Below are 56,573 nucleotides of genomic sequence, written 5' to 3'. Positions count from 1 at the left end.
TGGAAGACGCCGCGGCCGGTCTTGCCTGGCGACCGGTGTTATCCGCGAGTCGGTCTGGAAGCGGCGATAACGCTTCCGCTGCTCCAACGGTCATGGATACGATAACCCAATGCTATGGCGAATTGGAGGATAAGCATTCACCTGCTTCGAAGTCGTCGAGGACGCCAGCGATAAAGATCACGGGCGATCAGGGTTGGAGATTCAAATGGACCTTTCCGCTCTCGCCGGCATCGTTGGCGGCGTCGCCGTCGCAGGCGTGGGGATGATCTACAGTGCGGTCACCGGAGGTGGCTTTTGGTCTCTGCCCAACAGTATCGGCGGCATCCTGGCGGGGGCCGAAGCGGGAAATACGCGCTCATTCGGCATGGTGACCTTAGTGGGCGTCTACTTTCACATGGTGCTTTCGGCGATATACGGTATTGCGACCGTGTACCTTGCCCACCAGCTCAACATCGGATTCGTTTTTGCGGGCATCGCGGTGGGTATCTTTTTCTGGCTCTTCAATCATTTCTTGATTGGCTCTGCTTCAGAAGGCGCACGCAAGCACGTCCAGTTCAACCCCGTCTGGTTGGCGTTTCTGCTGCACGTGCTGTACGGCGCGGTCACCGGGCTAGTAGCTATTGCACTCATCAGGTAGCGCTAGCTGGCCGATTGCGGGCGCTGATCTCACAGACCTCCAAGCTACACGTGCTTCGGAGAGCCAAGCCCCAGGTCGGTGGTCACATCTAAAAGTACTGGCCTTCGAACAGCCGGCATGGAAGCAGACGGCTTTCCGATCGCCAGGAAGCCTCCAACGCTTCATCTCGATCTTCTCAGCCTTCCGTAATCTCTTCGACCCAGCCCGCTCAAAACGGTCCGCATTTCAGACCCATCTCCATCGCCTCAACGCTATGGCGGAATGGAGAGCTGTGAACCGAGCCCTTGCCGGATATCCCTGTCAGCGGTCCCTTCACGTCCAACCTCAGATAACGTGACAGCGCCTTTCGATCCCGTCAGGGCTCTCCAACCATCCGGCGTCGATCCCGAGTTCAGTCGCCAGAGGACGGTTGATGCGAATCAGGCTCGGCGCCGACGAGGCATTGGCGCCGGGCCGCGCGAAAAACCGATCCTGCAGGTGTGCGTAGCTGTTATTGAAGCTTGGCGGCTGCGGGACCTCTGTGTGGAGCAAGATCACGCGTCCGTCCTTCTCTTTGTAATACGAGACAGCAAGCGCATTCCCGCTGAGCGATAGCTCGAAGCGGTGCATCACGGGATTGTCTTTGACCTCGGCGTCCATCCTGTGCCTCCTCCAGCGTCAATCGAACGGGTCCCAAGCGCTGTTGGGGCAGGGGGATCGGCTCACGCCTCGCCCACGGTGTATTCGAATCCTTGCGCGCCGACGGACGCCGCGTGATCGCAATGTGCCCGTTTATGGCGGCCTATGCCTCGCGGCACCCGGAGTACCTCGCTATGCTAGACGGCTGATCGAGCGACGCAGCGCGCTTTCAAGGATATTTCTCCGCACCTTTCGCCAAGTGCACGGCTACATCTCGGCAGAATCTGAAGGCAATGGACGAAACTCAGATTGAAAACACGGCGACGTCGCCACGGCAGCCGCACCAGGCAAGGTCGCCGCGATGCGATCGCACCCGGATTGAGGTCCATGATGAATGGTTATCAGATAGATAGTCACAGGGCATTTCCCTTTGTCGGGCGGCGGCGGCATCCTCCAACCAATTCGCAGTATGCGATTAGGGCCGCTGTGCTGTGGCACACAGCATCGGGCGGTTCGGTCGGGTTGGGCCGTCAGGCAAGCTCGACAATCGATGGTCCGCAATCAGGAGGCTACAAATGTCAGTTCAGAAGCCGGTTCTCACGGCGCCGCACGGCGGCGAGACGGTGACCTCGAGCGGGGGCTCGAGCGTCGAGTTGAAAGTGGAGAGCAGCCAGTCCGGAGGCGAATATGGCGCTGTCCTGTGGACGCTGCGGGCCGGCGAGGAGCCGCCGCTGCACACCCACTCGCGCGAGGACGAGCTGGTCTTCGTGGTTCAGGGGCAGCTAATCGCGCGGGTTGGCGATACCCGCGTCGAGGTGGGGCCGGGCGCCTACGCGGCTCTTCCCCGCGGTGTGCCGCATACGATCGAGGTGGTCGGCGAACAGGCGACCCTGCTACTCAGCTTCGTGCCGGGTGGGTTCGAGCGCTTCTTGGTCCCCAAGGACGGCAAGGAGCCCGACCCGGCCACTTTCGGCCTGACGGTCCCATAGGGTGGCACCGCGGCGCGCTGCGTACGTGACTCCGCCCGGGGCCATCGCGCACTGATTTGAGTTGTGCCCGGAGGTAGCCACCTCCGGCGCTGGGGTCGTGGCGCTGCGCTCTTCCGCGCTCGGCAATCGCCTCAATCATCGCTTTATGGGCAGCACAATCCAGCTTACAACGCAGCACTTTGGCTGACAAATTGCGCGTGCAAAACAGAGCGAACTTCGCAGCTTTGCATCGTTAAGGATGGCAGAACAATCGTGCACATGACCGGGTCATAATGCCCTCGCGGATCAGCTTCCCGTCAAAAGCACGCATGCAAACGATGCGGTCGCACAAGTGGGTTGTCTTAATCGCTGGATCGACCGGCTCTGTACTAAGTGCTCTTTGCCCACCTAACCTTCACATCACGAGGGATGTTAGAGGTGGTCCCGGATTTTGAGACAGCGGCCTAAGGTGGGTCGACCGATGAAAAGGACGATCCAGCACGAAGACACGCAGACAGTTCTCGGCCGAGTTCAAGGCCAAAGTTGCGCTTGAGGCGATGCGGTCATGATCGGGCCGAGAATCGATACCGCGACAGCCTCGCCGCGATCGATGTCGCTCCGTGGCAGATTCCCGACCAGCCGAGTGGACAGGGACGGTGGAGAAGTAGAATCCACCCGACACGAGGAGCGTGAGACTCGAATGGCAGAGCGCAAGGATACGGTCATTATCACTGGCAGTACGGGCTTCATTGGTTCGGCCGTGGTCAAGAAACTCGCTGGGCGATTCGCCCTGGTCGGACTGGATCGGGCGGCCACACACCAACCGCCACCGGCCGCCGAATGCATTTGCATCGACCTGACATCGGAAGACGCGATCGCGGCCGGTTTGCAACGTGTCCGGACGACTTATGGCACCCGCATCGCATCAGTGATTCACCTTGCAGCCTATTTCGATCTCACCGGCGAGCCGAACCCGCTTTACGATGAGATAACGGTTCGCGGCACCGCAAATCTGCTGCGCGCACTTCAGTCGTTCGAGGTCGAGCAATTCGTCTTTGCAAGTTCGATGCTGGCGCACAAAGCGGGCCGGCCGGGCGACGTGATCAGTGAGGACTCGCCGCTGGATGCGAACCTGCCGTACCGGGCTTCAAAAATCGAGGCGGAGCGCTTGATAGGAGAGCAGCACGGGCCGATCCCGGTTGTCTATATCCGGCCGGCCGGCATCTACGACGGCTTCTGCCGCAACGCTTTTCTCGCCAACCAGATTGCGCGGATTTACGAGCGGGATCCGACCGGACACGTCTATCCGGGCAACCTGCACACCGGGCAATCCTTCCTTCATCTGGACGACCTGACCGAGGCGATGGCGCGCTTGGTCGAGCGACGCAAGGCGTTTTCCCCGGAGGTGGCGCTGCTTCTCGGCGAGCCCGACGTTATTGGCTACGGCGATCTTCAGGCCGAGATCGGACGGCTGATCCGTGGTGAGAGTTGGGAGACCCACGAGATTCCCAAGGCCCTCGCCAAGGCAGGCGCCTGGGTCCAACAGGGTCTTCTAGGCGAAGATTCCTTCATTCGATCCTGGATGGTCGATATTGCCGATGACCATTATGCCATCGATATCAGCCGCGCCCGTCATCTCCTCGGCTGGGAGCCGGCGCATTCATTGCGCGAGACGTTGCCGCAAATGATCGAGGCGCTCAAGGCAGACCCCTCTGGCTGGTATCAGGCAAACAAACTCAATGCGGCGAAGGTGGCAGGGAAGGAGACCGCGCAGCGAGAGCCGTCGGAGGCGCTTCACGCCAACCGAGAAGAGATGGAGCCGAGGCACATAATGGAAATGGCTGGAATGGGCAAGCGGACGCTCTGGCCTCATTTCCTGGTGTTCATTCTTGGCATCTGGCTTCTCACCAGCCCTCTCCAGTTCGCGCTTTTCGATCCAGCAACGGCCCACGCCGTGCGCGACATCACGCAGGAACGCGGACTGTGGGAGCCCGTGTTGCGCAATGCGCTCACGGGGTGGAGCGACATCGCGTCTGGCGTCCTGCTGATGACTTTTGGCCCGCTCGCGCTGTCCCGTCGTTTCTCCTGGGCGCAATGGGGCTCGACGGGCGTCGGGCTCTGGCTTCTGTTCGCACCCCTTTTCCTCTGGACGCCGAGCGCAGCCGCCACAGCGAATGACACGATCATCGGAGCGCTGGCAATCACCTTCTCGATCCTCGTTCCGATGATGCCGGGCATGAGCCGCGAAGGAATGATGGATAGCAGCACCGTCCCGCCCGGCTGGACCTATTCGCCGTCGTCCTGGCACCAGCGGCTCCCGATTATCGCGCTCGGCTTCTTCGGCTTCCTGATCGCCCGCTATCTCGCCGTCTACCAGCTCGGGCAGGTTGGCGCGGTGTGGGAGCCGTTCTTCTCCGGCGGCGCCAGGAACGGCACGGAGTTCATCATCACATCTGCGGTGTCGCGGTCCTGGCCGATCCCCGACGCGGGGCTTGGCGCGGCCGCCTACCTGATCGAGGCCTTGATGGGTGCCATGGGCACCGCCACGCGTTGGCGGACGATGCCCTGGATGGTGGCATTCTTCTTCGTCCTGGTGGTCCCGCTGGGTGGCGTCTCGATTTTCTTTATCATCATTCAGCCGATCGTCATCGGCACTTACTGCACCCTGTGCCTGCTCGCTGCGCTCGCTATGCTGGTCATGATCCCGCTGACGCTCGACGAGGTGGTTGCAATGGCTTTGTACATGCGGCGAAGCGTTCGGGAGGGCAGGCCGTTCTGGCGCACGTTCCTCCGTGGCGGGCCGGAGCCCAGCGGAGGAGCGGACGAGAGCGACCCGGGCTTCTCCGGCGCGCTTGAAATTCAGTCTGCCGCTGCGGTCCGCGGTGTGACCGTAACCCTGGACGCTCGCCGCGTGCTGCCTCGCCGGGGCATGGCTCATGCTTTCGCGGCTGGTTCTGGGAGCCGGGGGGATCACCGCAAACAACGATCACCTCGTCGGTGGGCTGATTATCACGATCGCGGTCTGCGCCATGGCCGAAGTGGCGCGGCCGCTTCGATTCGTCAATCTGCTGCTCGGACTGTGGTTGATCGCTGCACCGTGGCTGCTCAGCGGGGGCGACGCGTCCTCGATCTGGAACGACGTCGCCATCGGGATCGCCGTCGTCGGTCTCAGCCTCCGGCGCGGGACGAGAAACAAAGAGCACTACGGGTCGTGGGACCGGTACCTGGTCTAGGTGCTGTGGACACTTATCGCATCCATAGGACGATGGCAGCGAGAGTGATGACGGCTCGGTAATTTCGGGCGGTCTTTTCGAAGCGGGTTGCGACGCGACGGAACTGCTTGAGCTTGCTGAAGCAGCATTCCATAGGATGGCGCTGGGCATAGCCGGAGCGAGAGGCCGGTCGACCATAGGAGCACGACGACGATACGACGGCTTAGGGCGCCCGGCACTTGGTCGTAGAGATTGTCGGGCATGGCCTCGTTCGTCGCAGCCGAATTCCGATGGCGAGCGCAAGAGTCTCAGCCGGCAGAATTGTCGATTTGACATAAAGTAAAGTTTACGGCGCACCGGCATTGCACCGGTGGCATTCTTGAGACAAATCAAGCGATTCCACGCGGAGTTACGGCACTATCAGGCCGCCTCACGACGGGTCCAGCAAATGGCCATAGGTGATGAAAAAGGTACTGGTTTCGGTCGTTGAAGATGATCGGTTCCTTCGTGAGTCCATGTGCAGGCTCATGAGATCGCTGGGCTATACGGTTGACATTTTCTCGTCCGCAGCCGATTTTCTCGCCTCCCTGCGGCTTGCCGAAACAGCCTGCCGGATCGCCGACATCCATATGCCTGCCATGACCGGGCTCGAACTCTACCGGCGCCTTATCGACACGGGCAACGCGATACCGACAATCCTTGTGAAGGCCTTTCCCAATGATGCTGAGCGGGCTCGCGCCCTGAACGATGGGGTCTTGTGTTACCTGCATAAGCCGGTGGATGAGGTCCATCTCACACGATGTTTTTGCGCGGCTCTCACGTCGGCAGGCTCGCCTGAGGAGGGGTCGTGAGCTCCCGTTCCGCTCCCGGCAAGGTGAACTGGAACACGGCGCCGCGGGGTTCGTTCGCCTCCGCCCATAGCTTGCCGCCATGAGCGTGGATGATAGAGCCGCAAATCGACAGCCCCATGCCTGTTCCGCCGGACTTCGTGGTGTAGAAGGCGTCGAAGACCTGATCGAGATGCGCCGGATCAATGCCCGGCCCGGAATCGCGCACGGCCACGAGGACGCCTGCTTGATCCTCCTCTGTGCTGATCAACAGCTCTCTCGCCCCCTCCTCCATCGAACCCATTGCTTCAGCCGCATTCAGAATCAGATTCAGCAAGACCTGTTGCAGCTGAACGCGATCCCCCAGAACCGAAAGTAGTCCCTCCGCAAGCCGGGTCTGGACCGAAACGCCATTCCTGAGGGTCAAGCTTCGAGCCAAAACGATCACTTCGTTGATTGCCACGTTCAGATCAAAACACTCTTTTCGCGGCGGCGCTTTATTGATTTGCTCTCGGATACGAGCGATGATTTCTCCGGCCCGATCAGCATCTCCGACAACACAGGAAAGTGCGTCCCCGACCTCGCCCAGGTCCGGCGGCTGCATCTTCAGGAAATTCTGAGCCGCCCGCGCATTATTGCGCGCGCTGGCAATCGGCTGCGTGATTTCATGTGAAAGCGATGCGGCCAATTCTCCCATCATGCTCACGCGGTTCATGTGAGCGAAATCCGATTGCATCTGCTGCAGTCGCAGCAGCGCCTGTGTGTGATCCTCGATGTCGGTCAGCAGAGAATACCAGCGAACAATGCGGTCGGAGGCATCTCGGACCGGAATGCCTCGGATGTCAAACCAACGAAATTCGCCGTCGAAGCGCCTGACGCGTGCTTCGGTCCCATAGGGAACGCCGGCGGCGATCGATTTTGTGAAGACTTCAGCGAGATGGGGAAAGTCATCAGGATGGATCGTTCCGTTTGTGCCCCAGTTCCTCAGTCCTTCCAGAGACTGGCCACAATACTCAAAGATCTGACGATTTACGGCTTCGAGGTCACCATTCGGGGCCAAGATCGCAACGAGGCCCGGTATCCCGTCAATCGCCGAGCGCAAACTTCGCTCGCTTTCACGGAGCGCCTCCTCGGCACGTTTGCGTTCGGTCAAATCGAGCACGAACGCAAGGCGGTCGCCTCCTTCCTTGAACAGCGCGGCGCCAACAAGCACCGGAACGCGGCTGCCGTCTTTCCGAAAAAACTCCTTCTCGAAGGGCTGAACGATGCCGGTTGAGTTTAGTTCAGCCTGGGTCAGTACGTCGCGCTCGCGCCATTCGGGCGGGGACAGCTCGGTCCAGCGCACGGGGCCCGGAACCAAGTCTTCACGGCCATATCCTACGAGACGTAGAAACGCGTCATTGGCTTCAAGTATCCGATCTTCGCTGTCGGCGATGAAGATCCCGATGATGTTGGCGTCGACCAAACGTCGAATCTTCCTTTCCCGATCCGCCAGGTCGTCATAAAGCCGCGAGTTTTCGAGCGAGATCGCCGCCTGCGACGCAAGCACCTTCAATAGAGCGACACGGCCTGGCGTGAACACGTTCGGGGTGAGATTGTTCTCAAGGTAGAGAATGCCGATGCACTTTCGCTGGTTGATCAACGGTAGACAAAGAATGGAACGCGCGCGACGCTGAACGATGTAGGGATCGGCAGAAAATAGATTGTGAGATGACGCATCGTCGAGAATAACGCTTTCCCGGGTACGCAGGACATAGTGGAGCACCGACTCCGGCAGCACGGCCGCGCTCACCGGCTGGTCGCGCAGATCCACGGTGATGGCGTCGCCGTTGGTGGTGGCTTCGGCTGCGATCCGCTGCTCAGCCCCGCGTGAAAAAATCAACAAGCCTCTTTCGGCACCGACCTGTTCAAGCGTCGTGCTCATAAGCATTTCGAGCAGCTTCTCCAGCACGATCTCGCCCGATATGGCCTGCGACGCCTTGATCACCGTTGCGAGGTCGAGTTGCTCGACCGACGCTGCGATCGTGCTTGCCGAAGCAGGTGCGGGCTCTTCCATTCTGAGGCGCGGATACATCGCATCGAGTTGGTGCACCTTGCCGTCCGCGCCCCAGCGCAGGTAGCAGTCGCGGGCGTTTCGCAGGTAGAGACGCGCGATTTCATCGAAGCCACGTGCCGCATAGAAGCGCGCGGCCACTTCGTAAGCGAGGGCTTCATTGTGGACAAAGCCGTTTGCGCGAGCCAAGCGGATGGCCTGCTCGTACAGACGTTGGGCATCAAGGTCGCGGCCCTCCAAGCGGGCGATCTCGGCGCCGACCAGCGCGGCGCGGTTCTCGAAGTGGTCTGGACAGTTCTCGGCCCAAAGCAACAGCTGCCTGCGATGATCAGCTAAAGTTTCGAGACACCCACGCCGCTCCTCCACGGTTGCAAAATCGCAAGCGGCCGCCTGCGCGAGGGCACCATAGAAGTGGTATTCAGCCCCTTCGAAGAAGGAGTCAGTTGTCCAGAGGAGGCGTTGCGCGTTCGCGGCCGCTGCTAACGCCTCGGCGTAGTCGCCGGAGAAAAAACGCGCCTGCAGCTTCCGGATCCAATACCAGCCCTCCGCCATCGCCAGATCGCGGTTACTGCGGAATTGGCGTTCAAGTTGGAGTTCGTCAAACTGTCCATTGTCAAAGCGGCCGAAAAGCGGCGTCAGGCCGCGGAGTGTCCGAATAAGCCCAAGCTGCCCGGCGATTGAGTCCATCGCAAAACCGAACCGCATCTTCTCAGCGAACGCAAAGCCACGCTCGGCCTCGACTTGCACCTCTTCGAGCGGATCGCCCACCGCGAGAAGGTAGGTGTTCAGGTGAGTGTAGTAGTATGCCGCATAGGTGAGATCGCCGGTCTGGTTTGCCGTGTCGAACGCATACTGCAGCAGCTCGCGACCTTTCCGGACGTGTTTCGTCCAGAACATGAGCAAATATCCAAAGTTCAGATAGGTCCTGGCTTGGAATCTCTTCAGACCCCGCTGCTCGACCAGTTCATAGCTGAGACGGGCGAACCGAAATCCGGCCTGGTAATCACCGAAGTAGGGCCCGGCAATCCCGCCAAGCACGGCATAGGCGTAGCACGACCCGTCACAATTGCCGCTTACCAGGCTGAGGTTGACTGCCTGGCAGATGATCAGGGAACGTAGGTTCGCATCGGTGTAGTGGGCAGGCGGTCCGAGTTTCGTCAGGACATCCAGAGTGGCGAGCGTTGCGGGATCGGTCATCAATGGTAGACCAATGAGACTCTCGACCGTGCGGGGGCCAAGCTGGGACCAGATCCGCTCATACACACGCCGAGCCTCGTCTTCCGGCGGGTGCGGTGACCAGTTGATGTCTATGTCCAGGTGCTGCAGATAATCGAGACCAACAGCTATCGCGCGACTGCCTTGATCGAGGGTAGTGTACAGATCCACCTGCAAGCAGGTAATGCTGGCGCGTTCGACGGACCTTAAGGCGCGGCTCGACAGCTCCACTAGATGCTCCTCCGCCGCCGCCAGCGCTCCGGTGAGGAACTCGCATTCCGCCCGGTGCAGCTCCAGCGCGAAGGTCAGTTCATGATGACGTTCCCATGCATCTTTCGGCAACAACTCCAAACCGGCGATAAAATGCTTCAGCGCCGAGGCGTAGGCGGTCGATGCCATAGCGCGTTTGCCCGCGATCAGGTTGAACTCGGCAAGCTGCTCTCGCTCTTCATCCAAAGTGATCAGGCCCACTCCGCGGTTGAGCTGATTGACGATGTCGAAGATCGTCTCCTCGCGCTGTTCCGCAGGGGTATGCGCCGCGAGCAGCCGGCCGATCCGCAGATGCGCCGCCGCCCGCGCGTCATCGGGGATCAGCGCGTAGGCGGCCTCCTGCACGCGGTCGTGGATGAAGCGGTACGAGCCGCCCTGCCGCTCGACCAGCCCGGCACGGACAGCCTCCCACAGGGCCGCATGGACCGGCGCCTCCGAGGTCCCGACCGCGATCGCAAGCAGCGCGATCTCGGCGGTGTTGGCGACGCAGGCGAGCTGCTGCACCGCTCTCTGCGTTGGGGCCGGCAGGCGGGTCAGCTTCCCGACCATCAGGTCCACCACATTGTCGGTGTAGCCCTTGGCGTGAATGCGACCGGTATCCCAGCACCAGCCCGCAGCCTCATGGTCGAAGCGGAGCAATCCCTCCTCGGCGAGGGCCGCCAGGAACTGCGTGGCGAAGAACGGATTGCCGCCGGTCTTTTCCTGCACCAGCGCCGCCAGCGGCGCGGCGCGCCCCGGCTCGCAGCGCAACGCATCGGCGATCAGCTGGCCGAGATCCGCGCGGGCGAGCGGCGCCAACGCGATCTCCGCCACCTTGGCGCCGGCGTTGCGGATCGCCCGCAGCTTCCGGGCTAGCGGGTGCGCGGCATCGACCTCGTTGTCCCGGTATGCGCCGATCAGCAGGAGGTGGCGGACCTCCGCCCGGGTCAGCAGATCGTCGAGCAGGTCGAGCGTCGCCGCGTCGATCCATTGCAGGTCGTCGAGGAACAGCGCCAGCGGATGCTCCGGCCGGGCGAAGACGCTGAGCAGGCGCCGGAACACCATCTGGAAGCGGCTTTGCGCCTGCTGCGGCGGCAACTCAGGAACCGGTGGCTGGTCTCCGATGATTAGCTTGAGTTCGGGTATTAGGTCGATCATGAGCCGCCCGTTCGATCCCAGCGCCTCTAGAAGCGCGTGGCGCCAGCTTGCCAACTCGGTGTCGCTCTTGCTGAGGAGAGGCCGGACGAGACTTTGAAAAGCCTCCACCAGTGTCGCGTAAGGGATATCGCGCTTGTACTGGTCGAACTTGCCGGACGCGAACAGGCCGCGCAGCTGCACCATCACCTTGTGTAGTTCGTCGACGACTGAGGACTTGCCGATGCCGGAATATCCTGAGACCAGCACCAACTCTGGCACACCGGTCTTGATGATGCGATCGAAGCAGGAAAGCAACGTCGCGATCTCACGATCTCGTCCGTACAGCTTTTCGGGGATCAGCAGCCGGTTTGGCGTGTCCTGCAGGCCGAGCGGGAAGTCATCGATGCGGCGGCGCGCTTCCCATTCCGCCAGGCAGCGTTGCAGATCGCGCTCGACACCGCCGGCGGTCTGGTAACGATCCTCGGGTGTCTTGGCGAGCAGTTTCATGATGATCGCCGAGACGGGCGCTGGGACACTCTCTAACCGCTCCCCGGGCGGCACCGGCTTTTTGGCAATATGGCAGTGCACCCACTCCATGGGATCGGCCGCCGTGAAGGGCAGAACGCCCGTGAACATCTGGTACAGCGTGACGCCGAGGGCGTAGAGATCGCTGCGGGCGTCGATCGAACGGTTCATCCGCCCGGTTTGTTCGGGTGCCATGTAGGCAAGCGTACCGGCGATGGTCTCGGGCGGCTCGGGCGCCTGCCGCTCGCGGGACAGGCGCGATGCGATGCCAAACCCGGTGAGCCGCACGTGTCCATCCGGGCAGTCCACCACAATATTAGCGGGCTTGATGTCTTTGTGGATGAGCCCGCGCTGATGAAGCTTGCTCAGAGCCGAGGTAACAGCGATAGCCAGGCGCAAGAAGCGTCCTATCTCCATGGGCTCACCGAGCAAACGGTCGAGCGGCCCGCCGCCCACATCATCGAGCACCAGCACCGTCCGACCGGCGTCGCTCATGAGGGCCAGCGGCCGCGCCGCCCATGCCCCGTCGAGCTCATCTTTCAGCTCGAATTCGTGCGTGAGGCGATCGAGTCTTGACCGGGACGGGTGGTCGGCGGCAGGGGCAACAAGCAGCACGGCGAGCCGGTTGCCATTGTCGTCCAGTCGCCAGCCACGGCTGAACACGCGCTCGCCGTCCTCCCACAGCACCTGAGAGTTGCCATCCGAGTACGCGAGGTTCAGCGACTGCTGCACCATCTGTCAGACTCCGGCCGTCGGGCTTCGGCTTGACGTCGGCTGATAAAGCTCTTCGTGCGCCACACGCGGGCTCTCTCCAGCCTGGAGGAATCGTACTCCATCGCCCGAGAAATGCCAGCCGTTCCTTGTCTTGCCGGATACGGCGGACGCGGATGACCCTCCTTCTTTTTTAGCAGCAATTTGGAGCGATTTGCCCGGCTTTACTCGCTACGGCGGCGCACAACGCAACCGAATGGGCTTCCGAGGAGGCTGCCAGATAAACGAAGACGGCAATGAAGACGAGAATCGGATTGTGGAAGAGGCCGATGATGCCGAGTACGAAGCCTGTGAACTGGCCGATCGAAGCGGCCGTTCAGTCGCCCGCACAAGCCCATGCGGCTTGCGAGAGAGCCGCGCAAGCACGCGGCCGCCGGCCATGGGGAAGGCGGGAATAAGGTTGAAGAGCGCCAGAAAGAGGTTCACCGCGGCAAGCCGGTCCACCATTGGAATCTGCATGTCGTCGACACCGATAGCGGCAGTGGCGCGCGGGTACGCGTGGGCAAAGACGGGCGTACAACGGTGCCAGCTACCTTTCCGATGTTCATTGTCCAGGACACATAAGCCTCAACTTGTTAGTTATGTCTGTTGTTATGGACAGGAGGCGTCCGGGCGCGAGCGACGCCGATGCACGGTGTGTGCGGGTGCGGCGGGTGAGACCAGGGACTGCGCCGCACACTGCTGCGGGACAGGGGCGATTGTCTCTTTCATGGGCCAAGATCGATCGCGTCCCGCACACCTTCACGGGGCAGCTGGACCGCTCTCGCCGAGCGCTCGGGTAAACCTGTCGGCGTCGATGACGAAGCCGTCCTGAAGGACCACTCCGTCAGGGTCGATGGCAACGAACCACGGCGTGCCGCCAGTGCGATAGTTTTCCATCGTCTTGGGATGAACGCCGAGCGGCGAGCGGCCCTCGTGGCCGAAGGGAATTCGGAGGCCGTAGCGTTGCTGGTCCAGGGGCAGCTTGTCGCGCGTATTGACGTAGGCGCGCTCGAATGCGGTCTGGACTGCGGCGACCCCGACATCCGTGGCGCGGGATCTTGAACCAACGCCTCGAGAGTTGGAAATCCGTGCGAGTGGCAGCCACCGCACCAATGCTGGTAGAAAAAGAGAAGCCTGTACCGCGCGCCGAGCTCCTTCAGACTAAGAGGCGGGCGTTCCTTTCCTCAGCATCGATCCAGCAGGGGACCGTGAGTTCGGGAGCAGGTTGTCCTTCGATGCAATGAGTCATGGCTATACTCGCAATTCTGACTGCGGCGGGTGCATGCGGTCGGTTCGGCCACACGACCGCGCTCTCGGCACCAGCGGTATTGCCGTGGAATCGGCTGGTAAAGCTATGATCTCGATAACCGCCCCTATGCCGCGCAGCCCGCAGGATAGCCGAGGACCTCTTCTCCGCCGCCAAGAGTGCTGCTCGGCGAGTCCTCGCAGAGAGGCGCGGCGCACATCCCCGGGCGCACCCCAGGCGCCCTCGGTCATTCCGATAACGGCCGGCTATCGACTCCATGGCGAGAGGTGATTTTCCTTTCGACCGTCATGGACTCACTCTTCGATCCATCGAACGATCGCAGGCTAGGAGATCCGACATGCAGATCAAAGAGACAATTGGCGTTTCGTTCCCCGGCTCGATCGAAAGCCCGCCGCTGGAGGATGTCGTCGTGCTCGTGGACAGCGCCGGCGTCGCGCTTGGAGTGCGGCGTGCGTTCAGTGCAAGGGTCCGGGTCGTCCGCGATGGCAGCGGCCTCATTGCGTCCAGGTGTGTGGAGATCCCGCTCGTCGGGCTCGACGGCGAGGTCTCGGGGATTTTGTGCCACACGGGCCCGGGGTCAGACACGCGCGGCGCGGTCGTCGCTGGCGGGCGGGAGGGGGCGAGGGCGATAGCGGACGTGGCGCAGTTCGTCGTCCACGACATCAACAACGTTCTCGCCGTGATCGGCAGCGGCCTGCGGCTGCTCGAGTGCCAGAGCGATGCCGCTTACCGAAAGGTCATCGTCGGCAAAATGCAGGAGGCGATCACGAGAGGCGCGTTGCTCAGCCGGCAGCTGCTCGACGCTGCGCGGCCGTGCCCCAAGTCGATCGACGGGTTTGTCGCAGGCAGTCGCCTCGCAGAGATAGCAGGAACGCTTGACCGGGCGTTGCATCCAGACGTCACAGTCCGCAGCGAGATCGCTTATGACTTATGGGCCTTCGATGCCGACCCGGAAGAGCTGTACTTTGCTTTGCTGAACCTCTGCCGAAACTCGGCCGATGCGATGCCGGACGGCGGCGTGATTACTGTTGCGGCGCGCAACGTCGAACCTGGCACGGCGCAGGGATTCGTCGAGATCGTCGTCGCCGACGACGGGGTGGGCATGCCCGAGGAGGTCCTCTCACAGGCCTTCGCCCCGTACTTCACGACAAAACCCGCGGGCCGCGGCTCCGGCCTCGGGCTCCCCCAGGTCCAGCGCTTCGCCGAAGGACGAGGCGGCGCGGTTCGTATAGAGAGTCGGCGGGGTGCCGGCACGCTGGTGCGGCTCTTCCTGCCCCGGGGTGCAAGCAGCTGGGCTCCCCAGCAGCATCGTCCGCACGGAGATCGCGTACACGTCGTCACCTGACGGCGGCGAATTCCAGGTCATCAATCCAGGGACGGCTGCGCCGACGTCGTAGCCGGCGCGAACACCAGGAGACCGGCTCAGCGATGCAGCTTATGATCCTGCCCGGCCGCCTCGACCGTCCGGTCGACCACGAGACGGACCACGTGCTCGGCCCCGCCAATGCCGAGATCACGCTCGTCGAGTACGGCAGCTACGCCTGCCCGCACTGCAGGGCTGCCAACGAGCGCATCGCGCAAGCACGCGACCAACTTGGCGACCGCGTCTGCTACGCCTTCCGCCATAGGCCGCTCACGGACAATAGTCTTGCGTTTCGGGCCGCCGAACTCTCTGAGCTCGCCCAGACGCCCGAGGCGTTCTGGTCCGCGCACATCAAGCTGATGACGAGGTCGATGCAGCTGACAGAGGAAGACCTCGTCGCGGTGGCCTCCGACCTCGGCGTGAACGCCGACTTCGCGCTCGGCGACAGCGACGCCGTGCGGGGCGCGAGGGCGAGGGTGGAGGCGGATGTCGCAAGCTCACGCGCAAGCGGCGTGAGGTTCACGCCGACCTTCTACATCAACCGCCGGCGCTACGACGGACCCTGGGACGAGAGCTCTCTCGTCGATGCGATGCTTGGCACGCTCGGCCACCGCGTCCGTACAGCAGCCCTGGACTTCGCCAGCTGGGGCGCGTCCGCCGGGATTTTGCTGGTCCTCGCGACCGTGGTGGCGATCGTCGTGACGAACTCTCCGCTCGGGCCAGCGTTCGACGCGTTCTGGCGCCAGGAGCTCAGCGTGAGCTTGGGTGACGCGGCCTTCCGGATGTCCATCCTCCATTGGGTCGACGACGGCCTGCTGACGGTGTTCTTCCTCGTCGTTGGGTTGGAAGTGAAACGCGAGATGACGGTCGGCCACCTTGCGAGCCGCCGCTCCGCCGCGCTTCCGATTGCGTCCGCGCTCGGCGGCATGGTCGTGCCCGCCCTTCTGTATGCACTGGTCATCCCAGCGGGGCCGTGGTCGCACGGGTGGGGCGTCCCGATGGCGACGGACACGGCGTTCGCGATCGCCTTGATCGCGGTAATGGGCGCGCGCGTCCCCGTGGAGCTGCGCATCTTTCTCACCGCTGCGGCCATCGTCGACGACATCGGTGCGATAGTGGTCGTCGCTGTCTTCTACTCCGGCGAGATCCATCTGGCCTACCTTGCCGCGGCTGCGGCGGTTGTGGTTGCGCTGGCGCTGCTGAGCCGGTCGAGGGTCTACCTGCTGTCGCCCTATATCCTGTTGGGCGTCGTGTTGTGGGCGTTCGTCTACGCGGGCGGCCTCCACGCTACGCTGGCCGGCGTGGTACTTGCGCTGTTCATTCCGACACGGCCGCCCGCCGACTTGGCCGCCTTGATGGCGCAGGCCAGCACCATCATCGCCTCCGAGGCCCGGCACGAGGGCGAGGTTCTCAGGCATGGCCCCTCCACCCCGGCCCTGCACGCGCTCGACGCAATTTACGACAGACTTGAATCGCCCGCCGACCGGCTGCTGCGGCACGCCGGTGCGCGGTCGAGTTACGCTGTCCTCCCGATCTTCGCACTGGCGAATGCGGGTGTGGCGATCAACCCGTTCCTCTTCGTTGGGCATGGCTGGCTCATAGCCGCGATCATCGCCGGCCTCGCCATAGGAAAGCCGCTCGGCGTTTTCCTCGCGGCCGCCGCGGCCGTGCGCGCAGGCATAGCTGTCAAGCCGGCGGAGTACACGTGGCGGCAGTTGGCCGGGGCAGGTGCCCTCGCTGGCATCGGCTTCACGATGTCGCTCTTCATCGCCGGGCAGGCGTTTCCAAGCACCAGTGACTTCTCGTCCGCCAAGATCGCCGTGTTCGCCGCGTCGATTCTTTCGGCCGCCGTTGGGACTACCCTGCTCTGGGGAGCTTCGCGCCAAGAGCTTATCGAAGAGGCGCCGCAGAGCGTCGGCACGCAAGTATCATAGCCCGCTGGCGTCTATGCGGGATCGTCAACAGGAGGTCTTTGGATGATACATACGCTACAACAGTTGCAGTCGCTGACGGCGAGACGGTCCGCCTGTTCCACAATACTGGCGTGAAACCTGGGGTGTATTTGGTCGAGATCACGGCGGCTCCGCCTGCGCCCGCCCACTCAGGCTCGGGTGCGGGCAAGGTACACAAGGAAGCCTAGGCCACCGCGCGGCCTCAGTGCGCCAGCAATCTGATCGGCGTTTCGAGACTGGCTTTTCCCGAGCAGCTCATCGAAATCGTCTTCACGGCGGTGGTGCCTCCGGCATAGACGAGCGACAGCACGCTCGGGCTTGTCGCGGCCTAGCCCGCCTCAGACGCCAACGCTTCCGACCGATGCTCGACGATGCACAGATCACCTATCCGCCGCTCAACACGCTGAAACCGGGCGCGCGGAACATATGGATCGTGGACGGCCGGCAATCCGGTTCGGTTGGCCATGGCCGAAGTTTCGCTTCTCGAGGCGCATGACAGTGGTTCGACTCGCCTCCGGCGAGCTCCGCTTCGGCTTTTCCTGTCCAACCTGACCACGCAAAATCGCTTCCAGGTCGTTGGAGGGCGGCCGATGCATCATTCAACACGCTGAAGATCTTGCATCCAGCTATATGCTGCCGATAAAATCCTGAATTTGCGCTAAAAGTCTGGAATTCCGCGGCACTCAACCGGGTGAACGTGGAGAAGGGCGTTTCATAGTCAAAAGGTTCGTCACATCATGGAGATCGTCTGCGGATGAGATGCCAACTGTCAGCCATTTCCCGTCAATGTATGTTTTGGCTTCATCGTAGAGCTTGACCAACGGCGAGCGCCAGACATAACGCCTCTCCTCAAACTTCTCTCGTTCAGCTCCCCCCAAGACCACCACAGCCGAAAACAGCCTGTACTCCGGTATCAAGGTGCAGAATGCCTTGGTCTTCTTGTAGCGCAGGGACCAACCGCGCTTCTTGCCACCGTAGAGCCAATCCGGTGCGAACACACCGGGGTAGTATGCCTCGATCCAGTTTTGCAGCTTGGCCCAATGCTCGTAGGCCTTCGGCCCGATCCACTCGCGGACCGTGCCGTCATCGGGCGGTGCTGATTTGTCAGTGATCCTGTCGCCGATCTGGTGGGATTGTTCCATATCACTTTCCTTTTATCACATAAGCCTCGGAGGACTTGGCTGGCTGCAACTTGATCTTGCGCGAAGGATCTGTCGCAAGGTTCCCGAGTTTCGAATCGGTGTTGCGCCTGATATTTCTTCCGTCCTCAGACGAGTATTGACGCGTAGGCGAATTGCCCGTCAAAGCAGAAGCCACTCCGAGGATTCGCGGACACGGAATCTGGACCCCCGGCACGTTCTTGGAGGACAGGCGGTCCGGCTATCTGACGTCGACGCCGTTCCAGAAAGCCACGTAGTCCTTGATGTTCGCGGCCCCCGTGGACGGCTCCGGATAGTACCACGCGGCATCCTCATTGGGCTTTCCATCCACCAGCAACGAATAATATCTCGCCGTGCCCTTCCATGGGCAGCGGCTCGTCGTCGAACTCGCCTGTAGGAATTCCTTGCGGACACTCCCTGGCGGGAAGTAGTGGTTTCCCTCGACGACGATTGTCTTATCGGACTCCGCGATCGTCGCGCCGTTCCAAGTCGCCGTCTTCATTTCATGCTCCTCGCAGTCATAGCCACATTCACCGCGACACTATCGCGAGCCGTGGCCGCAGCGAAATAACGATCGGGAATGGATTGCATGACGCTACGCTTCGCCAGGTCATGCCACCGTCAGGCTTGGGACATCGTGACGTTCCATCGATGACTGACCGAAGCGCTCGATCCAAACCTCTCCAGGTCCTTTCGCGCAAATCTAGCGACCTGGTCATCGTCGAGCCAAGGGCCGGATGGGATCGAGTGCTCGGTCAATGAAGACGGTTGGACTTCGCGCCAGCGCGTCTGCGCCGCATCGTACGGGAACGCAAGGTGTTGATGGAGGAACGCATCCGGCACAGCAACCGGATCAAGGGGCTTCTCTTCTCACAGGGCATCGCCGGCTACGACCCTCTACGGCGTGATCATGCGATCGGTTGGAGGCACTTCGCAGAGCCGATCGGCAGGATTTGCCCGAACACATGAAGCTCCGGGTCCTGCGCGAGTTCGACCGGATGGAGATGCTGCTCGATCAGATCAAGGCAGTAGAAGCCGAGCGGGACGCCATGCTTGCAAAAGAACGGCAATCCGCGCGGGAAGTTGCCTTGCTGTTGAAGGTCGTCGGTGTCGGGCCGGAATTTGCCGCCGTTCTCTGGGCCGAAGGGCTATTCCGTCACTTTGGCAATCGAAGGCAGGTGGCTGCCTATGCCGGTCTTGCTCCGACGCCCTGGCAGAGCGGATCGATCGACCGGGAACAGGGATCGGGAAGTCCGGAAATCCGCGAGTGCGATCGACGCTACTGGAAATGGCCTGGCTTTGGCTGCGACACCAACCAGGTTCGTTGCTCAGTCGATGGTTCGACGAGCGCGTTGCCCAGAATGGCGGTCGCTTCAAGAAGGTGATGATCACGGCGTTGGCCCGCAAGCTGGTCGTGGCTTTGTGGAAGTATGTCAGCGCCGGCGTGGTGATAGAGGGAGCTGTCGTCAGGCCATGGCGACCTTGGTGAATCGCAGTTCGGCCCGGGGCCTGATCAGTCCTGCCGGAACCAGGTAGACGACCGCATTGCGGCATGGGTTAAACGTCGTCATCAAGACTGGTCTCGTCCCCCCTGAGCCCTTGCCGCCGAAGGCGGGATTATGGTGCGGCCGCACGAGCGGCGATCGGCTGTGAGGTTGATACGTGCATCAGCGCGGATCAGGAAACGGAGCTCAGACCTGAGGTTCATTGAGCGGGACGGATTGCACTGCCTGTGCCGAATGCATGGCAGAAGGACCGATAGACAGCGTCGTTCTCGTGAGACTGATGCTGGAACCTCCCTATACGGCATCTAACGCTCTTGGAAGCAACGCCTTGCTACGACCGTAGCGCCGCCGCATTCTTCGTTTTCCGTTTTCCCCATTCGATCTTCCGAAGCAGCACATGGTTTTGCGCGATCGGCCGTAGGGATAATTGTGCAATCCTGATTTGGTGCGAAATTTACCCTAACCTTCCCGATACATCCGAAAAGCCCAGACGCGTTCCCGAGAAACGGTCCTCGGTGCATCTGGGCGATGACGTCACGCTCGCATCAAACGGCGCCTCCAAGTGCTCTCGCAAATGGTCGATGCGACCGGATAGAATTCAGATCGCGCTCGCCGGCGCAACGGCCGGAAAGTCGTTCTCGGGATCGAATACGTTATTGAAAAAGTTCGTTAGGGAGTACATAGCCACCAGCGCGACGATCTCTATGACGTTCGCATCCGTGTAGCCAGCATCGCGGACGGCTTTCAGATCGGCGTCACTGACATGGCCTCGGGTCTCGATGACTTTGCGCGCGAACTGGACCGCGGCATTCCGCTTCGGGTCGCTGGCGTGTCCCTTCCGTGCGAGCATAATTTCATCGGTCGGAAGCTTAGCCATATGCTCGGCCGTAAAACTGTGAACCGACAGGCAGTAGTTGCAGCCATTCACTTCCGAGACTGCGAGGCCAATGCTGTCGCGCGTCTTCACGTCGAGCGCCTTGCTCAAGGAGCCGAGCAGGGAGGCCCACGCGTTGAACGCGATCGGGCTCTGCGCAAAGGTCGCCATCATATTTGGGGTGAACCCGATGGTCTTGGAGAACGCATCGAGAGTCAGTTTGCAATCGGTCGGTACCTGTTCCGACTTTAGGGCAGCGGTTCTTGGCATCGTGTTCTCCGTAACTAATACTTATACGAGATGCAGCACATCGGCGACCGGACGGCGCGACTTCTGCGCCCAGTTTCCCGGACGCTCCGCCCCTACGGACAAGAGCATGACCGGTACTTCATCCTTGGTCAGTCCGAACTCGCGGTGCACCGCTTCGGCATCGAAGCCGATCATCGGCGTCGAACCCAAGCCTAGCGAGCGGGCCGCATAGATCATCGCCGCCGCGCCGAAGGTGCCGGTGCGAACTGCCTCGTCGCGCTGGCGCTGCGGGTACTCCATGTACAGATCGCGTGCGGGGATTTCCCATTCCGGCACCATCTTTGCGGGCATGATGCCGGCCTCTACCAGCGGTGCCAGACGCTCTGGTACTACGCTGGAATCGGCCAACTGTCCGCAGACGATGAAGGTAACGGCCGCTTCGGTGATCGCGGGCTGACTCCATGCGATTGGGCTCAGCCTGGCTTTGGCTTCCGGGGTGCGCACGGCAATGAAGCGCCAGTTCTGCAAGTGGAAAGATGTCGGCGCGGTGGTGCCGATTCGCACCAGCTCGCGGATTTGGTCGTCGCTCAAGGCGGCGGTGGGGTCGTAGTACTTGGTGGAGCTGCGGCTCAGAATACAGTCTATGACGGCGTTGGTCATGGTGGTTCCGTTGGTCATGATGATTCCTATTGTTCAGGATAGGCTGAGGTACGAGAGTGCTTTCGCCCTCTTTGTTGAAAATGCCGCGGCAACGAGGCGCGTAGACATCTAATGCCGGAGGCCTTGGGTCGTGTCCGAAAGCGAAGGTTGAACCATGTGGCCTCGCTTCGAGGACTACTCGGCGCAGCGCGACGGCCTGACCGATGACATATCAGCGTCCACGACGTTCGCGATCGGGCCGGCTGAAGCGGGTCTGCTCATCTACGCGAGCGCCGCCACGCTTGCCGCGACCAGCGAGACGGCGACGGCCGGGCCGACGGTCTTCCGTGATTTCATTCGGTTCTCCTTTGTTGCCCGGGTGCGGCAAACAGCTCAGCGCAATGACTTCATCCAACGTCGAGGCGGTTGGATGTTCGGCCAACCCAGTGGATCTCATGATCGGACGCTGCAGAGGGCATTGGAAATTCCGTTTGGACATGCATTCGATAGACGAGGGTATCGTCGCCTTAAAGCGTCATGCGCGCGTGCGTCCCGCGCGGTCGGCTAGCTCTTATGACCGTGGTCAAGCGTGGTAGATGAACTGTTCCGCCCCATGTCTTTGCCACAGGATGTTTGCCTTTGATGACAGCCCGGGGACGGGATGAGCCCTTGAGACGACGGTCGATCATGCTCTTATCCGCGGGTTGGCTACCGCACTTCCGTAATCCGTCTTGGGCTATTCCTTGTCTAGAATCGGGCGTTGGGCCGTTGCCCAGCCACATAGCTAGCGCGGGAATTCCCCATCGTGGCCACATCCCGTCTCCGTGCTGTCCCGGTTGTTCCGCCGGATTGAAGCCGATCAATTAGCTTCAGGCGGCGACGTCAGTGGGAGACGAGCGTTTGCCGGAAGCTCGATCTTCACGGGGGAAGCGCACCGCATCTTCAGTGCACCGATAGCCCACAGGAAAGCCGCCATCTCGCGGGCGAATGCAGAAGCGTCTTTCGGCTTCCGACATCTCAGCACCAACTCAAGGGCTTGATCGCGCGAAGAGAGCCACCCGCTTCAGTGTTCGCGGCTTCCCACGTTCACGTCTTCCGGATTTTCCTCTCGGATCGATTGCCGTTGGACTACTTCGTTGGTTTCGATTTCGGTGGCTGCCCCCCACACCTCCTCGAAGTGCGTTGCGGGTATAATGACGGCACCCGAAGAGTCGGCGTACACATAATCTCCGGGGACGACGGTGACACCGTGCAAGACAACCGGCACGTTCACCCCAGAGGGCATTAGCTCGGCCGTGCCTGCGCGCACCGCCTCGCCGGCGCAATAGAATACGGGATCATACTCGGCCAGCTCGCGAAAGTTGCGCAGACGTGCGTTGGTTATCAATCCGGCGACGCCGGTGTTATTTAGCCTGGAAAGTTTCGTGCCGCCGCCTACCGACGTATTGCCGTACCCGGCGCTGTCAAACACAATGACCTTCCCCTGCGGCTCATTGCCGATCGCCGCATAGAAGCATCGCGCGAAACTGTTGGCCTCTTCCTGGAACAGATCGTCCCGATAGGGAATGAAACGGATTGTGACGGCAACACCGAAGAGGACGCGTCCGGGCGTCGGCGAGACGAGGTCCAGCGCATTGGCTTGGTGATTGAGCACCCTTCCAAGCGCGTCGGTCACAGCCGCCACACTTGGGCGCTCCTGCGGTTCCTGCACGCTGCCGATCAACGCTGCGCCTCCTTCCGCGCTTCAGACCGTGGCGACGCTCTTTTCGCAGCCGTCGCCCGGACACCTTGGCCCCGGTTCAAGTCGATCACTCAAGTGGTTTGAGGCCGGCCAACACCGTGGGAATGAGCTCGCTTACCGTCGGATGAATGTGTACCGTCTGCATCATCTGCTCGTACGATGTTCCGGCCGCCATCGGCTGCAGAAGCGAGTGAGCGACTTCGTCACCCTCTATTCCGGGGACTGCCGCACCCAGGATTCTCCCGGAACTTGAGTCGACGAGAACCTTTATCAGCCCTTTGCGTTTCGCCACGCTCGTTAGCGCGGGCAAGCATCGCTATGCGATGTCTTCGATCACAAGCTTCCTCTCCTTGAACTCCACCGTCTCTCCGGCCCGTGCTCCTTCGATTGCCTCGAAGATCGGAGCCATTGTGGAAATCCCCATGATCTCCCGACCTTCGCATGTGAACTTGGCCGTGGAGACTGCAATGATGAAGTAGCGACCGGAAAGCCGCACGAGCGCTCCCTCGGTGACGGTCGTTTTTGGCCCGAAGTCGATCTTTCTAAGCTTATCGAGCTTGTCGCTGTGATCGTGAACCGTATCGTCCAGTGCTTCGGAAAAATCACTGGCGACCTCCGCCTGTGCGTGCTCATCGTTCTCTATCGGCTCACTGCGGTCGAGCCGAGCGTCAGCAACATAATCAAAGTATTTTTCGCGGGCACTTTGAAAGGCGGCGGCCTCGAGCGAGAGCATCGTCTCTTTGATGACGTTCTTGTCCATCGTTCACTCCCTCAGGGTTCTTGTTCCGCTCGGTCCGGCTATCCACTACGGCTTTAGAAGCATCGCCATGGTCGCGGACGTAATTCATTCGTTGTCCGGAACATCCGCGCCCTGATACGGAATTCGGTTCAGCCGTGAATCCTGGAGTATGCTGGTCACCAGCCATACATATGTCTGCTCGGCAGTATCGAAACCGAGCATCGAGAATGACTCGCCGAAGGGGCATTCCGGAAAGTCCGGGTAGTCGATGCGCAGGACGTAGCGCTCCGGATCGCGGTCGAACTCGCGCTTGTGGACCTTGCGCAAGCCGTAGCGGCTCGGGACATCACTACCTTCGACAAACTCGCGGTTCTCCGCCAGCCGATCCGCCAATCCCCGGTCGCAGATCTCGTCGAAAATGTCGTACGCGTCGACGAGCAATCCCTTGCTGTGCGACTTCAGATCCGAAATGGCATAGATATTGGAGGAATCCTCGCCGTCTCTCCCGCTCGCCAACCGCAGGGCGGTGTCCACGTGGATGTCCTTCGTGTCCAGCGCCGAACTACGTGCCAGGTCGAAAAGGCGACCATCCTTTATGCGAAACTCGCGTTCGTAACCCTGGTCGACGAGCTGCGAAACGGCGTCCACGACATCAGCTACTTTTAAACTCATCCGAAACTCCTAGTGAGTCTTTGCAGACGGTACGTCAGCAGCCCCTCGCTGGAAAATATCCGACTGTTATCGAATCCATTCCCACGCGTTCACATCGACGATGGGCCGAGGGGTAGATAGGTAGAATTGAACGCCAATTCCGGAGCCAACGGGCGGCGGGCGACAATGAGTTGAGGATTGAGTTCAATCCCGTTGAAATTAAAAATCACGTCTGCCGAGCGGACGCCGGCTTTTGCCGGAACGGCGAGGTCCGCCTGGGCCGAGGCGCCTATTTCACGAGCATTCCCTCGAGCGGCACACTCGGCCGGCGCCAGCGGTCTCTTCACGCTACGATCATCCCGGCCGCGGCATTACATGCGGTTATTGAAATCATATCTTTACCGGCGAATTTCACGGCAATAACACCGACTGCAGAGGGGGGCGTGCAATCAGGATTGCGAGCAACGACATGATCCAGACCATCGCAGGACGAGCAGCCCCGGAACTCGCTGTTCCGTACTGGATCGATGCTGACGGGAAGCAGCGCCCGCCTCTTACCTTGGAGGAGCTCGGTGCGCGCTATAGACTACTGTTTTTCTATCAACATTGGTGCGACGGTTGCCATTCGACCGGATTCCCGACTCTCCAGGCGCTGGTTCAAAATCCCAACACCAAGAACGTCGGCTTTGCAGCAGTCCAGACCGCGTTCGAGGGCACCTATGTCAACACCCGAGATAAGCTGCCCTTAGACCAGCAACGGTACGGCCTGCGAATTCCCTTTGGCCACGAAAGCCGTTCGCCGCTTGGCGTCAATCCAACGACGATGGAAAACTACTGCACCGGCGGCACGCCGTGGTTCGTGGCGATAGACCCCGACGGCGTGGTTCTACAGGACGGATTCAGCATCGACATCGACAGGTTTGTCAGAGCAGTCAGCGAGAGCGGTCCGGCCCCCCGTGAAGATGCGCGGGAAGTCTGCCGACCTCACTCGCACCGGATATTTCCTGTCCATCACAACAGACATAACTAGCAACAAGAGGCTTATGTGTCCTGGTCACTGAACATCGGAAAGGTAGCGGGAACAGTAGTGCGACTGCACATCACGTTCGTGCTGTTTCTCGCGTGGATCTTCGCCTCGAGCTACGCGTCGAACGGCGCCGCCGCGGCGTGGAACACGTTGCTCTTCGTGGTGCTATTGTTCTTGTGCGTACTGCTGCACGAGTTCGGGCACATCTTTACCGCCCGGGCTTTCGGTGTGCCGACGCCATACGTGACGCTGTTGCCAATTGGCGGTGTCGCGCAGCTCGAACGTATTCCGGAGGAGCCTTGGGAGGAATTCCTCATCGCGATTGCAGGTCCAGCCGTGAACGTGGCCATCGCCGCTGCGTTGATCGTCTTTGCCCATGCACACCTGGGCGCAACTGCCGCTATGGGTATCGACGACATGCAGGTTCCAATGGTGGACCGGCTTGCCACGGTGAATCTCTTTCTCGCGCTCTTTAACCTTATTCCCGCCTTCCCCATGGATGGCGGCCGCGTGCTTCGTTCGGCTCTCGCAAGCCGCATGGGCTTTGTGCGGGCGACTGAGCGCGCCGCTTCGATCGGCCAATTCACCGCCTTCGTACTCGGCTTCATCGGGCTCTTCCACAATCCGATACTCGTCTTCATCGCCATCTTCGTTTATCTGGCTGCCTCCTCGGAAGCCCATTCGGTCGCGTTACGCGCGGTCTCGCATGGAGTGCCGGTGCGCCAGGCGATGATGACTCAGTTCGTGACGCTCCAGCCGGATACTCACATCGACGACGCTGTAGAGGCTCTATTGCGGACCGCACAAAGAGCGTTTCCCGTGGTCGACGGCAATGGAGGTTTCGTCGGCATTCTGGATCGCACCGACATCGTTCGGTCGAGGAAACAGGTGGGGCCGGATGCACGGGTGGCCGACGCCATGACCGTGCCTGTTCCGACGGTCGACTGTCGCGCCACCCTCGAGCATGCTTTCAGAGCGATGCAGGAAAATTCCGCGTCGACTGTGGGGGTGACGGACGCCACCGGGAAGCTGATCGGTCTCGTGACGAGCGAGACGCTCGCGGAAATGATGGCGCTTATGGCATTGCCAGGCCGTGGCGAGAATGGAGGGGCTTTCAGCCCAGTTACGCGTCGGGTTCGAGGCTTAGACAGTTCGGCTTCCTGATCCAATGAGCAAACGACGGGCTGGCGACGGTCGGCTCGTACGGTAGGTGCGGTGGGTCATGTCTTTGCTCACAATCCTGATTGCCCGTCAGTACGACCAGGAAACGGAGATTTCTCTTCTTGCTTATCCCCTCCCGCCGTCTTGACCCACCTGTAGACGAGACACGCGACCATATCCTTGGCGCTTCCGACGCTCCAATTACGCTGGTCGAATACGGGAGTTACGCGTGTCCCCATTGCCGAGTGGCCAACGAGACCATCGCCTCACTGCGTGATCGGTTCGGCGACCGCATGCGGTACATGATTCGGCACCGTCCACTAGCGAACAACGACCTCGCACGCCGCGCGGCGGAAATCGCGGAGTACGCCACGCCGGAACAATTCTGGAAAGTTCACCTGGAACTGATGACGCGTTCGTCGAAATTGACTGAAGACGATCTCCTCGCGGTCAAGACCGAACTCGATCTCGAATCTCCGGAAATCTCCGAGCGAGCGCGGGCGCGTGTTGATGAGGATGAACGCTCGGCCAACGCCAATGGTGTGGTTTTCACGCCGACCTTCTTCATTAACGGGCGGAGGTACGACGGGCCATGGGACGATGTCACGCTCGGCGATGCGATGCTCGGTACGCTCGGCCATCGTGTCAGGGCAACCGCACTCGATTTTGCAAGCTGGGGTCCGTCTGCGGGTGTCCTTCTATTCATTGCGACCGTGCTGGCACTCGTGTTCTCGAACCACCAGTTGGCGATGCCATCGCGGAATTCTGTCACTGGGAGCTCGGCTCCCGGGGCACGATTCAGCTTTTTTTTGTGCTCCCAATCTTTGCGTTGGCGAATGCGGGCGTCGTTCTTTCCGCCGACGCTCTTGATGGCCACGGTCCACTTGTACTGGCGATCATGACAGGGCTGGTGTTGGGCAAACCGCTCGGCCTCATCGGCGCTTCGATGATCGCGGTACGAACCGGTATAGCCGAGAAACCAGGAGCCTATAGTTGGTGCCAGCTCGCGGGTGCCGGGGCGCTCGCGGGCATCGGCTTCACCATGTCGCTCTTCATCGCTGGTCAGGTTTTTCCATCAACCAGTGAATTTGCGGCCGCCAAGATCGCTATCCTCGTGGCCTCCGTGTGCGCCGGAACTATCCACGATCATCCTCTCGAACGCAAAATCGCCGAGCGAAGCATAAACATGCTCGGGCTCCTGGGGCGAGTTCCGTCTCTGGACGAACGGCGACAGATTGTGGATTCGCGGTGCGTATCACTGAAGCTATCCTGCAAGATGAGAAGACAACAAAAGCTGCATGCGCGAGTTGGCGGACTGCTTGAGTTGGCCGAAAGAACTTGTGGAATCCCCCCGCGGCTCCACACGCCCGAATCGCTGGACGAAACAGAACGTCCATTGAGAGGCGCCAACTCAAATTGCAATCAAGCAAGGTTTCACCTGTCGTGGCGAAGCAATGACCAAGGCCGCTGAGAAGATCAACTATTCCAAGACCCTCTATCTGCCGCAGACGGAGTTTCCAATGCGCGCGGGCCTGCCGGACAAGGAGCCGTTGCTGGTCAAGCGCTGGCAGGAGATGAAGCTGTACGAGCATCTACGGGAGACGGCTGCCGGCCGGCCGCTCTTCGTTCTGCATGACGGCCCGCCCTACGCAAACGGCAATATCCATATCGGCCATGCCCTTAACAAGATCCTCAAGGACGTCATCACGCGCTCCTTCCAGATGCGCGGCTACAACTCCAACTATGTACCCGGCTGGGACTGCCACGGTCTGCCGATCGAATGGAAGATCGAGGAGCAGTATCGCGCCAAAGCCAAGAACAAGGACGAGGTGCCAGTCGTCGAGTTTCGCAAGGAGTGCCGCGAATTCGCCCAGCACTGGATCGACGTGCAGACGGTGGAGTTCAAGCGCCTCGGCGTCGAGGGCGACTTCGACAATCCCTATACGACCATGGCCTTCCACGCCGAGGCGCGCATCGCCGGCGAGCTGCTGAAGTTCGCCATGTCGGGCCAGCTCTATCGCGGCTCCAAGCCGGTTATGTGGAGCGTGGTCGAGCGCACCGCACTGGCCGAGGCCGAAGTCGAGTATCATGACTACGAGAGCGATACGGTTTGGGTGAAGTTTCCGGTAGCTCTCGGCAACATGGTCACCCACCTCGAGCCCGAGACCACGCGCGCTGAACATGATCAAAGCAATAGCGAGTTGGCGAAGGCCTTTGTCGTCATCTGGACGACGACGCCCTGGACCATTCCCGGCAACCGCGCCGTCTCCTATTCACCGCGCATCTCCTATGGTCTCTACGAGGTCACGGCTACAGAAAACGATTTTGGCCCGCAGCGTGGCGAAAAGCTGATCTTAGCGGATGCACTGGCCGAGGAATCGTTTGCGAAGACCAAGCTGCAATCCAAACGCTTGCGCGAGGTGAAGGCCGAAGAGCTTGCATCGATGACGCTCGTCCATCCCCTCAAGGGGCTTGGCGGCGGCTATGATTTCGTCGTCCCCATGCTGCCCGGCGATCACGTCACCGACGAGGCCGGCACGGGTTTCGTGCACACCGCACCGGGCCATGGCCGCGAGGACTTTGACGCGTGGATGGACGCGGCCAAGGAGCTTGCCGCGCGTGGCATCGACACCGACATCCCGTTCACCCTCGACGATGCCGGCTTCTTCACCAACGATGCGCCGGGCTTCGGCCCGGATCGTGAGGGTGGGGCCGCGCGCGTCATAGACGACAATGGCAAAAAGGGCGACGCCAACGAGACCGTCATCGAGGCGCTCATCGGGGCGAACATGCTGTTTGCCCGCGGGCGGCTGAAGCATCAGTATCCGCATTCGTGGCGCTCGAAGAAGCCGGTGATTTTCCGCAACACGCCGCAATGGTTCGTCTACATGGACAAGGAGCTCGGCGACGGCACCACGCTGCGCAGCCGCGCGCTCAAGGCCATCGATGCCACCCGCTTCGTGCCGGCCGCCGGCCAGGCGCGCCTGCGTGCGATGATCCAGGACCGGCCCGACTGGGTGCTGTCGCGCCAGCGCGTCTGGGGTGTGCCGATCTGCGTCTTTGCCGACGAGAACGGCGAGGTGCTGAAGGACGAGACCGTCAACGCCCGCATCCTTGAGGCGTTCGAGGCCGAGGGCGCGGACGCATGGTTCGCCGACGGCGTCAAAGAGCGCTTCCTTGGCCATGTCCACGACCCGGCCGAGTGGACGCAGGTCATGGACATCCTCGACGTCTGGTTCGATTCCGGCTCTACCCACACATACGCACTGGAAGATCGGCCGGATTTGAAATGGCCGGCCGACGTCTATCTGGAAGGCTCCGATCAGCATCGCGGCTGGTTTCACTCATCACTGCTCGAAAGCTGTGGCACGCGTGGACGCGCACCCTACGACTCTGTCATCACCCACGGCTTCACCGTGGATGAGGAGGGCCGCAAGATGTCGAAGTCGCTTGGTAACACGATCGCGCCGCAGGATGTGATGAAGCAGTCCGGCGCCGATATCCTGCGGCTGTGGGTGATGACCACCGACTATCGGGAGGAACAGCGGCTGGGCAGGAACGTCGTCCAGACCAACGTCGACGCTTACCGCAAGCTCAGGAACACCATCCGCTGGATGCTGGGCACGCTCGCGCATGACGAGGACGAGGATGTACCGCTTGCCCAGATGCCGGAGCTGGAGCGCCTGATGCTGCATCGCCTAGCCGAGCTCGACGAGCTGGTGCGAAAGGGCTACGACGCCTTCGACTTCAAGCACATCAGCCGCGCTCTGCTCGATTTCATGGTGGTGGAGCTGTCGGCATTCTACTTCGACATCCGCAAGGACGCGCTCTACTGCGACGCGCCATCCAGCACCCGTCGCAAGGCGGCAATCGAAGTCGTGCGCACCCTGTTCGACTGCGTGGTGAAGTGGCTCGCCCCAATGCTGCCCTTCACCATGGAAGAAGCCTGGCTCGACCGCAAGCGGGATGCGGTCTCAGTGCACCTCGAGCAGTTTCCAGAACTGCCAGAAGAATGGCGGAACGACGCATTGTCGCAGAAGTGGCGTAAAATCCGGCAGATTCGCCGCGTCGTCACCGGGGCATTGGAGATTGAGCGCAAGGAAAAAAGGATCGGGTCGTCGCTGGAGGCAGCTCCAGTGGTCTATGTTGCCGACCCCGTCCTGTGCGCGGCGATCGAAGGCGTCAATATGGCCGAAATCTGCATCACCAGCGGCATCGACATCCGAGCCGAGGTAGCGCCGTCCGGCGCTTTCTCGCTGGAGGACGTCAAGGGTGTCGCCGTCGTCTCCGACAGAGCGAAGGGGAAAAGATGTGCCCGCTCTTGGCGCTATACCGACGATGTCGGGTCCGATCTAGAATTTCCGGATGTCACCGCGCGCGATGCGGCAGCCTTGCGGGAACTAAGGGAACTCGGGCGGCTGTAAGTCAGCCCCTTGCAATTCGCTCGCGTAGCTTGAATGGATTGAGCAGTGGCATTCCAGTCAGCGAACAGTGTCTGACGTTATCATCCGTTTAGGGAACGACGTTCACGATGCGCCGCGGCACGATGATCACCCTACGAGGCGGTGCACCGTTGAGTGCCTTGCGGACGAAATCGAGCGCTAGCGCCGCTTCTTCGATGACGGCTTGGTCTGCATCGCGGGCAATTGTCATATCTCCGCACTTCTTGCCGTTGATCTGCACGGGCAGCACGATTTCGTCGTCGACGACGAGCGCCGGATCGAAGTCCGGCCAGGGCAGATTCGCTACCAGACCATCGCCGCCCAGCGCCGCCCAGCACTCCTCGGCCAGGTGCGGCACCATCGGCGCGATCATCCGCACCAGCGCTTCGACCGCCTCGCGCAGCGCCGCCCTGGGGGCGGCATCGGCACTGGATGCACCCGCCACCTGAGCCGACAGGACGTTGACCAGCTCGTAGAGGCACGCGACCGCCTTGTTGAAGCCCAGTCGCTCGATATCCTCGCCGACTGCCTTCACCGCCTTGTGCGTCGCTTTCGAGACCGTAGCCGCATCGCCGACGCGCGCAGGGGCTGGCGAGACGCCCGCCATCGCCGGCGCGATCTCCGAGACGAGCCGCCACACCCGCTGGACGAAGCGGTGCGCCCCTTCCACGCCGGTCCCGGTCCAGATGACGTCGCGCTCGGGCGGCGAATCCGACAGCATGAACCAGCGCGCTGTGTCGGCCCCGTAGCTTGCGATGATGTCGTCGGGATCGACGACATTCTTCTTCGATTTCGACATTTTCTCGATCGGGCCGATCGTGACTTCCTCGCCGGAGTTGATCATGCTGGCGCGTCGCCTGTCGTTGGTCTCCTCGACCTTGACTTCCGCCGGCGTGACCCAGGCACCGTTGCCCAGCCTGTAGGTCTCGTGGACGACGAGGCCTTGGGTGAACAGGCCCTGGAAGGGTTCCTCGACGCTGTTCAGGTGCCCGGTGACCTTCATCGCCCGCGCGAAGAAGCGCGAATAGAGCAGATGCAGGATCGCATGCTCGATGCCGCCGATATACTGGTTGACCGGCAGCCAGCCCTTCGGGCCGTCGACATAGGCAAGGTCGGTGGGCTGTGCCTCGTTCCACGGATCGGTGAAGCGCGCGAAATACCACGAGGAGTCCACGAACGTGTCCATCGTGTCGGTATCGCGCCGCGCATCCTTCCCGCAGTTCGGGCAGGCGACGTGCTTCCACGTCGGGTGGTGGTCGAGCGGGTTGCCCGGCCTGTCGAACGACACGTCATCGGGCAGCCGCACCGGCAACTGGTCGGCGGTGACCGCCACCGCACCGCAATCGTCGCAGTGGACCACCGGGATCGGGCACCCCCAGTAGCGCTGGCGCGAGATCAGCCAGTCGCGTAGGCGGAACTGCACCTTTCGGCTCGCCCGCGGCCTGCCGCCGATCGTCACGCCGGAAAGGCGCTGGGCTACTTCGTTGAACGCTTCCGCCGGCTTCATGCCATCGAGGAAACGCGAATTGATCATCACGCCGTCGTCGGTGAAGGCTTCCTCGGTGATCTGGAACGTCGCCGCGTCGGCGTCTTCCGGCATCACCACCGGCACCACCGGCAGGCCATATTTGTTGGCGAAGTCGAGGTCGCGCTGATCGCCGGACGGGCAGCCGAAGATCGCGCCGGTGCCGTAGTCGATCAACACGAAGTTGGCGACATAGACCGGCAGCGTCCAGTTCTCGTCGAAGGGATGCACCACGCGCATGCCGGTGTCGAAGCCCTTCTTCTCGGCAGTCTCGATTTCCGCCGCCGACGTGCCGGATCGCTTGATCTCATTGATGAAGGTCGCCAGTTGCGGGTTCTTTTCCGCCACCTTTTTTGCTAGCCGATGATCGGCGGCGATCGCCATGAAGGACGCGCCGAAGATCGTGTCGGGCCGGGTGGTGTAGACCTCCATCTCGCTTTCCCCATCGGGCGCGGAAGCCGGGTCCAGCTTCCACCGAATCTGCAGGCCCTCGGAACGGCCGATCCAGTTCGACTGCATCAGCTTGACCTTGTCCGGCCAGCGCGGCAGCGTCTCCAGCCCATCGAGCAGCTCCTGCGCCATCGAGGTGATCTTGAAGAACCATTGGGTCAGGTCGCGCTGCTCGACCGGCGCGCCCGAGCGCCAGCCGCGGCCATCGATCACCTGCTCGTTCGCCAGCACGGTCATGTCGACCGGATCCCAGTTAACCTTGGCGTTGCGCCGCTCGACCAATCCGGCCTTCCAGAAGTCCAGGAACATCTTCTGCTGGTGGCGGTAGTAGGAGGGGTCGCAGGTCGCGAACTCGCGCGCCCAGTCGAGCGACAGGCCCATCGTCTTCAACTGACCCTTCATCGTCTCGATGTTGGCATAGGTCCAGTCGCGCGGATTGAGGCGGTTGTCGCGCGCGGCGTTCTCGGCAGGAAGACCAAAGGCGTCCCAGCCCATCGGATGGAGCACGTTGAAGCCCTTGGCGCGCTTGAAGCGCGCGACCACGTCGCCCATCGCATAGTTGCGGACATGGCCCATGTGGATGCGGCCCGACGGATACGGGAACATCTCGAGCACGTAGTACTTCTCGCCCGGCGCGTCGTTCCTCGTCTCGAAGAGCTTCGCCTCGTCCCAGGCCGTCTGCCATTTGGGCTCGGATACACGGGGGTTGTAGCGTTCGATTGTCATGTCCGATTTTCACGCGCTAGAGGCGAGAAAAACGTGACGGCGGGCCGGCGTTGGCTTGCCCATTGCGCCAACCATGCAAAACTTCTTGCGCGAGATCCCTCGTTGCTCCGAACAAAGCAAACAGCAGGAGACGGAATCTTGGGTTCCGCAAACGCATCCGCACTCATGTCACGAACTCGTGGGATGATTTTTTGACTGCCCTACGGGTTCCGGCGAGGGAGGCTCAGTATGACCGCCAAAGCCATGTCGCATCGCGGAAAGAACTTTCTCCGCGAAGGTATGATCCTTGCGCGAGCGAAACCGTGCGTAGAGTGCAGCCGTGATCACATCCGCCGAGACGGCCTCGCCGATCGCCGCGTTGACGGTCCAGCGGCCTTCGCCGGAATCATCGACGAATCCGGAATAGCTTTCCAGCGCTTCGCTCTTGGCAAGTGCCGATGCGGTCAGATCGAGCAGCCACGAGCTGATGACGCTCCCGCGTCTCCACACTTCGGCGATGTCCGGGATGTTGAGATCGAACCGATGTTGCTCGGGCAGCGCTTCGACATTCGCGTTCTTCAGGATATCAAACCCTTCGGCGTAAGCCTGCATCAGGCCATACTCAATGCCGTTGTGGACCATCTTCACGAAATGGCCGGTGCCGCTTGGTCCTGCGTGGAAGTAGCCTTGCTCGACCCGGGGGTCGCGACAATCACGCCCCTCGGTCCGCGGAATCTGGCCAATGCCGGGTGCCAGCGCCACGAAGATGGGGTCAAGGCGGTCGACAATTGCCTTGTCCCCACCGATCATCATGCAGTAGCCGCGCTCGAGCCCCCATACACCGCCGCTGGTTCCGACATCGATGTAGTGAATGCTCTTCTTGCGCAGTTCCGCGGCGCGACGGATATCGTCCTGCCAAAACGTGTTGCCGCCATCGATGATCGTGTCACCGCTACTAAGGAGATCGCCGAGCTCGGATACGTGATCCTCGGTGACCGGACCTGCCGGCAACATGAGCCAGATCGTTCGTGGCGGGGCAAGTTGGCCGACCAGGTCGTTCAGCGACGAGCCCGCCGTTGCCCCTTCTCGACGGAGGCCTTCGACCGCGTTGCCATTTCTTCCGTACACAACGACGTCGTGCCGACCATGGGCAATGAGCCTCCGAGCGATGTTGCCGCCCATGCGGCCCAATCCGATCAATCCAATCTGCATCCGACGGGTCTCTACGTGAAAGTATCGCGCAACATCGCACTGAGCGCCGACCATCCTTTGTCAAGAGTGCCGCCGAATGCTCGATGAGCGATACCCATGAAAGCAGCGCGGGACGAAATTTTCCAATAGCCGGTATCTATAGTTTCCATGGCAGCAGGAAATAGTGCTGCGCCTGTCACAGCCTTTCGTGCATCAAAGAAGACTGCGCACGCGACGGCATTACGCCGCTCGGCCAGCGGCAATAACGATCGTCTATCGACTCCATGGCGAGAGGTGATTTCCCTTGCTGAGGTTACAAGGTCACTTTCCACGTATCGTCGTACCGAAGCTTTGGTCCCGTAACCGACACGCGGAACATGATGTCCGAGTCATCATCTCCCGGGTGCGGCTACCGTTTTTTGCGGTCACGGCCATCCCTCGGCGAACGACATGAGCGCATCAACCCTGAAGGACAGATCAGAATGAGTACGGAAGACGCCAAGAGCCGCCGCGAGGGACCGCTCGACACGCCGAGCAATCTCGGCTCCAACGCCTCAAAGGATATTGCGGCCGCCCTCACTGCGCTTCTGGCGAACGTGTTCGCGCTCTATGTCAAGACCAAGAATTTCCACTGGCACATCTCAGGCCCGCATTTCCGGGATTATCACCTCCTTCTCGACGAGCAGGCAGCGCAGATTCTGGCGATGACGGATGACATCGCGGAAAGAGCCCGCAAGATCGGTGGCACGACGATCCGCTCGATCGGCCATATCGCCAGGCTGCAGCATTTCGAGGACAATGATGCGGATTTCGTCCCGCCCGAAGACATGCTGGCCGAACTCAAGGAAGACAATCTAGTGCTCGCCCAGCTCCTGCGGGAAACCCACAATGTCTGCGACGAGCATGGCGACGTCGCGACGGCCAGCCTGATCGAAAACTGGATCGACGAAGCCGAGCGCCGCACATGGTTCCTGTTCGAGTCGACCAGGAGAGCTCTCCCGAGCGCACGACCGGGATCGCGCTCGTAGAGCAAGCGGTCGGCGATGGCGCCGAGCGGGGCGACTGAAGAGGTCGATTTGTGGCTGACGGGCGAGTGGGATGCGGTCGAGCACCTGCAACGTCCCCTGCCTGGCAACATGTTGGTCGTGGTGGAGCCGCCAGCCAAACCTATGGCCGACCTACTGCTGTGAGCCAGCGGCTTGACGGTTCACGGACATGCTGACGGACGACGTATACGGGATCACAGAGGAGGAAGCCGGTCAGAGTGGAGAAACTGGCCGTCAATCCCTAATTTTGCCGTGTAGCCGACCGAGCCTGCCATGGCCTTGGCGTCCTGGTGAAACTGGACCACGTCCGGATTGAAGCGGCGAGCCTCGAAACTGATCTTTGCATCCACGACATATTTTGCCGGTCAAGTGATTGCCATTGGCGGCCGACATCGAAAAACCCGTTGGCCTGGTCTGGCGAACTTGCGGTCGGATTATTGCACGTGCAGCAGCACTAGGTTCGGTGACATCTCGGCGGCGCTCGGAACGACGCGCGCCAACATCCACTATCATTTCGAACTGGACGCTGCCGGTCTTGCGCGGTCCAGGTCTATTCAGCCAGATCGTATGTTTAAGTTGCGCAGGGTATCGGCTTGTCGCTCATGTCTCCCGCAACATGACGGACCCTATTTCCCAGCTTAACTACTAAGGGCGCTGTCCCGGAATAGGCGCACGGGCATGCTATTAGTAAGACGTGGTTATCGCCGCGCTCCCCGCCATTCTCGCGCACGGCATCTTGTCCGGGCCGTGTGACCTCCGACGAGCAGTCTGACCCGAAAGTCCAAAACACGACGCCGCGAGTCCGAGCTTTCAGGGCACGCGCTAGGAATCGAGACCGTTCGATTTCAAGGTGAAATCCGGATTCAACGGGCGCGCGATGGACGCTGCGCCCCGACAACACGATGGCCTGGATTCTGCCAGCCCACGCGGAACGAATTGGATATTGACTTGAACGACATGGATTTGGTGCAGTCGACGTCAACCCATTCAACCACGGCGGCCAGGGCTTCTGTGGTTCCGCATCAACCTAAGTTTGACGTCGACCTTTTCGTCATCGGGGGCGGATCGGGAGGGGTCCGCGCGGCGCGCGTGGCATCGAAACATGGCGCCAAAGTCATGCTCGCCGAAGAGTACCGGCTCGGAGGGACATGCGTCATTCGCGGTTGCGTGCCGAAGAAGCTGTTCGTCTACGCGGGGCGTTTCAGCGACAAGTTTGAAGATGCTGCGGCATTCGGCTGGCGTCTGTCGGTCCCGCGTTTCGACTGGCCTTCCCTTGTTGCGGCGAAGGACCGTGAAATCGCGCGTCTCGAAGAGCTGTACAGCGCTGGGCAAGAGACTGCTGGCGTCGAGGTCGTGAGGTCCAGGGCCATACTTGAGGACGCACATACGGTGCATCTTCTCGGTGATGGGCGACGGGTGCGTGCGCGCACGATCCTGATCGCGACTGGCGCACGACCCGAATTGGCTGCCTTTGAGGGCATTGAGCACGGCATTACGTCGAACGAGATCTTCGACTTGAAGACCTTCCCGAGAAAGCTCGTCATCGGCGGCGCCGGGTACATTGCCATGGAGTTTGCAGGCCTGTTCGCCGCGCTGGGGAGCGACGTCACAGTCGTTTGCCGTGGAAGCAATGTGCTCCGCGGCTTTGACGAGGACGTCCGCCAGGCGGTCGCCGCGTCCTACACGAACCGCGGGATCAAGCTGATGCTCAGTGACAGCATCGTCCGCCTTGAGCGGAAGGCGGAAGGCGACAAAGCCGCAAGAATCGACGTCACGACCGAGCAGGGTGGGCGGCTGATAGCCGACCAAGTGCTGCTCGCCTTCGGCCGCGCTCCGAACACGATGGCGCTTGGACTCGAGCGCGCTGGCGTCAAGACTGGGAGGGACGGCGCCATCGCGGTGGACGCGAACTCGCGCACGAACATCCCGAACATCTATGCAGTGGGCGACGTGACCAACCAGTTCAATCTGACGCCGGTCGCGATCCGTGAGGGACATGCCTTCGCCGACAGCGTTTTCGGCAACAAGGCCTGGCAGGTCGACTACTCCAATATCCCGACTGCGGTCTTTTCCAGCCCGGAAATTGGAACGGTTGGGCTGACCGAGCTGGAGGCCAGGGCGCAATACCCCGCTGTCGATGTCTACAAAGTCCGTTTCCGCCCTTTGACTGCGGCGGTGACGGGCGATTGCGAAACCTCGCTGTTGAAGGTCGTCGTTGACGGCGAGTCGGACAGGATCCTCGGGATCCACATCTTCGCCGAGGAAGCCGGCGAGATGATCCAGGTGCTGGCCATCGCCATCGGCAGCGGAGCCACGATGAAGCACTTCGCGTCCGTCATGGCCGTGCACCCGACGATCGGCGAGGAGATCGTGGGAATGCTCACGCCGACGGTTCGATACGATCGGCGCGAGGCTTCGATGCCACTCGTCACAAGTGTCGCCCATTGACGCCGTCGTTCCGTGCTAACAAGGGCTCGCCACCATGTAGAAAGGGAGTGTGGTGGATGGAGAGCGCTGAGTTCGAGGGCGCGCTAGCCGTGTTCCCCGAGGGTTACAGCGAAGGGATCTACGAGGATCGGCGATATGGTGTGACCCTTCGCCGATCCGGTGACGGCCGACGCAACAGTCTGTTTGCGCGAGAATTGGCTGGAACCGACATCATCAGTTTCAACCTCTACCGCCTGGGAACGGATGACGCATCCCTCAAGCCATGCGAGATGTCCGCGGATAAGGTCAGAGACTTCGTATTAGGGTTCCGACGGGATTCGGGTGAGTTAGGGAAAGACGATCAAGACCAGTAGCCGCTGTCACTTTCAAGACACAGCAGCTCATTCGGAGAGTAGGTTTTCCATGGCGGAATGGACGGCAGCGAGACAGTCGGGAAGGCAGGCGGACGTCGCCGCGCCGGTCTTCGACAATAGCTACACACACCTGCCCGACCGGTTCTTCACGCGGCCCGGAGTCAATGCCGTGTCGGCGCCGAAGTTGATTCGAATCAACCGTCCGCTGGCAGCGCAACTTGGGCTCAGCGCCGATTGGCTGGAGAGCTCCGACGGAATCGCCATGCTGGCCGGAAACAATTTCCCGGCGGGTGCAGAGCCGGTCGCGCTGGCCTATGCCGGACATCAGTTCGGCAATTTCGTACCGCAGCTCGGTGATGGCCGGGCGTTGCTGGTCGGCGAAATCATAGACACATTAGGCAAGCGGCGCGACCTGCAGCTCAAGGGATCTGGGCGGACGCTGTTCTCGCGCGGCGGCGATGGGCGCGCCGCCGTCGGGCCGGTTCTGCGCGAATATGTCGTCAGCGAGGCCATGGCGGCGCTGGGGATCCCGACCACGCACACACTCGCCGCCGTTCTGACCGGCGAGACGGTCTATCGCGAGACGCCGCTGCCGGGCGCGGTGCTGACGCGCGTCGCCGCCAGCCACATCCGCATTGGCACATTTCAGTATTTCGCCGCCCGGGAAGACCTGGACGCGATCAGGCTGCTGGCCGACCACGCCATCGGCCGCCATTTCCCCGACCTCGCCAAATGCGACCAGCCGTATCTCGCTCTTCTCGAGCAGGTGATTGCCGTCCAGGCCGATCTGGTCGCACGCTGGATGCTGGTCGGCTTCATCCACGGCGTCATGAACACGGACAACATGACGATCTCAGGCGAGACGATCGACTACGGCCCGTGCGCGTTCATGGATGAGTACGACCCGGCAAAGGTGTTCAGCTCGATCGACCGGCAGGGCCGCTACGCCTATGCCAACCAGCCAGGCATCGCCGTCTGGAATCTTGCGCGCTTCGCGGAAACCCTGTTGCCTATCATTCATGAGGATCAGGACGAGGCAATGCGGTTCGCTGAGGAGGCCCTCAAGAGGTTCCAGGCCACCCATGACGAGACCTTCCACCGCGGCTGGCGGCGCAAGCTCGGTTTGCTCGCGGAGCAGGAAGGCGACCTGCAGCTCATCGGCGATCTTCTGAGAGTTATGGCGCGCAACCGGGCCGATTTCACGCTGACCTTCCGGGGGCTGGCCAGAGAAATCGAGGGGCCGGCCGGCGACAGCGGCGTTCGCCGCCTCTTTGCGGATCCGAAGGAATTCGACGACTGGGCAACGCGCTTGGCGGCTACGATTAGCCGAAGAGTCGGCGTTTCCCGCCGAGCGCCGGCAGGTCATGCTGTCGACCAATCCGAGATACATCCCGCGCAACCACCGCATCGAAGCGGTGATCAAGGCGGCGGTCGAGGGCGCCGACTTCCGGCCGTTCGAAGAATTGCTGGACGTGGTCGTCAGGCCGTTCGACGAGCAGCCTGAGCGCTCAGACTACGCCTTGCCGCCGCGGGAGGACGAGCGGGTTTTGCAGACTTTTTGCGGGACGTAGGGCGTTAAACGGCCATCAGCGCGGCATCGCTGAGCTCCTCGTTATGGCCGAGGGGGGTACTGGGGGACAGTTTATTAAACGCGTTCGTGCAGCGCCACGGCCCCTTGGCCGCCATCGGCGCAGACGCTGATGACTGCCCGCGAGCCCACCGGTCGCGACCAAAGCTCCTTCACTGCCTGACTCAGGTCCCGCGCGCCCGTTGCGCCGAAGGGATGGCCGATCGCGACCGAGCCGTCATTCGGATTGACTCGATCCCAGGGGAAGGTGCCGAAATTCGCATCAACGCCGGTCTTCGACTGGACCCACTCGTTCCGCTCGATTGCAGCGACATTCGCCAGCACCTGGGCCGCGGGAGGCTATGTGGATCTCCCAGAGAATCAACGTCTTCAAAACCCAGGCCATGCCGCGCGAGCAGACGAGGAATGGCATAAGACGGCGCAATCAGCAGCCCCTCCGTATGGTGGTCGACCGCTGCGATTTCGTAATCGACCAGGCGGAGATACGGCGTGTTCGCCGGCAGCCGCGCGCGGCCGGCCTCGCTGGCGATCCAACAGCCCGCGGCATTGTGGGAAACGGTGCATTGCCACTCTCATCCCAATTAGGGAAGGTGTCCCGCGGCTGACATCATTCGTCCGATGTTAAAACGTCCCCAGAGCGAGATCCCGAAAGTTCGCGCATTCTGGAGAGGATGTCGGATGGTTCCTGGCGGATCGTGAAATCGGGCTCGACAAAGGCGCCTCTGACCACGCCGTCCTGATCGATCACGTAAGTCGCGGGGATTGGCAGCATCCATTCTGACGATCCACGACGGTGGCCGAAGTCATAACCGAGCCCTGCATAGTGCGCCCTGGTTTCGTCAGGGACCGAAACACGATGCCGTACGATGTCGCTACGCCATGGTCGACGTCTGCGAGCATCGTCAGGTCGAGATTCAACTGCCGTTTCAGCCGCCGTGGCAAATCACGGGTATAGGGAGAAAGCACAACAACCTTCGCCTGCCGGTCATCAAGTTTGGCTTGATTGCCTGAAGCGCGCGAAGCTCTGCGCTGCAGAATGGGCACCACCCGCCACGGTAGAAGCTGACCACCAGCGGTCCTGCCTCGCGAAGCTGTTTGGACGAGTGGAGCCGCCGCTCCTCATCGGGTAGAAGAAAGTCCGGCGCGGTATCGCCAACTTGCAATGGATCGTGTCCCGCTGCGTGGTGTAGCTGGCGGCATTGATCGCCGTCCTCTCGGCATGGGCCGGGCTGATCAGCGTGCCACGGCTGGCAGGCGGATCAGGGGATCATCGCTCATCTGGCCGATCGTTTCCAGGGTCATATATCTGGCCCGCTGCACTGCCCATTCGTCGTTCTGTTCGAGCAGGATTGCGCCGATTGATCTTCAATCGGCAGATAGGACGGACCCCTCGACTCGGTTTGCCGTCTCGAGGGTCGAATACCCAGGTCATGCCCGACGCGAGGGCCGTGTAGGTGACACACATATGCTTGGCCAAATCGTCCAGCGTCTTTGGCGTTCCGTGGGCCGAAAAATAGGCGGGACTCCCGCACACGACACGGCGAATTTCGCCGACCCCTGGTCGCAACGAGCACACCATCCGATAACGTCCCCGGGCGAATGGCGAGATCAATGTGCTCATCGACGATGTCGAGCGTATGATCTGAGAGCGTTAAATAGATACTTATCTCGGGAAATTTGGCCACGAACGCGGTGACGATCGGGACGACATACAGCCGGCCGAAAACGATCGGTGCAGACTCTTCAGCGCCAACTTCCGCGTCGACCGGACGAGAAGCTGGGTTTTGAGATGAGCCTCGAGATCGGCGACCTTGCGGCTGATCGTGGGGAGAGGGGAATTTTCAACTGCCGCTCGGCCGCGGAGAAGCTCCCTGCCTCGACCGCGGCGACAAAATATCCCATTGCTTCCCAACGATCCATCTTCTCTCACTTCCGAGAGGTCAACCGCTTGTTTAACCTGATATTGGGACGAGTGGTAGAGTTACCTCTTCATTCGGCGCGGATTCGAGAATCTTTGAGTCAGTGAAGACTCGACCGGGAAACCTCGACAAAGGCAACCGACGGCACGGTGTGGCTCAATCGGCATCGATATACGGGATGGGGAGCTCAGCCAGATCATCCTCATAACTCGCCTGAGCGCCCGCCATTTCGCCTGAGACGGTGCGGTCCGAGAGAGTGTGAATATCGGCGTTGATACCCAGAATGTTGCCAACTGGGCAGAGGTTTGCCGCCTCTAACAGGAATGCGCGCTGTTGCGCGTCGAGTTCTCCCTCCAGCACAAGAGTGCGCTCGAACGAGTCTCGTCGGCCCTCGGCGCCATGATGAAAGCTGACGCCCACTTCGACCCGCTCGAGAGGGAGTTTCTGGCGCTTGGCCTGAAAGCGAATGGTCATGGCAGTGCATGCCGCAAGCGATGCGCTGAGAAGATCGTAAGGATTAGGGCCGGGAGAGACCTGACCGACGGCATCCGGGCCGCCAATAGGAAATTCGGATACTCCGACGTGCCCAACCAAGGCCCCGTGCTTGATGGGATCGCTCGCGACAACAACCTCGCGGAGCTTAGGTGCGTTGTCCTCTGGCGTCACATTGTTTCCTTTCTGTGTGGTGAATGAGCGTGGGTACCATCAACCGCCATATCGTTCGGTCTTGATAGTCGAGGCGTCCAGTCCCGCCATTAGCGCGCCATCGGCCGCGATATTGACGAAGGGGTTTGATCCGCAGGCAAAAACGTGCTCCGGAATACGCGGAAGCCGGCCAATAACCTCAGCGACCATGGCGCTGTCGATGCGCCGGCCAAAATCAGTGGTGCGCTTTGGGCTCTCACGAGTAATCGCCAGCGCCAACTCCAGGTTGGGGTCGGCCGTCTCCAATGACAGTAGCTCATCGCCGAACAACACGTCACGCTCTGTCCGCGATGACAGAAGCAGCGCAGTCGGCACAGTCTGAGCCAGATCGCGGCGGTGTCGGAGCATGGCCATCAGCGGAACGATGCCGGAGCCGGCCCCAATCAACAGAATCGGTGCGGTTGGGCGTTCCGGCCACAGAAAATGGCCGCCGATCGGCCCGCGGAGTTCGATCTCGTCGCCCACGGCTGCAATATCATGGAAGAACGGCGAGACTTCACCATCCGGGAGGCGTTCGATCGCAAGCTCGATCATATGCGAGGCACTCGGTGCCGATGCGATCGAATAGCTACGCATTGCGACGTAGCCGTCCGGAGCAGTCAGTCGCACATCGGCGTGTTGACCCGCCATATATGTAAATGGCTTGCTCAGCCGCAGGAAGTAGCTCTTGATACTGGGCGTCTGCTCAACGATCTCGGTAATCGTGCATGTCTGCCAAACCGCCGATCGTGCGCTTCGCTCAGTCATTGGTATACCGCTGCTCACGCCACGGGTCGCCATATTTGTGGTATCCGCGCAATTCCCAGAAACCCAGCTCGTCGCGCTCTGTAAATTGAAGTCCGTTTATCCACTTGGCGGACTTCCAGAAATAGAGGTGTGGGACCAGGAGCCGGGCCGGGCCACCATGGTCGCGCTGCAGCGGCTGCCCTTCGTAGTTCAGAGCGACCATGGCCTTTCCAGACGCCAGATCTGCAAGGGGAACGTTCGTTGAGTAGCCATCATAGCAATGCGCGAGCATGAAATCAGTGGGACGTTCCACCCCCGCATCGGCAAGAATGTCGTCGATGATCACGCCTTCCCAAGCCGTATTAAGTTTCGACCACGTCGTGACGCAGTGAATATCTCTTGTCATCTTGGTCTTGGGGAGTGCGTTGAATTCGCTCCAGTTCCAAACCTTCACGGGCCTCGGCCCGATCTTGAGCGTGAACTTCCAGTCGGCTGTCTCGATGCGCGGCGTTGGTCCCGCTGTGAGGACAGGCCAGTGTTCGACGAGGTGCTGGCCTGGTGGAATTCGATCGGCCTTCTCACCTCCTGAATTTCGGCCGAAAAAGCCTCTGGTGACCATGTCGGACTCCTTTGTAGCGTGATGTGGATCAGCGGATTTGTTTGTCTTCGTGTCTGAGACTTGCGGCAAGGCAACCGACGGACAAGGTAGATTGTGGCACTGTTTGGATGGCGGGTTATGAGGCACCATCCGGTGGTTCGACGGCTCCGGCAAAATCCGAGCGGGGCGGTTCCCTGGATACTAGAAGCAGATCAGTGAGAGATTTAACGGCCTCGGACAGTCGCAGCACCTCTTGCTGCCGAAGCTCATCTATCTTCTCGTGCAGCAGCTCGATCTCAAGCTCCGCCTTGATGTTGATCTTGTAGTCATTCTCCGCCGCCATCCGGTCGATATCTTGTTGCCTGTTCTGGCTCATCACAATGATCGGCGCCGCGTACGCGGCTTGAAATGAGAGCATCAGATTGAGCAAAATGAACGGATAGGGGTCCCAGCTTTTTGCCACAGCGACAAGGTTGATCGAAACCCATCCCACGAGGATGACGCTCTGGAAAATGATAAATTTCCAGGAGCCCATGACCCTTGCGACCGAGTCTGCCACACGTTGACCGACTGAAAGTGCCTCCATTGGATCAGGCATATCGTTCGGATGAAGACGCAATGAGCGACGGAGCCGTCGCAACTCAGCGAGCAACTCACGCTCGGTCGGCTCCATGTCGTCGATTTCAGGATTCGCGACTTCCATGGGACTCTAGCCGTGGAGCTTGGCTGCAACCTCGGCGATCCTCCGACCCTGATAACGCGCTCCGGCAAGCTCGCTTTCGCTGACCTCTCGCTTGCCGTCCGGACCAGCAATGGTCGTCGCGCCATACGGAGCGCCGCCCGTGATCTCGTCGACTTTGCTTTGGCCTGCAAAACCGTAGTCGAGCCCTACGACCGTCATCCCCATATGGAACAGGTTGGTGATGATCGCCAACAGTGTCAGTTCCTGGCCGCCGTGCTGCGTCGCAGATGAAGAGAAAGCGCCGCCCACTTTCCCATGCAGGGCACCGCTCGCCCACAAGCCGCCGGCTTGATCAAGGAAGCTTGCCATCTGGGACGAGATGCGCCCAAAGCGAGTACCCGTGCCCACGACGATAGCGTCGTAGTTCGGCAGATCCTCGATCTTAGCCACGGGCGCGATCTGATCGAGTTTGTATCCGGAAGCCTTGGCTACTTCCTCAGGCGCGAGTTCGGGGACGCGTTTGACGTCGACGCTCGCGCCTGCAGCAGTCGCCCCAGCCGCAATCTCATGCGCCAGCGTCTCGACGTGCCCGTAAGAAGAGTAATAAAGGACGAGTAACTTGGCCACGATTGAACCCCTATCGTTCGAATTTGTTCCACACAGCTGATTTCGTGCGCAGATCGGTTGCGAAACGGCGTAAGCGTCTGATTCATTTGGATAAATCAGCGCCGCACCGAACCCAGCCGGTAGTTTTGGAACGTAAATCCGGTGAACGTTCGGGTAAAGCTATCGTATCGATAATCGGTAGGAATGCCGAAGAAGGTCAGCCTCGAAGCTTCTCATCTCTGGTAAGGCAACCAGGCGGATAACGGGCTCGGCCCCATTGCCGAACGCGAGCGTTTCTCGCGCTATAACAATGCCTGGTGTTCCGGCCGGAAGCGCAGCAACGCCGTCAGGCCTGCGACCGAAACCTTATCGCCCTCCGAGCGGAGGTTGCGTAGCAGAGCGTCACGTTTGCCTGCGCAAAAAGCGCTTTGTGCGCCGCAAATGCCGCAAGTAATGGCCTTCGCGCATGAACGACAGCTCGAATATTCCTGCGAACGGTTGATGTCGATCATCAAACGCTTCACGTGATGATCCGAAAACTTCCAGAGCTTCGTATATTTCCGCCCCCCGAACGTGCCCTCGGGTCCTGAGCGCCACGCGATCATTGCCCTGCTCGAGGCTCCTCATTCCCTTCGGGCGAGGGTGACGAACCGTATCGCGCCACTGGACAGTTGGGTGTGGTCGTTCAGGAACGGGGTGATGCACGATTGCGACGCGCATGCTGCTGCCGCGCCGTTCGGCAAGGCCTTGCCGGCGATGTTCATACTTGCTCACCCATGAGCTTGTCCTGCGTCCTCCTATCGAAGTCGCTGGCGTCGTGCCGTTCATTAAGCTGGCTCGACGGGGTGCCGGTCGTGCGGGTTCACCTTTCGACCGAAGTCCCCTTCTGTCGTCGGCCCATTCCCCGTCGCTATGAAAACGATACCTGCCACTAAATTGAATACGGGGACCGATCCTGCAAGAGTGACAATCTCGCCTCGCCAATTCCGTCGAGCCACCTGTGCTTGGCATCCTGGGGTCGGCGGACGAGCGCCTGACAGACACCCATTCGAAAGGAGGAGGAGATGTCCACTACAGAATCACCCGCTGTCAGCGACGGCGACCGTATCGACCCGGCCGGCATCGCCGCCGCACTGACGCGAGCACCCTTTACCTACGCCAACGGCGCGACGCAGGTGTTCACTCCCGACGGGCGCACCGTGTACACCGACAACGGGGCTAAGTCGTCTGGAGAATGGAAAGTAGACGATGACGGGCGGTTCCAGTCGTTCTGGCCGCCGTCGTATTACGCTACCTACGATGTTTCATGGATCGCCGGTCCTGACGGCGACGCCGTCGGGATCAGATTCGCCGACGCAAATCGAGGGACAACGTTCGACGGTCGATACACGCCGGGACTCGCCTGAACTCCCGGTTTCGCGTCAGCTACTCAAGGCGGTCACGCCTTCGCTATGACTACCCTTATATCGAGAGCGACGTGAAGGTGCGAGCGCAGTTTCGCGCTCGACAACGAGCGTGCCATCGAGGTTGCATGGGTTGACGAGGGGCGCTTCAGATATCTTGTTGCGTGTGCCTTCGCGGCTATGCGTCATGTCTCAGGCCTCGCTGGCGCCGGTATTCGAGGAAGAGTTGGACCCCGGCACCCACGTTCAGTCGGACGCGGACATAGGCGAATGGGTAAAGCGTGTCGTGACAACGATGTGGCACCCGGTCGGAACGCGCCGGATGGGTCAGGATGCTCGAGCGGTGGTTGACGCGAGCCTTGGGGTCTGCGGGATCGACGGGCTCCGAGTGATTGACGCCTTGATCATGCCCAACATCACCAGCGGCAATACCAACGCCCCGACCCAGGCGCTCGCGCGCCATGCCACGACGATGCTGGTTGAGGATCTATTCTAGGGTCAGGAAGCCTGGCCTCATTGCTCTCCTGCAGGGAGAGTCAGGAAGCCTGGCCTCATTCCTCTCCTGCAGGGTTATGGTAGCTCATTCATGATCTGGGTGGATAATTTTAAGATGTCGCAAGCGGCTACTGCGGTCAAACCGGGTAGATCATTCTGTTTTGCGGGCTCGCGACGGCAACGAAAGAGGAACTATGCCAAGACACGAACAATCCTCTGCGGCACAGAACGTGCGAAACTCCTTCAGGATCGGCAAAATCAAAGCTCGTGCCCTGCGCGAAGCGGCCGAGTACCTGATCGCAGTCGCGACAGGCGGAGCGGGCATTGTCGGCTGGGAGCCACGCGCCGGCGTTTTGTCTCCGAGATCAAGACGGCGTCGAGGTGTCGTCAGAGTTGCTGTTACGAAGTGGTCCGATTTTATTGACTTTCTACTGGGGCAGCTGGTGCCCGCATGCAGGTTCGACCTGGAGGCTTGAGCGAATCCGGTCAGCGGTCGTCGCCCGCGGTGCTTCGTTAGTGTGCGTGTCGCAGCAGACGTCGGCGGAGAACCGACGCGCTCGGGCGATCGCCGGCGTGACGTTGCCGATCCTTGGCGGCATTTGGAGGGAAGGTGGCGTGTCAGTTCGCCAGACGCGCCGCTCGGATCCGAACGACATGCTTCCGGTGCTCGGTCAACTGTCGCGGCCGCGGGCTGCCTAGGAGGCAATCGGACTCCAAATAAACGAGAGGATCTGCAAACGCTCAGGGGAGGGGGCTTTGATTGGGGCGAACGAGCCAGCGCGATATCTGGACGAGCACGTCGACAGTCTTGTCGACGCGCTTGAGCTTGTTCAGGAATCGGTGGCGATCCGGCAGGCGCTACAGCAATTCGCAAAGACCACTGGATTCGATCGATTTGCGTATGGGCAGATCCAGGGCACCGACACGCGCATCTTCTCGAACTACCCCGAGGAGTGGCTTCAGCGATACCTCTGCCGAGGGCTACTTGGCGATCGACGATCGCCGACGCAAAACGGGCGCTACGACCGTTCGTGTGGTCGGGAGCCGACATGATGCGCCACGGCGGTGAGGTCCGTAGGATCGCGGGGGAGGCGGCCGAGTTCGGCATCAAGTCGGGATTCACGATCCCGATCAGGACAGGCTTCGGGCGCATTGCGCTCCTCTCCCTCGCCTCGGAAAGAACGGAGCCCGACCGCGTAGCGATAAGGGACGAAACCCACGCAGCGACGCGATCGCCTACGTTCACATCAATCTCTTGCGTAGACGGGATGACACGTTGCCGACCGCAGACGTTGCGCTCTCGCCCCGGGAGGTCACGTGCCTCAATTGGGCGTCAATAGGCAAGACCCAAGCTGAGATCGCGCGTCTCACGCGCCTTTCTGAAAAGACAGTGCGCTTGTACCTGGAGTAGGCGCGGGTCAAGCTTGGGGCGAGCAACACGACGCACGCGGTCATGATTGCGGCGGCTCGCCGAGAACGAAAATCTCGTGTCAGCAGGCTATCCGATCTACATCGTCCTTCACGGCCAGAAGGGAATGTCGCCGTTCGGCGGCATGATGAGCGATGACCAGATGGCGGCCGTCGTGAACTATGTGCGCACCCATTTCGGCAACGATTACCAGGATGCTGCAACAGCGCAGGATGTGAAGGACTCGCGCTGATCACCAGCGCATGGTGACGGCGCGCCGGCGGGAGCACATGAGCCTGCCGCTTCGAGATCAGGGTGGGGCGCATCCAGGCCGGAGCCTGGATGGCACTGGAGGCGAGCACCTTCTTGTCATTGGCCGATAGCCGGCGTGCGGCGACCTGGGCAACGTCGGCAGCACGCCCCGCACCCACGTGGCGAAGGGCCTGGGCAACGGTGCCGGCTGGACTACCGGGTGCGATCAGGTGCTTGGGCGAGGCGTGACGCAGATCGACCACGCGTTTGCCCAGCACGATCCGGCGCGAGGTTGGTCAGAAGCGGCGATCCTCGAAACTGATCACTGAATCCACGACATATTCTCCCGATTGAATGATTGCCCTTGGCGCCCGGCATCGAAAAAGCCGCTGGCCAGGGCTGGTCTGGTTGACCTTCGGTGGGATTATGAATGTGCCGCTTATCCTGCGTGTTCAGCCACTCGGTCGTTCATGCCCCGGCTCTGGTAATCGGCGAGCGTGTCCGGCGAAATCCGGTGACAGGAAGCATCGCAGATCTCCTGCCGCGCGCGGAGCCCTGACCGAACCGCCTCGTCTTATGCACCATCCCGATCATAGGCGGACGGTACGGTACAATGCCGCCGGCCGGTGCCATTTCCACGAGGAGGCGATCCGAAAGGCGATGCGCTCTATAGTGAGACCGGTCTGGCTGAACCAAGCGCTTCAAATGCATCCATGATCCGATCGCGCGTTTTCTTATCGGGCGAGACTTCCGACATGGCGAACAGGCTTGCCCTGGCCCCCGCAACATCGTTGAACGCCAATTGCAGACGCGCAAGCTTTTGCCAGGCATCAAGCACTCCCGGCGCGATCTGGGTAATCCGCTGATACACCGCAAGGGCTCGATGAGGGTCGTTGTCATTCTCCGCGCGAACAGCCTGGTTGTTCAATAAACGTGCCAGCACGTCACGATTGCTCATCCGCACGACGTTGAGTGCGGAAGCGTCGCCTTCCTCGCCAAGGCAAGCCCGGCAGATCGCCTCAATCTTCCGTTCTGACACCAGGCCGCCGCCCGCGAAGGGATCGATTACAACGGGGCTCTTCTCGCCGATCTGGACCAGCACATGGCCCGGCAGATTGAGCACATAGGCACTCCATCCAGCCCGGCGGGCCATCGCGACATAGAGGATCGACAGTGCAATCGGCAGGCCAAGCCTGCGCTCGAGCACCCGGATAAAATCGGCGTTGGCCGGTGCGCCATAACTGTCGGCATCGCCTACAAACCTGAACTCCCCATGCAGCACGCGCGAAAGCACGGCGGCGCGTTCCCTCGAAAGAACCGCGGTCCGCCCTTCATCGCACACCCGGTCCTCGATCTCTTCCAGCCGTTCGAGATAGGGCGCGATATCCGTACTCTCGTGATCCAGATGGCTCAGCGCCAGCGATGCCAGGTCGAGCAGGATATCCTCGTCCTCGATGAGGCCGATGGGGGCGACATCCATGATCACTTCTCCTTCCCGATAAGACCAAGCTGTGTCATCAGTGCCGGCCAGCTCTGGCGAATGTCCTGGCGATAGGCTTCATCCCCGCTCGACCGCTGCAGCTGCGGATCGGCAAGCCATGCGGACTGCTGCGGGCTGAGCAGGTCCACAAGCGGATCGCGATAAGGCACGGCCAGGTTGATCCGCGTACGCTGTGCTGGCGTTAAAGGCAGATGACGGGCCGGCGACTTGCGCAGGTAGAATTGCGGCTCGCTGTCGAGCTCGAAACCGCCGCTTTCGGTCGGATTGAACCCTTCCGCACGGGCATAAGCATCCAAATCAGGGCGCGAGACCTCGCGCGGATCGACATGCACCTGCACCACTTCCTCGCCATCGACCCAACCGGCGTCGGTCGTGATTACCGCCGGATGCTGCGCGAGGCTTGTTTCGCCCGACCAGAAGCACGGGGTCGTGTAGGTCACGCATTTGCTGAGACCATATTCGATCAGCAGGTCCCGCCCTAGTAAGCGGAAATAGCCCGGGACATCATCGCCGAGCATTTCGAGAACGGCAGTGATCTTTTCGTACAATCCCAGCCCATCGTAACGATCGGCCAGCTTGGGTAGGAGCTCGGCTCCATCAGGCCCGAGAAACCGCACCACGGGGTTGTTCCACGATGGCTCGTCGTAGCGGCGCAGGATCTCGGCGTCTGCACCGGAATGGTTGTTGAAGATCGCCACCGGTACGAACCGATCGGCGATCAGCTCCACCATCAACGGATGCGTCAGGACATCCTGCCCAAAGCGTACGCAAATCGAACACCCGGGCACTTCCTGGAACAACAGCAGAACAGGTTTGCCCTGTTCGGCAGCCAGCGCCAACCCGCGATCGTGATCGCGCAGCCACGCGACTTCGCCGAGCTCACGATGCTCGCGATAGGAAATTCCATTTTTTTGCATGGCAATCATATGGTGAAGCCAGTTCGCAATACAACAACGATGGCGGCTAACTGCCTCGCTGATCGAGTAGACCCCATCTCACCTGAGGTCATGGGGCCCGATGGCCTTTCCTCGGCGACCCTGGTGTCGAATTGCCCCGTGATGCCGACAAGACCGCCTACGACGACGATGAGAGGATTTCCCCGGGGACCACTGCGTTGTATTCGCGGCGATCCTAGGATTTCCGTAACATCTCAACCGCGCGACGGTGGCGGGCGCTTCATAATCAACAGTTCCGTTACATCATGCAGGTCATCTGCCGATGAGATGGCAACTGTCAGCCATTTCCCGTCGATGTATGTTTTGGCTTCATCATAGAGCTTGACCAATTGCGGGCGCCAAACATAACGCCGCTCCTCAAACTTCTCCCGTTCTGCTCCTCCCATGACCACCGCGGTCGAAAAGAGCCGGTATTCGGGCACCAAGGTGCAGAACGCCCTGGTTTTCTTGTAGCGCAGGGACCAACCGCGGTTCTTGCCACCATAGAGCCAGTCCGGCGCGAAAACATCGGGGTAGAATTCCTCGATCCAGTTCCGCAGCCCGGCCCAATGCTCGAACGCCTCCTGTCCGATCCAGTCGCGGACGGCGCTGTCATCGGGCGGTGCTGATTTGTCGGTGATCCTGTGGCCGATCTGGGGAAGCGTCTCGCCATCAGCCGCTGTTGCTCTTGTAGGTAAAATCATCAAACGACCTCGTGTTCATGGTCCGGCGGGGCCGGAGGGGTATGGTGCGGGTGAGCCAACGGCTTGCGCTGGGCTCAGAAGGCTCCTGGCGCGGCGCCCCCAGAACAGCGCGATCTTCGCGGCCGAAAATCGGTGGCGCGGCGAATCTCGTCCACTTGGACGTGATGATGCTCAGCGACGACACCGCCGACCATTCTGAACCGTCCGGCCGAATCCGCACGATTCTCTAACTTCGACGCCGGAGCTGTCTGCGAATACCATGACGTCCTCCGGCACAAGGCTCTCGCACCAGCCGGTGAAGGAAAATTGGGAGCCTCTTTGATCTGCATGTTCGACCTTTTTACCCGGAGATCGTTCAACGGTGCACGATGTGGGTCGGGCAACGAAAGCGGGCGATGACGGATCGAAGCTTGGAGCTGTGACAGCGCAAAGAAAAATCACCTTTGGCCATGGAGTCGATAGCCGAACGTTATAAGAGGCGCTGAAGGTCTTCTCTCCGTGACCGCCAGTTTTCTCGCGGCGTGGGAATTAGCCACGCCGATGTGTCCGAGCAGCGTGAACCCGCGTGAGTAAGTCCAGGCCGGATTTACGCCTCGAAAAAACCTGGCCGGCAGGCTTGGTCGCTTGAGTGAAAGGTTAGCGGATATGCTCGCGTCTCGACGCCCCACCAGGATCTGGCTAGCAGCGCCCTAGGCAGACGCGGCAGGCTGTTGGCCGTGTTGGCCGACCAGGTCGCGCACGCAGGTCGTCTCATCGATGCGGAGAAAAAGCCGGTTGAGGAAATCGCCCGGCTGTTGTTTGTGCATCGCGCGACGCTTGAGAGCGCTGCCGGGCAACCATAGACGCCTCGAAGCTTCCTATATGACCGTCCGATCAATCTCCTCCAGGGCCCTGTTTCTCGCTAATGCGGCCTAGTCCCTGTCGAGGAACGCTGCGGCCTGTACGGGCAGGAACTGCAGGGTCTTCAGCCCACTGGAGCTAAATGCCAACGACAGATAAGGCGTTAGAAAATCGGGCTGGTTGGCTCGGTCACCGGTAAAGACGCCACCGGAAGTGACACCGATGAATACCGGACGATCCCGCAGCATTCCCACCTTCCCGGACGGCGTCGACTTCATCGTGCGACCAACCCGCAGGATTTGATCGATCCACGCCTTGAGAGTCGAGGGAAATGCAGAAGTTGTACATCGGCGTTCCGATGACAATCACCGGCAGCCTCGATTTCCCGGATAAGTGCTTCGGAAAGATCGAGGACGCCCTCCGGCGGAGCCGCTAACGTGGCTGGCGTCGATAACGCAGCTGCGTAGTCAGCCACGGTGTGCGGCAAGGGTTCGGGCCCCAAATCGACGGCTGATGCTCGCATCCGGCGCAACCTCGAGAAGCTTTTTGACGATCGCCGCCGAAAGCTCGGGCTATGCGATTCTTGACGCGGACTGCAGTCAATATGGAGAATGTTCATGTGATCGATCCCAATGGCTTCGAGAAGTTGCGAACGGACAGAGCTCAGATTGAGCCGGCCGGCGCGACGGCGGGGAAGTCCTTGTCGTGATCGAACACGTTGTTGAAGAAATTCGTCAGGGAGTACATGGCCACCAATGCGACGATCTCGATGATGTTCGCATCGGTGTAGCCAACCTCGCGGACAGCTTTCAGATCGGCGTCACTGACGTGCCCCCGGGTCTCGATGACTTTACGCGCAAACTGGACGGCGGCGTCCCGTTTCGGGTCGCTGGCGTGGCCCTTCCGGGCGAGAATGATGTCATCAACTGATAGCTTGGCCATATGTTCGGCCGTGAAGCTGTGAACTGTCAGGCAATAGTTGCAACCATTCGCTTCGGAAACGGCGAGGCCGATACTGTCGCGTGTCCTCACGTCGAGCGCTTTGCTCAGAGAGCCGAGCAGGGCGGCCCACGAGTTGAACGCGATGGGGCTCTGCGCGAAGGCCGCCATCATGTTGGGGGTGAACCCGATGTTCTTGGTGAACGCATCGAGAGTCGGTTTCGATTCAGCCGGCACGTGTTCCGGCCTCAGAGCAGTAGTTCTTGGCATCGTAGTCTCCATAAGCTATTGGTTTAGTTGAGGATTATGCGAAGTCCAGCACGTCGGCCACCGGCATGCGCGGCTTCTGCGGCCAGTTGCCAGCTCGCTCCGGCCCTACGGTCAGCAGCATGACTGGGACTTCGTCTTCACGCAGGCCGAACTCGCTGTGCACGGCCTCTGCGTCGAAACCGATCATCGGCGTGGAACCCAGGCCTAGCGAGCGGGCCGCGTAGATGATCGCCGCGGTGCCGAAGGTCGCGGAGCGCACAGCCTCATCGCGCTGGCGCTGCGGTTGATCGTCATACAGTCCGCGAGCGGGGATTTCCCATTCCGGCACCAGGTGTGCCGGCATGATGCCGGCGTCCACCACCGAGGCCAAGCGCTCGGGGACGGTGCTGGCATCGGCCAACTGGCCGATGATGATGAAGGTAACGGCGGCGTCGGTAATCGCAGGCTGGTCCCAGGCGATCGGGCGTAGTCGGGCCTTGGCTTCAGGCGAGCGTACGGCGATGAAGCGCCAGTTCTGCAGGTGGAAGGAGGTCGGCGCGGCTGTGCCGATGCGCACCAGGTCGCGGATCTGGTCGTCGCTCAGGGTGGCGGTAGCGTCGTAATACTTGGCGGCGCTACGGCTCAGGATAGTTTCGATGACGGCGTTCGTCGGGGTTGGTCGCGCGGTTGAAGGGGAAGGTAGAGGCGCGATAGTGCTTCCGCTCTTTTCGGCCCGTGCGTAGATTTCCGCGACGGCGCCGGTTGCGGGCCCGGCCGCGGCTGTGGCGATGTAGTTCATTGGGTGGCTCCCTCATCAGTTGATTACGGAGCTCAATTTACGGCTGACAGTGAAAATTTCGAGACTGGATTTGCTCAAAAAGATGCGTGAAAGGATCAACTTGCGCGCACACATGGGTACTAGGCAGGGGCTGGATACTCGCCCTTGTGCGACAGTCGGCGCCATTCCCCCGGGGTCATCCCCATCCTTTCAGCGAACACACGCCGGAATGCGGAAACCGATTGATACCCGACCGTCTCGGCCACGGTCTCGGTGCTGATCGCCGGCTTCTTCAACTCGTTGGCAGCCAGACTCATCCGGAGATCGGTCAACAGGTCGAGGGCGGAGCAGCCTAGCCTGTCTTGAAAGTGCCGCATGAAGGTCGCGCGTGACATGCCGCACAAGTCCGCCAGATCAGGCAGTTTCCAAGACCGCGCAGGATCGGCGAACATCGCGGCGATTGCCGGAGCCAGCCGCGGATGGCCGGCCAGCGCCAACAAGCCTTCGGGGGCTTTCTCGGCTTCGCTCGCCGCTCGCAGCACCAGCGTGAACAGTGCCGAAGAAAGAGCGTTGAGAATTGCGCGCCCCCCCGCTCGGTCGCGGGCGGACTCCGTTCGCATCAGCCCCACCAGGCTGGCCAGTTGGTTGGAGGCGGACCCGATGCCCTCTTCTCCATGACCGTCCATAGCTCGCGCCACGAGATTGGCCGGCATGTAATTACGGATCAGCCGATCATGAGGTGGGGCAATGAAAAATCGCCCACACAACAGATCGAGTTGCTCGCCCTGGCCATCGTTCTCGCTCAGCATCCATCCGGCAGAGGCCCGGCTTTCGTGGGTACGGATTGGTGTCTGCCCGCTACCGTCGTGCAGCACATGCGCTGCACCGTGTGGCAGCAGAACGATATCTCCACTCAGCAACTCTCGCGCTGTTCTCGTCTCCGGGTCCTCGAGAATGGCTCGTCCCTTGACTATGACGTGGTAGGGAATTTCGTTCGCCGCAGCCTGGCTCCAGGCAACGCGCCACGGTGCACCGTAGGCGCAGCGGACCTCGAGCTGACCGGTAACGGTGATGATTTGGAGGAGACGGCTTAGCCAGTCGACTTCAGACATGGGACCTCGAAACGCTGTAGTAACTTATCGTAATCGCACATTGGTTCACCAAGCTGCTGACCGATTGCTGACGGCAGGGGATCAGGCACTAGACTGCTGGAAAGCCGGACGGGCGGCATCGCAATTCTTGCAACCCATCGCGGGCGAGATTACGCACATTGCGTTTCCAACGAGGGCAATGGTGTGACAGCGAGGAGATTTCTGGCCGGGGCAACCGGTGTCATTGGCCGTTCGCTGGTTCCCCTCCTTCGGTCGGCAGGTCATACTATTGTCGGCACGACGCGAACGTCAAAAGGGCGAAGCATTTCTGAGAACCCAGGGCGTAAGCCCGGTTGTCGTGAATGTTTTCGTGTCGTGAGGCCATATCATCCTCATCGGCAAGTCTCAAACACCGCGCGCCGGCGAGAGTGTTGCCAGTTAAAATCAAACCTCATTGAGTTCATGATTTTTT

At 61.0% G+C, this 56,573-nt stretch carries 53 protein-coding genes and 10 pseudogenes; 28 read left to right on the top strand and 35 right to left on the bottom strand.

Features of this window, described 5'->3' with window-relative positions; translation table 11 throughout:
* Positions 1-205: 205 nt before the first annotated feature.
* Together NKI67_RS29380 and NKI67_RS29375 are read left to right on the top strand one after the other, a co-directional pair.
* The gene (locus NKI67_RS29380; RefSeq protein WP_352648264.1) at positions 206-637 is read left to right on the top strand and encodes a hypothetical protein; all 432 of its coding nucleotides are present in this window, start codon (positions 206-208) and stop codon (positions 635-637) included.
* A 133-nt stretch (positions 638-770) separates the two neighbouring features.
* A pseudogene (locus NKI67_RS29375) lies at positions 771-974 on the top strand (hypothetical protein); the annotation flags it as partial.
* Here NKI67_RS29375 and NKI67_RS29370 read toward each other — a convergent pair.
* Entirely contained in the window at positions 962-1,276 is a 315-nt protein-coding gene (locus NKI67_RS29370) for a GNAT family N-acetyltransferase (RefSeq protein WP_352648262.1), read from the bottom strand. The pseudogene NKI67_RS29375 and the gene NKI67_RS29370 overlap by 13 nt on opposite strands.
* Positions 1,277-1,326: 50 nt before the next feature.
* On the opposite strand from NKI67_RS29370, the pseudogene NKI67_RS29365 reads away from it, so the two are divergent.
* From NKI67_RS29365 to NKI67_RS29355, 3 genes and pseudogenes are all read left to right on the top strand, one after another.
* A pseudogene (locus tag NKI67_RS29365) lies at positions 1,327-1,464 on the top strand (GNAT family N-acetyltransferase); the annotation flags it as partial.
* A gap of 366 nt (positions 1,465-1,830) precedes the next feature.
* The gene (locus tag NKI67_RS29360) at positions 1,831-2,244 is read left to right on the top strand and encodes a cupin domain-containing protein (protein ID WP_352648260.1); all 414 of its coding nucleotides are present in this window, start codon (positions 1,831-1,833) and stop codon (positions 2,242-2,244) included.
* Positions 2,245-2,923: 679 nt separating this feature from the next.
* Positions 2,924-5,518: an NAD-dependent epimerase/dehydratase family protein gene (locus NKI67_RS29355; RefSeq protein ID WP_502909366.1), complete on the top strand. Its 2,595-nt coding sequence runs from the start codon at positions 2,924-2,926 to the stop codon at positions 5,516-5,518.
* On the opposite strand, the pseudogene NKI67_RS29345 reads toward NKI67_RS29355, so the two are convergent.
* Positions 5,470-5,610: pseudogene (locus NKI67_RS29345) on the bottom strand (IS5/IS1182 family transposase); the annotation flags it as partial. The gene NKI67_RS29355 and the pseudogene NKI67_RS29345 overlap by 49 nt on opposite strands.
* A gap of 286 nt (positions 5,611-5,896) precedes the next feature.
* Between NKI67_RS29345 and NKI67_RS29340 the strand changes: the two are divergent.
* Positions 5,897-6,286 carry a response regulator transcription factor gene (locus tag NKI67_RS29340; protein WP_352648258.1) on the top strand — a complete coding sequence of 130 codons (390 nt, stop codon included), beginning with the start codon at positions 5,897-5,899 and terminating at the stop codon, positions 6,284-6,286.
* On the opposite strand, the gene NKI67_RS29335 is transcribed toward NKI67_RS29340, so the two are convergent.
* Together NKI67_RS29335 and NKI67_RS29330 are read right to left on the bottom strand one after the other, a co-directional pair.
* Positions 6,252-12,176, bottom strand: coding sequence for an ATP-binding sensor histidine kinase (locus NKI67_RS29335; RefSeq protein WP_352648256.1), 5,925 nt, complete (start codon positions 12,174-12,176; stop codon positions 6,252-6,254). The genes NKI67_RS29340 and NKI67_RS29335 overlap by 35 nt on opposite strands.
* Before the next feature lie 777 nt (positions 12,177-12,953).
* Entirely contained in the window at positions 12,954-13,304 is a 351-nt protein-coding gene (locus NKI67_RS29330; RefSeq protein WP_352648254.1) for a hypothetical protein, read from the bottom strand.
* A gap of 494 nt (positions 13,305-13,798) precedes the next feature.
* On the opposite strand from NKI67_RS29330, the gene NKI67_RS29325 reads away from it, so the two are divergent.
* From NKI67_RS29325 to NKI67_RS29315, 3 genes and pseudogenes are all read left to right on the top strand, one after another.
* Positions 13,799-14,806, top strand: coding sequence for a sensor histidine kinase (locus NKI67_RS29325; protein WP_352648251.1), 1,008 nt, complete (start codon positions 13,799-13,801; stop codon positions 14,804-14,806).
* 83 nt (positions 14,807-14,889) lie between these two features.
* Positions 14,890-16,758 carry a Na+/H+ antiporter NhaA gene (gene nhaA / locus NKI67_RS29320; protein ID WP_352648248.1) on the top strand — a complete coding sequence of 623 codons (1,869 nt, stop codon included), beginning with the start codon at positions 14,890-14,892 and terminating at the stop codon, positions 16,756-16,758.
* A 209-nt stretch (positions 16,759-16,967) separates the two neighbouring features.
* Positions 16,968-17,072, top strand: a pseudogene (locus tag NKI67_RS29315) (RidA family protein); the annotation flags it as partial.
* 387 nt (positions 17,073-17,459) lie between these two features.
* Here the strand turns inward: NKI67_RS29315 and NKI67_RS29310 are convergent.
* Positions 17,460-17,918 (bottom strand): DUF3788 domain-containing protein, encoded by a 459-nt coding sequence (locus NKI67_RS29310; RefSeq protein WP_352648245.1) that lies wholly within the window; start codon positions 17,916-17,918, stop codon positions 17,460-17,462.
* Positions 17,919-18,156: 238 nt separating this feature from the next.
* Positions 18,157-18,438, bottom strand: a complete 282-nt coding sequence (locus NKI67_RS29305; RefSeq protein WP_352648243.1) for a DUF427 domain-containing protein — start codon at positions 18,436-18,438, stop codon at positions 18,157-18,159.
* A gap of 290 nt (positions 18,439-18,728) precedes the next feature.
* On the opposite strand from NKI67_RS29305, the pseudogene NKI67_RS29300 reads away from it, so the two are divergent.
* Positions 18,729-19,425, top strand: a pseudogene (locus tag NKI67_RS29300) (IS110 family RNA-guided transposase); the annotation flags it as partial.
* A gap of 614 nt (positions 19,426-20,039) precedes the next feature.
* On the opposite strand, the gene NKI67_RS29295 reads toward NKI67_RS29300, so the two are convergent.
* Both NKI67_RS29295 and NKI67_RS29290 read right to left on the bottom strand, forming a co-directional pair.
* Positions 20,040-20,585: a carboxymuconolactone decarboxylase family protein gene (locus NKI67_RS29295; protein ID WP_352648241.1), complete on the bottom strand. Its 546-nt coding sequence runs from the start codon at positions 20,583-20,585 to the stop codon at positions 20,040-20,042.
* Positions 20,586-20,606: 21 nt separating this feature from the next.
* Positions 20,607-21,242 carry a nitroreductase family protein gene (locus tag NKI67_RS29290; RefSeq protein WP_352648238.1) on the bottom strand — a complete coding sequence of 212 codons (636 nt, stop codon included), beginning with the start codon at positions 21,240-21,242 and terminating at the stop codon, positions 20,607-20,609.
* Positions 21,243-21,378: 136 nt separating this feature from the next.
* Between NKI67_RS29290 and NKI67_RS29285 the strand changes: the two genes are divergently transcribed.
* Entirely contained in the window at positions 21,379-21,771 is a 393-nt protein-coding gene (locus NKI67_RS29285; protein WP_352648236.1) for a hypothetical protein, read from the top strand.
* A gap of 495 nt (positions 21,772-22,266) precedes the next feature.
* Here NKI67_RS29285 and NKI67_RS29280 read toward each other — a convergent pair whose 3' ends face one another.
* From NKI67_RS29280 to NKI67_RS29260, 5 genes are all read right to left on the bottom strand, one after another.
* Positions 22,267-22,926, bottom strand: coding sequence for an RraA family protein (locus NKI67_RS29280; protein ID WP_352648234.1), 660 nt, complete (start codon positions 22,924-22,926; stop codon positions 22,267-22,269).
* Between the two features lie 85 nt (positions 22,927-23,011).
* Positions 23,012-23,236 (bottom strand): oxidoreductase dimerization domain-containing protein, encoded by a 225-nt coding sequence (locus NKI67_RS29275; RefSeq protein ID WP_352648232.1) that lies wholly within the window; start codon positions 23,234-23,236, stop codon positions 23,012-23,014.
* A 24-nt stretch (positions 23,237-23,260) separates the two neighbouring features.
* The gene (locus NKI67_RS29270; protein ID WP_352648229.1) at positions 23,261-23,704 is read right to left on the bottom strand and encodes a hypothetical protein; all 444 of its coding nucleotides are present in this window, start codon (positions 23,702-23,704) and stop codon (positions 23,261-23,263) included.
* Between the two features lie 84 nt (positions 23,705-23,788).
* Positions 23,789-24,331 (bottom strand): hypothetical protein, encoded by a 543-nt coding sequence (locus NKI67_RS29265; RefSeq protein ID WP_352648227.1) that lies wholly within the window; start codon positions 24,329-24,331, stop codon positions 23,789-23,791.
* 113 nt (positions 24,332-24,444) lie between these two features.
* Positions 24,445-24,681: a hypothetical protein gene (locus tag NKI67_RS29260; RefSeq protein ID WP_352648224.1), complete on the bottom strand. Its 237-nt coding sequence runs from the start codon at positions 24,679-24,681 to the stop codon at positions 24,445-24,447.
* Between the two features lie 122 nt (positions 24,682-24,803).
* Between NKI67_RS29260 and NKI67_RS29255 the strand changes: the two genes are divergently transcribed.
* The 5 genes from NKI67_RS29255 to ileS all read left to right on the top strand — a co-directional run bounded on the left by NKI67_RS29255 (position 24,804) and on the right by ileS (position 30,946).
* Entirely contained in the window at positions 24,804-25,364 is a 561-nt protein-coding gene (locus NKI67_RS29255) for a TlpA family protein disulfide reductase (protein ID WP_352648222.1), read from the top strand.
* A gap of 57 nt (positions 25,365-25,421) precedes the next feature.
* Positions 25,422-26,525 (top strand): site-2 protease family protein, encoded by a 1,104-nt coding sequence (locus NKI67_RS29250; protein ID WP_352648219.1) that lies wholly within the window; start codon positions 25,422-25,424, stop codon positions 26,523-26,525.
* A gap of 80 nt (positions 26,526-26,605) precedes the next feature.
* Positions 26,606-27,424, top strand: coding sequence for a DsbA family protein (locus tag NKI67_RS29245; RefSeq protein WP_352648217.1), 819 nt, complete (start codon positions 26,606-26,608; stop codon positions 27,422-27,424).
* On the top strand, positions 27,334-27,993 hold the full coding sequence (locus tag NKI67_RS29240) for a Na+/H+ antiporter NhaA (protein ID WP_352648214.1): 660 nt from the start codon (positions 27,334-27,336) through the stop codon (positions 27,991-27,993). Before NKI67_RS29245 ends, NKI67_RS29240 begins: the two co-directional genes overlap by 91 nt.
* Positions 27,977-30,946, top strand: coding sequence for an isoleucine--tRNA ligase (ileS, locus tag NKI67_RS29235; protein WP_352648211.1), 2,970 nt, complete (start codon positions 27,977-27,979; stop codon positions 30,944-30,946). The genes NKI67_RS29240 and ileS overlap by 17 nt, the downstream gene beginning before the upstream one ends.
* Positions 30,947-31,034: 88 nt before the next feature.
* On the opposite strand, the gene leuS is transcribed toward ileS, so the two are convergent.
* Positions 31,035-33,665 (bottom strand): leucine--tRNA ligase, encoded by a 2,631-nt coding sequence (gene leuS, locus NKI67_RS29230; RefSeq protein ID WP_352648209.1) that lies wholly within the window; start codon positions 33,663-33,665, stop codon positions 31,035-31,037.
* A 168-nt stretch (positions 33,666-33,833) separates the two neighbouring features.
* Positions 33,834-34,856, bottom strand: a complete 1,023-nt coding sequence (gene gnd / locus NKI67_RS29225) for a phosphogluconate dehydrogenase (NAD(+)-dependent, decarboxylating) (RefSeq protein ID WP_352648207.1) — start codon at positions 34,854-34,856, stop codon at positions 33,834-33,836.
* Positions 34,857-35,317: 461 nt separating this feature from the next.
* Between gnd and NKI67_RS29220 the strand changes: the two genes are divergently transcribed.
* Complete coding sequence (locus NKI67_RS29220; RefSeq protein WP_352648205.1) at positions 35,318-35,863, top strand: Dps family protein; 546 nt, start codon at positions 35,318-35,320, stop codon at positions 35,861-35,863.
* 212 nt (positions 35,864-36,075) lie between these two features.
* On the opposite strand, the gene NKI67_RS29215 is transcribed toward NKI67_RS29220, so the two are convergent.
* Positions 36,076-36,231 (bottom strand): hypothetical protein, encoded by a 156-nt coding sequence (locus tag NKI67_RS29215; protein ID WP_352648203.1) that lies wholly within the window; start codon positions 36,229-36,231, stop codon positions 36,076-36,078.
* 607 nt (positions 36,232-36,838) lie between these two features.
* Between NKI67_RS29215 and gorA the strand changes: the two genes are divergently transcribed.
* The 3 genes and pseudogenes from gorA to NKI67_RS29200 all read left to right on the top strand — a co-directional run bounded on the left by gorA (position 36,839) and on the right by NKI67_RS29200 (position 40,253).
* The gene (gene gorA, locus NKI67_RS29210) at positions 36,839-38,329 is read left to right on the top strand and encodes a glutathione-disulfide reductase (protein ID WP_502909368.1); all 1,491 of its coding nucleotides are present in this window, start codon (positions 36,839-36,841) and stop codon (positions 38,327-38,329) included.
* A gap of 56 nt (positions 38,330-38,385) precedes the next feature.
* Positions 38,386-38,682 carry a hypothetical protein gene (locus NKI67_RS29205; RefSeq protein WP_352648199.1) on the top strand — a complete coding sequence of 99 codons (297 nt, stop codon included), beginning with the start codon at positions 38,386-38,388 and terminating at the stop codon, positions 38,680-38,682.
* A gap of 49 nt (positions 38,683-38,731) precedes the next feature.
* A pseudogene (locus tag NKI67_RS29200) lies at positions 38,732-40,253 on the top strand (protein adenylyltransferase SelO).
* 74 nt (positions 40,254-40,327) lie between these two features.
* Here the strand turns inward: NKI67_RS29200 and NKI67_RS29195 are convergent.
* Complete coding sequence (locus NKI67_RS29195; protein ID WP_352648197.1) at positions 40,328-40,594, bottom strand: hypothetical protein; 267 nt, start codon at positions 40,592-40,594, stop codon at positions 40,328-40,330.
* Positions 40,595-41,149: 555 nt separating this feature from the next.
* Between NKI67_RS29195 and NKI67_RS29190 the strand changes: the two genes are divergently transcribed.
* Entirely contained in the window at positions 41,150-41,281 is a 132-nt protein-coding gene (locus NKI67_RS29190; RefSeq protein ID WP_352648278.1) for a hypothetical protein, read from the top strand.
* 47 nt (positions 41,282-41,328) lie between these two features.
* On the opposite strand, the pseudogene NKI67_RS29185 reads toward NKI67_RS29190, so the two are convergent.
* From NKI67_RS29185 to NKI67_RS29140, 10 genes and pseudogenes are all read right to left on the bottom strand, one after another.
* Positions 41,329-41,433 (bottom strand): annotated as a pseudogene (locus NKI67_RS29185) (peroxiredoxin-like family protein); the annotation flags it as partial.
* A 70-nt stretch (positions 41,434-41,503) separates the two neighbouring features.
* Positions 41,504-41,635, bottom strand: a pseudogene (locus tag NKI67_RS29180) (IS256 family transposase); the annotation flags it as partial.
* 710 nt (positions 41,636-42,345) lie between these two features.
* On the bottom strand, positions 42,346-42,855 hold the full coding sequence (locus tag NKI67_RS29175; RefSeq protein WP_352648194.1) for an OsmC family protein: 510 nt from the start codon (positions 42,853-42,855) through the stop codon (positions 42,346-42,348).
* A 39-nt stretch (positions 42,856-42,894) separates the two neighbouring features.
* A complete protein-coding gene (locus NKI67_RS29170; RefSeq protein ID WP_352648192.1) occupies positions 42,895-43,641 on the bottom strand; it encodes a ferredoxin reductase in 747 nt (248 codons plus the stop codon).
* Positions 43,634-44,239, bottom strand: a complete 606-nt coding sequence (locus NKI67_RS29165) for a sulfite oxidase-like oxidoreductase (RefSeq protein WP_352648190.1) — start codon at positions 44,237-44,239, stop codon at positions 43,634-43,636. Before NKI67_RS29165 ends, NKI67_RS29170 begins: the two co-directional genes overlap by 8 nt.
* A 115-nt stretch (positions 44,240-44,354) precedes the next feature.
* A complete protein-coding gene (locus NKI67_RS29160; protein WP_352648188.1) occupies positions 44,355-44,921 on the bottom strand; it encodes a DUF1003 domain-containing protein in 567 nt (188 codons plus the stop codon).
* A 6-nt stretch (positions 44,922-44,927) separates the two neighbouring features.
* A complete protein-coding gene (gene wrbA, locus NKI67_RS29155) occupies positions 44,928-45,527 on the bottom strand; it encodes an NAD(P)H:quinone oxidoreductase (protein ID WP_352648185.1) in 600 nt (199 codons plus the stop codon).
* A 281-nt stretch (positions 45,528-45,808) separates the two neighbouring features.
* The gene (locus NKI67_RS29150; protein ID WP_352648183.1) at positions 45,809-46,018 is read right to left on the bottom strand and encodes a hypothetical protein; all 210 of its coding nucleotides are present in this window, start codon (positions 46,016-46,018) and stop codon (positions 45,809-45,811) included.
* A gap of 111 nt (positions 46,019-46,129) precedes the next feature.
* A complete protein-coding gene (locus tag NKI67_RS29145) occupies positions 46,130-46,270 on the bottom strand; it encodes a hypothetical protein (protein ID WP_352648181.1) in 141 nt (46 codons plus the stop codon).
* Positions 46,267-46,365: pseudogene (locus tag NKI67_RS29140) on the bottom strand (glutathione-dependent disulfide-bond oxidoreductase); the annotation flags it as partial. The pseudogene NKI67_RS29140 and the gene NKI67_RS29145, both read right to left, overlap by 4 nt.
* Before the next feature lie 205 nt (positions 46,366-46,570).
* Between NKI67_RS29140 and NKI67_RS29135 the strand changes: the two are divergent.
* From NKI67_RS29135 to NKI67_RS29105, 7 genes are all read left to right on the top strand, one after another.
* Entirely contained in the window at positions 46,571-46,912 is a 342-nt protein-coding gene (locus NKI67_RS29135) for a hypothetical protein (protein ID WP_352648179.1), read from the top strand.
* Between the two features lie 184 nt (positions 46,913-47,096).
* Positions 47,097-47,405 carry a GMC oxidoreductase gene (locus NKI67_RS29130; protein WP_352648177.1) on the top strand — a complete coding sequence of 103 codons (309 nt, stop codon included), beginning with the start codon at positions 47,097-47,099 and terminating at the stop codon, positions 47,403-47,405.
* 323 nt (positions 47,406-47,728) lie between these two features.
* Entirely contained in the window at positions 47,729-48,103 is a 375-nt protein-coding gene (locus NKI67_RS29125) for a redoxin domain-containing protein (protein WP_352648174.1), read from the top strand.
* A 57-nt stretch (positions 48,104-48,160) separates the two neighbouring features.
* Complete coding sequence (locus NKI67_RS29120) at positions 48,161-48,457, top strand: autoinducer binding domain-containing protein (protein WP_352648172.1); 297 nt, start codon at positions 48,161-48,163, stop codon at positions 48,455-48,457.
* Entirely contained in the window at positions 48,454-48,744 is a 291-nt protein-coding gene (locus tag NKI67_RS29115) for an autoinducer binding domain-containing protein (protein ID WP_352648171.1), read from the top strand. The genes NKI67_RS29120 and NKI67_RS29115 overlap by 4 nt, the downstream gene beginning before the upstream one ends.
* Positions 48,681-48,815, top strand: a complete 135-nt coding sequence (locus NKI67_RS29110) for a LuxR C-terminal-related transcriptional regulator (RefSeq protein ID WP_352648169.1) — start codon at positions 48,681-48,683, stop codon at positions 48,813-48,815. The genes NKI67_RS29115 and NKI67_RS29110 overlap by 64 nt, the downstream gene beginning before the upstream one ends.
* 46 nt (positions 48,816-48,861) lie before the next feature.
* Entirely contained in the window at positions 48,862-49,065 is a 204-nt protein-coding gene (locus NKI67_RS29105) for a c-type cytochrome (RefSeq protein WP_352648167.1), read from the top strand.
* Between the two features lie 52 nt (positions 49,066-49,117).
* Here NKI67_RS29105 and NKI67_RS29100 read toward each other — a convergent pair.
* The 8 genes and pseudogenes from NKI67_RS29100 to NKI67_RS29065 form a co-directional block, all read right to left on the bottom strand.
* Positions 49,118-49,354, bottom strand: a pseudogene (locus NKI67_RS29100) (DUF6088 family protein); the annotation flags it as partial.
* Positions 49,355-49,731: 377 nt separating this feature from the next.
* Positions 49,732-50,544, bottom strand: coding sequence for a transglutaminase family protein (locus tag NKI67_RS29095; RefSeq protein WP_352648164.1), 813 nt, complete (start codon positions 50,542-50,544; stop codon positions 49,732-49,734).
* Positions 50,545-50,546: 2 nt separating this feature from the next.
* Positions 50,547-51,491, bottom strand: coding sequence for a VPGUxxT family thioredoxin-like (seleno)protein, type 2 (locus NKI67_RS29090; protein WP_352648162.1), 945 nt, complete (start codon positions 51,489-51,491; stop codon positions 50,547-50,549).
* Between the two features lie 224 nt (positions 51,492-51,715).
* Entirely contained in the window at positions 51,716-52,204 is a 489-nt protein-coding gene (locus NKI67_RS29085) for a DUF3788 domain-containing protein (protein ID WP_352648159.1), read from the bottom strand.
* 911 nt (positions 52,205-53,115) lie between these two features.
* Positions 53,116-53,322, bottom strand: coding sequence for a hypothetical protein (locus NKI67_RS29080; RefSeq protein ID WP_352648157.1), 207 nt, complete (start codon positions 53,320-53,322; stop codon positions 53,116-53,118).
* A gap of 385 nt (positions 53,323-53,707) precedes the next feature.
* Entirely contained in the window at positions 53,708-54,253 is a 546-nt protein-coding gene (locus NKI67_RS29075) for a carboxymuconolactone decarboxylase family protein (protein ID WP_352648272.1), read from the bottom strand.
* Between the two features lie 34 nt (positions 54,254-54,287).
* Positions 54,288-55,031: a nitroreductase family protein gene (locus NKI67_RS29070; protein ID WP_352648155.1), complete on the bottom strand. Its 744-nt coding sequence runs from the start codon at positions 55,029-55,031 to the stop codon at positions 54,288-54,290.
* A 119-nt stretch (positions 55,032-55,150) separates the two neighbouring features.
* On the bottom strand, positions 55,151-56,122 hold the full coding sequence (locus NKI67_RS29065; RefSeq protein WP_352648152.1) for an AraC family transcriptional regulator: 972 nt from the start codon (positions 56,120-56,122) through the stop codon (positions 55,151-55,153).
* Positions 56,123-56,573: the final 451 nt, after the last annotated feature.

It is taken from the genome of Mesorhizobium sp. M0408 (assembly GCF_040321495.1).
In the GTDB taxonomy this organism is placed as follows: Bacteria; Pseudomonadota; Alphaproteobacteria; order Rhizobiales; family Rhizobiaceae; genus Mesorhizobium.
Note: the sequence above shows the minus strand (reverse complement) of the source record. Positions and strands in the feature narration are given on the sequence as shown.

Excerpts from the sequence above, each read along its gene's own strand:
- NKI67_RS29305 (WP_352648243.1), bottom strand. The coding sequence starts at position 18,438 with ATGAAGACGGCGACTTGGAACGGCGCGACGATCGCGGAGTCCGATAAG.
- NKI67_RS29285 (WP_352648236.1), top strand. The coding sequence starts at position 21,379 with ATGTGGCCTCGCTTCGAGGACTACTCGGCGCAGCGCGACGGCCTGACC.
- leuS (WP_352648209.1), bottom strand. The coding sequence starts at position 33,665 with ATGACAATCGAACGCTACAACCCCCGTGTATCCGAGCCCAAATGGCAG.
- NKI67_RS29335 (WP_352648256.1), bottom strand. The coding sequence starts at position 12,176 with ATGGTGCAGCAGTCGCTGAACCTCGCGTACTCGGATGGCAACTCTCAG.
- NKI67_RS29310 (WP_352648245.1), bottom strand. The coding sequence starts at position 17,918 with ATGGAACAATCCCACCAGATCGGCGACAGGATCACTGACAAATCAGCA.
- NKI67_RS29360 (WP_352648260.1), top strand. The coding sequence starts at position 1,831 with ATGTCAGTTCAGAAGCCGGTTCTCACGGCGCCGCACGGCGGCGAGACG.
- NKI67_RS29065 (WP_352648152.1), bottom strand. The coding sequence starts at position 56,122 with ATGTCTGAAGTCGACTGGCTAAGCCGTCTCCTCCAAATCATCACCGTT.
- NKI67_RS29130 (WP_352648177.1), top strand. The coding sequence starts at position 47,097 with ATGTCTCAGGCCTCGCTGGCGCCGGTATTCGAGGAAGAGTTGGACCCC.
- NKI67_RS29080 (WP_352648157.1), bottom strand. The coding sequence starts at position 53,322 with ATGAAGTCGACGCCGTCCGGGAAGGTGGGAATGCTGCGGGATCGTCCG.
- NKI67_RS29380 (WP_352648264.1), top strand. The coding sequence starts at position 206 with ATGGACCTTTCCGCTCTCGCCGGCATCGTTGGCGGCGTCGCCGTCGCA.
- NKI67_RS29075 (WP_352648272.1), bottom strand. The coding sequence starts at position 54,253 with ATGCCAAGAACTACTGCTCTGAGGCCGGAACACGTGCCGGCTGAATCG.
- NKI67_RS29095 (WP_352648164.1), bottom strand. The coding sequence starts at position 50,544 with ATGGATGTCGCCCCCATCGGCCTCATCGAGGACGAGGATATCCTGCTC.
- NKI67_RS29150 (WP_352648183.1), bottom strand. The coding sequence starts at position 46,018 with ATGATCGACATCAACCGTTCGCAGGAATATTCGAGCTGTCGTTCATGC.
- NKI67_RS29370 (WP_352648262.1), bottom strand. The coding sequence starts at position 1,276 with ATGGACGCCGAGGTCAAAGACAATCCCGTGATGCACCGCTTCGAGCTA.
- NKI67_RS29165 (WP_352648190.1), bottom strand. The coding sequence starts at position 44,239 with ATGGTCACCAGAGGCTTTTTCGGCCGAAATTCAGGAGGTGAGAAGGCC.
- NKI67_RS29160 (WP_352648188.1), bottom strand. The coding sequence starts at position 44,921 with ATGGAAGTCGCGAATCCTGAAATCGACGACATGGAGCCGACCGAGCGT.
- NKI67_RS29270 (WP_352648229.1), bottom strand. The coding sequence starts at position 23,704 with ATGGACAAGAACGTCATCAAAGAGACGATGCTCTCGCTCGAGGCCGCC.
- ileS (WP_352648211.1), top strand. The coding sequence starts at position 27,977 with ATGACCAAGGCCGCTGAGAAGATCAACTATTCCAAGACCCTCTATCTG.
- NKI67_RS29295 (WP_352648241.1), bottom strand. The coding sequence starts at position 20,585 with ATGCCAAGAACCGCTGCCCTAAAGTCGGAACAGGTACCGACCGATTGC.
- NKI67_RS29070 (WP_352648155.1), bottom strand. The coding sequence starts at position 55,031 with ATGAACTACATCGCCACAGCCGCGGCCGGGCCCGCAACCGGCGCCGTC.
- NKI67_RS29170 (WP_352648192.1), bottom strand. The coding sequence starts at position 43,641 with ATGACTGAGCGAAGCGCACGATCGGCGGTTTGGCAGACATGCACGATT.
- NKI67_RS29255 (WP_352648222.1), top strand. The coding sequence starts at position 24,804 with ATGATCCAGACCATCGCAGGACGAGCAGCCCCGGAACTCGCTGTTCCG.
- NKI67_RS29135 (WP_352648179.1), top strand. The coding sequence starts at position 46,571 with ATGTCCACTACAGAATCACCCGCTGTCAGCGACGGCGACCGTATCGAC.
- NKI67_RS29090 (WP_352648162.1), bottom strand. The coding sequence starts at position 51,491 with ATGATTGCCATGCAAAAAAATGGAATTTCCTATCGCGAGCATCGTGAG.
- NKI67_RS29085 (WP_352648159.1), bottom strand. The coding sequence starts at position 52,204 with ATGATTTTACCTACAAGAGCAACAGCGGCTGATGGCGAGACGCTTCCC.
- NKI67_RS29355 (WP_502909366.1), top strand. The coding sequence starts at position 2,924 with ATGGCAGAGCGCAAGGATACGGTCATTATCACTGGCAGTACGGGCTTC.
- NKI67_RS29290 (WP_352648238.1), bottom strand. The coding sequence starts at position 21,242 with ATGACCAACGGAACCACCATGACCAACGCCGTCATAGACTGTATTCTG.
- NKI67_RS29340 (WP_352648258.1), top strand. The coding sequence starts at position 5,897 with ATGAAAAAGGTACTGGTTTCGGTCGTTGAAGATGATCGGTTCCTTCGT.
- gorA (WP_502909368.1), top strand. The coding sequence starts at position 36,839 with ATGGATTTGGTGCAGTCGACGTCAACCCATTCAACCACGGCGGCCAGG.
- NKI67_RS29145 (WP_352648181.1), bottom strand. The coding sequence starts at position 46,270 with ATGAACATCGCCGGCAAGGCCTTGCCGAACGGCGCGGCAGCAGCATGC.
- NKI67_RS29115 (WP_352648171.1), top strand. The coding sequence starts at position 48,454 with ATGATGCGCCACGGCGGTGAGGTCCGTAGGATCGCGGGGGAGGCGGCC.
- nhaA (WP_352648248.1), top strand. The coding sequence starts at position 14,890 with ATGCAGCTTATGATCCTGCCCGGCCGCCTCGACCGTCCGGTCGACCAC.
- NKI67_RS29325 (WP_352648251.1), top strand. The coding sequence starts at position 13,799 with ATGCAGATCAAAGAGACAATTGGCGTTTCGTTCCCCGGCTCGATCGAA.
- NKI67_RS29190 (WP_352648278.1), top strand. The coding sequence starts at position 41,150 with ATGGTCGACGTCTGCGAGCATCGTCAGGTCGAGATTCAACTGCCGTTT.
- NKI67_RS29220 (WP_352648205.1), top strand. The coding sequence starts at position 35,318 with ATGAGTACGGAAGACGCCAAGAGCCGCCGCGAGGGACCGCTCGACACG.
- gnd (WP_352648207.1), bottom strand. The coding sequence starts at position 34,856 with ATGCAGATTGGATTGATCGGATTGGGCCGCATGGGCGGCAACATCGCT.
- NKI67_RS29205 (WP_352648199.1), top strand. The coding sequence starts at position 38,386 with ATGGAGAGCGCTGAGTTCGAGGGCGCGCTAGCCGTGTTCCCCGAGGGT.